The organism is Paraburkholderia phenazinium, assembly GCF_900100735.1.
Lineage (GTDB): Bacteria > Pseudomonadota > Gammaproteobacteria > Burkholderiales > Burkholderiaceae > Paraburkholderia > Paraburkholderia phenazinia.
In genome coordinates, this window is record NZ_FNCJ01000020.1 from 1 (window position 1) to 56,747 (window position 56,747).

Here is a 56,747-nt window from a genome sequence, read left to right on the forward strand (position 1 = left end):
TGTATTAGCCTAGACCGGATCTGACAGGTAGTCGGGGAAGTGAGGTAAGGAACACGATTCAGCGAGGAATCAGTTTCTCCCTGGCGAGTTCAAGCGAATCGAGGAAGGTACGCATAGGCGTCTTGCCATAACACCATCGCCCCTGATGTTCGCGCTCATTGTTGTACTGGTCAAGCCATGCGTCGAGATCGCTTTGCAAGGTCGGGATCGAATCGTAGATCTTCCGGCGGAAGGCGATGCGATAGAACTCGTTGAGCATGGTCTTGTGAAGCCGCTCGACGATGCCGTTGGTTTGTGGAGAGCGCGCTTTGGTGCGGGTGTGATCGATGTTCTCCACGGCCAGATAAAGCTCGTATTCATGGTGCTCCGGGTTGCCGCAATACTCGGTACCCCGGTCAGTGAGCACGCGCACGAGCGGGATGCCATAGCTGTCGAAGAACGGAACGACGCGATCGTTGAGCAGGTCGGCGGCCGGCAGCGGTGTCTTCCGGTCGTAAAGCTTGGCGAACGCCACCTTCGAGTAGGTGTCGACGAAGGTTTGCTGATAGACCCGGCCCACGCCCTTGAGCGTACCAACGTAAAAGGTATCCTGGGCGCCGCAGTAGCCGGGGCATTCAGATTCGAACTCGCCGTGCGTTTCCTTTTCCAGTTTGGCGCGTTCAAGCGCCGCCAACTGCGATTCAGTCAACACCAGTCCTTCCTGGGCGGACTTGGCCTCCAGCGCCTTCAGGCGCTTGTTCATGGTCTCGAGGTCATGGCGCAACCAGATGCTACGCACCCCCTGAGGCGAGACGCTAAGGGCGTGGCGTTTGAGCACCTCGTTGGCGATACGGATCTGGCCGTAAGCGGGCAGTTCCAGGGCCAGTTCGACCACCGCCGCCTCGACCCGCGGATCCACGCGGTTCTTCAGCAGCGGGCGGTGGTGGGAGATTTCCTGCAGGGCCGCTTCGCCGCCCTTGTCGTACAGTTCCTTGAAGCGGTAGAAGCTGTCGCGGGAATAGCCCATTACCCGGCAGGCTTGGCTGACATTGCCCAGTTGCCGAGCCAGTTCGAGCATGCCGACCTTGGCACGGATGACTTTCTGTTCCTGAGTCATGGTTGACTCCTTGCGGTTTGCCGCGCGCGTTGCCGCTTCGGACTACGTCCTCCACGCCCACGCGCAACAGCACGAGAAACCGACCACTGTCAGATTTAGTCTAGGCTATTGCATCTAAGTTGACTTTGTTGTTTCTGTGACGTTCGCGCCACTGCGCGTCAGCATGAAAAAACCAACCACTGTCAGATTTAGTCTAGTTCACTACAAATGATGCGTATCGTGGCGTGCGGGAGAACAGCGCCCCATCACCCCCCCTTCGCCGCCGTCAACTGCGCATACACATCATGCGAAAGCTGCAGCAGCACCTTCCGATCGATCCCCCCCCGACACCGCATACCCATAATCCCCATCCACCCAATAGAACACATTCACCGGGCCATCCTGATACAGCTTGAACGCCGTAGTATTCGAGTTCACCTTGCGATGCGAGATGCACAAGGTCACGCGCTCATCCCCAGGCCCGCGATACATAAACTGCGCAACCGGACCATCCGCACCGGGCAAAATGCGCCCACCGCTCAGTTCAAACCCGCTCTTGTTGAGCAGCGGCGCATGAACATCGGTGCCAAGCTTGTTCGACAGCCATTGCACGAAATCGTGATCCTGTTCCGTGCCGGTACTATCCGGCACCTGCACTGCCGGCATATACACCACATGCGCGACCGCCGCCTGACGGGCCAGCCCATCTGACGCATCAGCACTGACCGGGCGAGTGTCCGACGGATTGCCGCCCATGTCCATCGAGCTTGCCGCCGTCGCGGGCACGTCCTTGCCCATGTGTGTGCCCACACCAATCCCAACCCCCAGCACTAACGCCGCCGCCATGCCCGCGAACTGCGGCCAGTTCGCCGCATCCAGCCAACGACGCTTCGGTGCAGGTTGCTGCAAGCGCTTGGGCACCGGCTCGCTCAGCACGCGGTCGTAGCGCTCATGAAACAGGTTGTTCAGGGAGAAATAGTCGCTGACCCGCGAGGCGAGTTCGGGGTTTTGCTCGAGCGCGCGCTCCACCAGGACGCGGCGCTCCTCGGACAGCGTGCCGTCCACGTATGCATGCAGTTCTTCTTCGCCGATCGGAGTTTGTTCGTTCATCTCACCACCTGTAGTTTCGCGCCCGGCTGAGTACCCGCCATCAAGGCCCTGAGTCGCTCGCGTCCGCGCGACAAGCGCGACATCACCATGCCGATCGGGATATCCAGCGCAAGCGCTACATCGGCGTAGCTCATTTCTTCCAGGCCGACCAGCAGCACCACCTCGCGTTGTTCTGCCGGCAAGCGCTGCAGCGCGTAATCGAGATCGCGCATTTCCAGTGAACGCGTCGCGTCCGCCGTCACCGCGAATTCGCTTTCGGCGACGCTGTCGTCGTCCACCGAAACATGCACGGCCCGCACCGAGGCCTTGCGCGCCTGGTTGGCAAACACGTTGTGCATGATGGTGAAAAGCCACGCACGCAGGTCGGTGCCGGCCTGAAACAGCGCCGTGCGCCCCAAGGCGCGCTCCAGCGTGTCCTGCACCAGATCGTCGGCCAGGTCCCGGTTGTTGATCAGCGCCCTTGCATAGCGGCGCAATCGCGGGACGTGCTCCATTAACTCATCACGGATGTCCATTGCCTTTACCTGTGAGTGCCCCCAAAAACCGCTCGCTTCATGCGAGGCCCATGAAGGGGACGATCCCCAATCCCCCACAGGGACTTCCTTTGGGGCGGGGGACTTCCTTCTGGGCACAAACTTCGGGGGCGGCCCGGCGTCTTCTTGGAAAATGTGCCGCGTCGGCCGCCCGTTGGGGCGATCGACGGCGTTTCAGGTGCAAACACGCTGGTTTGCATTTTATTCCCGTCACGGCACGCCAACGGAAACAAGTTCTACGTTCAGACCGGCCCTAACGCAGCGTCAGGAAATCGGCGGCACGCATCAGGCCGCGCGCGTCGGCTGCGCCGCCCAACACGTAACGCTGGCGGCCGGCGGTCCAGGTGAGGAGCCGCAGCGTACCGACCCGTTGCGCGCTCCACTGCGGCTGGGCGGCGGCCAGCCGGGCAGGCGCGACGAGCAGGACGATCGGCTGGGCCTCGGCGTTCAGATAGACGTATTCCGTCCCTCGCGCCAAGGGGCCGAATGTCAGCGTGCGATGGCTCACCAGGTTCATGCCGACCGGCGCGAGATCGGGGGCGGCAGCATCCTTCGCCATGTCAGGGGTCAACGCTGCAAGACCGGACGCCGCTGCACCGGAATCCGCTGTATTGACGCCGCCCGACGGTACCGCTGCCGTGCCAAAGCGCTCGTCGGCGGCCTGCGCCAACGCCATCACGACGGCATTGTTTAGCGCTTGCGCGGAAACCTGCGAGGCCATCATCCATCCGCTGACCGCCGCAAGGGCCAGAACAAGCGCGACGACCAGCATTAGCGCGGCGCGCAGCGGTCGCAGCATGACTGTCCGGACCCTCAGCGAGAGCCACCGGCCGCGGCCTGTGTCGATCAAGCCCTTCTTGCTAGTCCCCGCAGCCGGCAAGGGCTCGTCGGTAGGCTGGAAGGCATACTGGATCTGCTGGTTCAGCTTGCCGTAGAACGCCACCCGGCGCGCTTCGCTGGGCCGCTGGCCGAGATACTGGCGCAAATGGGCGGCGCGTTCGGGCGCGAGGAGGCCATCGGCGTAAGCCTGGATGTCCGTCTCGGAGAGCGGCGGGTCGTGCGGAGGGCGATTCGGTTTCATGGTGGCCGTGCTTAAAGATTGCCTGTTCCTTCGCTAACACAGGAGAGGCGTCTTTATTCCCTGCGCTCGATTGCTTCGACGCCGGAATAAATGCGCGATGCCCGTGTTTGCTGCCGTGTAGACCCGCTTGAACAGACAAAGGAGCACCTGTGACAAAGCCCTCATTTCCTGCGCCGGAGCGCATTTGCATGCCGTGCCGGCTCGCCGCGATCGGCGCCGTCGTGCTGGCCGTGGCCGGCGGTTTTGCCTATGTGGCCGGCTGGCTCACGCCGCAGCGCCTGACCACGCATCGCATCATCAACGCCTTCGAAGCGGACAACGGCAGCCATCCGGGCTATCGCCGCAACCATGCGAAGGGCGTCTGCGTATCGGGCTATTTCGATAGCAACGGCAATGCCGCCGCGCTGTCGAGGGCGGGCGTGTTTGCGCCGGGGCTGACGCCCGTGATAGGGCGTTTTGCGATCCCCGGTGGCAATCCGTCCGCGCCGGACACCAGTGTGCCGATTCGCAGCCTTGCCTTGATGTTCACGCAGCACGACGGCGAGCAGTGGCGCACCGGGATGAATTCGGTTCCGGTGTTTCCGGTCCATACGCCCGAACAGTTCTATCAGCAACTTGTCGCCGCTAAACCCGATCCGGCGACCGGCAAGCCAAATCCGGCGGCGCTGAAGGCGTTTTATGCGGCGAATCCTGAGACGCAGCCGTTTCAGGCATGGGTCAAGGGGCATCCGCCGTCGTCGAGTTTCGCCAACGGGTCCTACTACAGCGTGAATGCGTTCCGCTTCGTGGACGCCAGCGGCCAGTCAAGAGCGGTGCGCTGGGCGATGGTCCCGGAGACGCCGTTCGCTGCCATCACAGACGAGCAAAAGAGCGAGAAGAATTTCCTCCAGGCCGATCTTGCCGAGCGTCTGCAGGCCGGGCCGCTGCGCTGGCATCTGATCGTGACGGTGGCAGCGCCTGGAGACCCGACCGACGACGCCACACTGCAGTGGCCCGACGGCCGTCAGCAGATCGACGCCGGCACGCTCGTGATCGAGCACGAGACCTCGCAGGACGACGGTCCTTGCCGCGACGTCAACTTCGATCCGACCGTGCTGCCTGCGGGCATCAAGACCTCGGACGACCCGTTGCTTGCCGCGCGCTCGGCGGCCTATTCGCTTTCGTATAACCGGCGCACTCGCGAAGAAGCGCTCAACCCCAACCTGCACCGGCCACAGCCGAACGGAGATCGGTCATGACCCAAACGCATGCACACTTCAGCCCGCTACAGAGACTGCTGCACTGGACGATGGCGCTGCTGATTCTCGCGATGCTGTTCGTCGGGATCGGCATGGTCGCGACGCTCTCGCATGCGCACGACACGCTGATCGCGATTCACCGGCCGCTTGGTATCGCCATTCTGCTGCTGGTGCTGCTGCGCATCGGCGTGCGGGTGAGGCGCGGCAGCCCATCGCTGCCGGATGACATGCCGGCGTTGCAGCGTTTCATAGCCAAGCTTTCGCATCTCGTGCTGTATGGACTGATGCTGGCAATGCCGCTGATCGGCTGGTCGATGCTCTCGGCTGAGGGTTATCCGGTGACGCTGTTCGGTGCGGTCCATTTACCGGCCATCGTGCCGCATAGCGTACGGCTCTTCGCCTTGTTGCGCGCCTTGCATACGTACCTGGCCCTGGCGCTGTTTCTCGCCGTGCTGGGGCATCTGGCCGCAGCGTTGTTTCATGGGCTGATCCGTCGTGATGGGGTGTTCTCGAGCATGGCGCGCGGCGCTCGCCGGGCATGAAAAGCTGCCGCCCACGTGTCGCTTCGTGGGCGGCGCTTTGTGCTGAGGCTTCAGTGTGTGATACGGGCGGTTCCGCTTCGGTCAGCTTTTGACGCGTTCCGAACGCGGGTCGTAGGGCGCTTTCAGATGAACCGTGGCGGGCAGCAAGTTGCCCGCGACGTCGATCTCGTAGCGACCGCTCGTCAGATACGCCGTGTCGGCCGCGCCGTCCGGATTGTTGATGTAGCCCATCGCCACCGGGCAACCGAACGTATGGCCGAAAGCCGCCGAGCTGACGAAGCCCACCGGCTTGCCGTCGCGCAGAATCGCTTCGCCGCCCCACAGCATGCGATCGGCGGCGCCGTCGGCTGTCAGCACCACCATGCGCCGCCGCAGCGGCTCCTCACGCAGCTTGAGCAAGGCCTCGCGGCCACGGAACGGAATCTCTTTGTTCAGCTTGCAGGCGAAGGAGAGGCCGGCTTCGAACGGGTTCGAATCGGGCGTGAGTTCGCGGCCCCATGCGCGGTAGCCTTTCTCGATCCGTAGCGAATCGATGGCGTAATAGCCTGCGTTGACGAGACCGAACGGCTTGCCCGTGGCATGCAATGTCTCGTAGACGCCCGCGGCGAATTCGACCGGCACGTACAGCTCCCAGCCAAGCTCGCCGACGTAGGTGAGGCGGGTGGCGCGCACCGTCGCATAGCCGATGTCCACTTCGCGGCTCTGGCCAAACGGGAACGCGGCGTTGCTCCAGTCGGCCCTGGAAATGCTTTGCAGCAGTTCGCGCGAACGCGGTCCCATCACCGCGAGCACCGCGTACTGGCCGGTGACGTCCACGAGCGTGCAATGCTTGTCGTGTGGGATCGACTTTTCGATGTAGTCGAAGTCGCGCGTGGTCTGCGCCGAGCCGGAGACGATCAGGTATTGATCGTCGGAAAGACGCGTCAGCGTGAAGTCGGACTCGTAGGTGCCGCGCTCGTTGAGCATGCCGGTGTAGACGGTAGTGCCGGGCGCCACCGCCACATCGTTCGTGACGATGCCTTGCAGCACGCTTTCCGCGTCACGTCCCTTGACGAGGAATTTCGAAAACGAGGTCATGTCGAACAGCGCCACGCCTTCGCGGCAGGCGCGATGCTCGGCGCCGCTCCACGGCAGCCAGTTCTGCTGGCCGAAGGCGTAGTCGATCTTCGCTTCGGCCACGCTTGGCGCGAAGAAGTTCGGACGCTCCCAACCCATCTTGCTGCCGAAGCTTGCGCCCGCGTCGCGCAGCATCGGGTAAAGCGGCGAGCGGCGGAACGGGCGCGCGGTATCGAGTTCGCGGTTCGGCCAGGGCATGGCGTAGTGCAGGCCGAGCGTTTCCTTCACGCGGTCGTGCAGCCACGTATCGTTGCCGTTGAAGCGCGCAAAGCGGCGGATGTCGACCGGCCACAGATCCATGGTCGGCGTGCCGGCGACGATCCATTCGGCGAGCGCCATGCCGGCGCCGCCGGCCGAGGCGATGCCCATCGAATTGAAGCCCGCGCCCACGAAAAAGTGGCGCAACTCAGGCGCTTCGCCAAGGATGAAGTTGTTGTCCGGCGTGAACGACTCCGGCCCGTTGTAGAACTGCCTGACTTGCGCGGTTTCGAGCGCCGGGACGCGCTCCAGTGCGTTTTCCATCAGGATCTGGAATTGATCCCAGTCGTCGGGCAGCAACTGGAATTCGAAATTTTCGGGGATGCCGTTCATGCCCCACGGTTTCGCGTTCGGCTCGAAACCGCCCATCACGAGGCCGCCCACTTCTTCCTTGAAGTAGATAAAGCCATCAGGATCGCGCATCACCGGCAGATCGGGATGCACGCCGGCAATCCGTTCGGTGACAATGTAGTAATGCTCGGCCGAATGCAGCGGCACAGTCACATCGCACAGGCGGCCCACCGCCTTGGCCCACTGGCCGGCGCAATTGACGACGATCTCCGCGTTGATGGTGCCTTCGGCGCCGTCCTTGTTGCGCCATGCAAGGCCGCTCACTTCGCGGCCGCCCGGTGTTTGCCGCGTATGGATGGCGGTAACGCGGGTGTTCTCGACGATCCGCGCGCCGCGCGTGCGGGCGCCGCGGGCGAGGGCTTGTGTGAGGTCGGTTGGGTTGGCCTTGCCGTCGCCGGGCAGCCAGACCGCGCCGAGCAGATCGTCGGTGCGCATCACCGGCCACAGGTCGCCGGCTTCCTGCGGGCTGATCACGTCGCAAGTGACACCGTACGCGCGGGCGACGGCGGCGGTGCGCTTGAGTTGCGTCATCCGTTCGGCGGTGCGGGCGACCGACAGCGAGCCGCATTGTTTCCAGCCGGTGGCGAGCCCGGTGTCCGCTTCCAGTTCGGCATACAGCGCGGTGGAATAACGGATCAGCCTGGTCATGCTTTCCTGGGCGCGCAATTGACCGACGAGGCCCGCTGCATGCCAGGTGGTGCCGCACGACAACTGCCCCTGTTCGAGCAGGACCACATCGGTCCAACCCATCTTCGTCAGGTGATACGCCACGGAGCAGCCGACAATGCCGCCGCCGACGATCACAACCCGGGCGTGTTGAGGAATAGGTGTAGACATCTGTTGGATCCTGTCTGGTTGATGTTGATATGCGTGGAAATGTGTTGGCATAGGTTGCAACAAAAAGCCACAAAACGCAACACTGTCACATAAAATTCACTCGGAAAGAGCCGTGCAAGAAATGATCGAAGCTAGGCCGCTCAAGACATGAGGTCGGCTCGAAGCGTTCTTCGTTGATTTGCGTGGAATTGTGTGGAAGCAACTTCCCCTGTCCGTAAGCCTTTGCTAGACTGGGCGCCACTCGCATCCTCCCGCATTCCGTATGTTCTCGACCCAACGCCAAGCCGAAATCCTGCGCATCGTGAAGGCGCAGCAGACCTGCACGATTACCGAGCTGGCCGAAGCCTTCGCCGTGTCCGACGAAACCATCCGTCGCGACATCAAGCCCTTGATCGCCGAAGGCGTGCTGCTCAAGGTGCATGGCGGCGTCATGCTGCCGGAGCGGCTCGACGAGCCGCCGTTTCAGCGCCGCATGCAGGAAAACCTGGAGGCGAAGCGGGTGATTGCGGCGCGGGTGTGCGATCTGGTGCGCGACGGCGATTCGCTGATTCTCGACGGCGGCACGACCTGCGTGCATATCGCTCAGGCACTGTGTGCGCGCTCGCGGCTCACGGTCGTCACCAACTCCACGGAGATCGCCCGCACGCTGGCGCCGCGCAATGGCAATCGCGTGTTCATCGCGGGCGGCGAACTGCGCGCCGACGACTCGGCGGCTTTTGGCGAAAGCGCGCTGGCGTTCATCCGCCAGTTCCATGTGCGCTATGCATTTGTTTCGGTGACGGCAATCGACGCACAGGGCCGCTTTATGGATGCGCAACCCGACGACGTGTCCTACTCGCTGGCGGCGTTTGCCCAGGCCGAGCGGCGCGTGGTGGTGGCGGATCACGCCAAGTTTGGCCACAGCGCGCTGGTGCACGCATTCGGCCCGGATGCGCTGGACCTGTTGATCACGGACGAGGCGCCGTCGCCGGCACTGGCGCAGGTGTTTGCCGCAGCGGATCTCGAGGTGAGTTTAGGGGCGCCCGCAGGGACGCCGGTAGGGGCGTCCGCAGAGGCCCAGACAGACGATCCGGCCGGGGTTGCAGCCTGAACGATCGCGAAGGCATCGTGCCTCGAACAGGTGCTCGGTTTCCTTGACACGCCCTCAGCGGCGATGACCGGCACATGCGTAAAATAGTTGGTTTGCAGTGGCGAACGCAGCCCCCGCAGCAACCGGCGCAGGACTTCAAGTCCCCGGCAAACGCGTGGTGAGCCTGCGTGTATCTCCCGCATCTGCGCCGCTCGCTCGAACATGCATGGATGGGTCACCCGGATGTCGTCAGTTTTCTACGATCGAGAACACGTTACGAAGTGGTTGGGAGCCAAGACGGTCGCGAAGGCGCGCGACTATGTCGATGCCGTTTCGAACCTGCATTGGGAAAACAACACCCTGAGCGGCGAGGTCCAGGGCACGCAACGCCATCCGTACGTCGTGGATGTGCAGTTTCATGACGTTGGCGACGACCTGTGGGTCGAGGGCGACTGCTCGTGTCCGGTCGGCTTCCAGTGCAAGCATATGGCAGCGCTACTGATCGCGGGGCTTGAAGCGCCGGCCGGATCGGAGCCGGGCGTGCGGCCCGAACTGGTCAGGTGGATGGAAACGTTTCGCGCCCGCGCAGAGCACGGCGAGCCGAACCACCGTAACGTGGGCACGGCGCCGACCCATGCGCTCGCGTACCGCCTCGGCTGGTCGCGCTATCAGCAGCGCCACGAGATCCAGCTTTTCAAGGCGCGGGTGGCCGCGAACGGCGAGATCCGTTCGATCGACGAGCCGTGGAGCAATGTCGAAGCGGCCTTGATCAAGGCGCCCAAATTCGTTTCGGATGACGATCTGGTGATCCTGCGCAGCCTGTGGCTCGGCCATTCGCGCGAGAACCACGGGCATTTCATTCTGCGAGGGGCCAACGGCGGCGAAGTTCTGCACAAGCTGATCGCGACGGGGCGCCTGTTTCCCGCCTTGCCGGCAGATGGCGTTGATCGGCAGGCGCCACGCGCGTTGTCGATGGGCGCGGCACGGGCCGGCCGGATCGAGTGGGAAGCGCAGACCGACGACCGTCTGCGGCCGGTCCTGCGTACCGAACCGGCGGCCGCGATGGTGCTTGCCACCGAGCCGGTCTGGTACGTCGACGCCGACGCGGGCGAGGCGGGCATCGTCGAGCTGTCCTTGCCATTTCCGCAACTGCCCGATTACCTGTCGATGCCGCCCATCTCGCTCGCCGAGGCGCCGCTGGTTGCGGCGGTGCTGCGCGAGGTGGCGCCTGGCTTGCCGCTGCCGCCGGCGCTCGACACCGCCAAAGTACGCGTGATCGACGTCGAACCGGTGCCGGTCCTCGCGCTCAACAGCCTGACGATGGCGGCGCTCGGCCTCGGCAAGCCCACCCAGCGTAGTCAGATGCTGGACTTTGCGACCGTCAGCTTCGACTACGAAGGCGTCAGCATCAAGCCGGAGAGCAGCGCCACGCTGGTGCCGGTACCCGGTGGCAGCGTGCTGCATATCCGGCGCCGTTACGACACCGAGAAACAGCGTCTGTTCGAATTGCGCAAGGCGGGCTTGAAGGTGGTGCCGGCAAGCGGCGGCTATTCACGGCAAACGCTGCCCGAGACGTTGCTGGCGTTACCCGAGACCGAAGACTGGCCCGCGTTCGTCGACGAAACCTTGCCCGAGCTCGACAAGAAGGGCTGGCGCGTCACGATCGCGTCGAGCTTCCGCCATCACGTGATCGAGATCGACGCGATCGAAGGCACCGCGCGCCAGGCCGGCGACGGCTGGTTCGACCTCGAGATGGGGATTACGCTCGGCGATCGCACAGTGCGGCTCGAACCGCTGCTAGCCGGCCTGTTCCGGCGCGACCGCCGCTGGCTGGGCGGGGCGCTGGAAACGATCGATGACGACGAAGCGATCGAACTCACCACCGACCGCGCCGAACGGCTGCGTCTGCGAGCCGGGCGTCTCAAACCGGTGGTGCGGGTGCTGGTCGATCTGTTCGACGGCATCGGCAGCTGGAAGGGCGACGACAATCTGAGGATTCCTGAGCTTGATGCAGGGCGTCTCGCCGCGCTGACCGATACCGGCCGCTGGCAGTTTCAGGGCGATGCGTCGATCCGCCAGTTGGCGCAGCGTCTGCAGGACGGCGCCGGGGTGCGCGAAGCGCCGGTGCCGCGTGGCTTGCGGGCCGAGTTGCGCGCGTACCAGCATCAGGGCCTGAGCTGGATGCAGTTCCTGCGCGAGCACAATCTCGCTGGCGTATTGGCGGATGACATGGGGCTCGGCAAGACCGTTCAGACGCTGGCGCACGTGCTGGCGGAAAAGGAAGCAGGGCGCCTCGACCGGCCGGTGCTGATCGTCGTGCCGACTACCCTGGTGCACAACTGGCGTGAAGAAGCACAACGCTTTGCACCTGATATTAAGGTGCTGGTTCTGAACGGGCCGCAGCGCAAGGAGCGTTTCGAGCTGATCGGCCAGCACGACTTGATTCTCACGACCTATGCATTGCTGTGGCGCGATCACGCGGTGCTGGCCGAGCACGAGTATCACCTGCTGATTCTCGACGAAGCGCAGTACGTGAAGAACGCCACGACCAAATCGGCGACGGCGATTCGCGATCTGCGGGCGCGGCATCGTCTGTGTCTGACGGGGACGCCGCTGGAAAATCACCTCGGCGAGTTGTGGTCGCAGTTCGATTTTCTGCTGCCGGGTTTTCTCGGCACTCAGAAGGACTTCACTAAACGCTGGCGCAATCCGATCGAGCGTAACGGCGACGGTGTGCGGCGTGAATTGCTGGCGCGGCGGATTCGACCTTTCATGCTTCGGCGCCGCAAGGACGAGGTGGCGAAGGAGTTGCCCGAAAAAACCACCATCGTGCGCACGGTGGATCTGGAGGGCGCGCAACGCGATCTGTACGAAATCGTCCGGACTGCGATGCAGTCGAAGGTGCGTGCGGCCGTCACGGCACAAGGGCTGGCCCGCAGCCATATTATCGTGCTGGATGCGCTGCTCAAGCTACGCCAGGTCTGCTGCGACCCGCGTCTCGTGAAGCTGGAGAAGGCCGCGCGCGTCAAGGAGTCGGCCAAGCTCGAACTGCTGCTGGCGATGCTGCCGGAGCTGATCGAAGAAGGCCGGCGCGTGCTGCTGTTTTCTCAGTTCACTGGCATGCTCGATCTGATCGCCGCAGCGCTCGATAAGGCCGCGATTCCATACGTCACGCTGACCGGCGACACGACCGATCGCGCTACACCCGTACAGCGTTTCCAGCAAGGGGAGGTGCCGCTATTCCTGATCAGTCTGAAGGCGGGGGGCGTCGGGCTGAATCTCACGGCGGCCGATACGGTGATTCATTACGACCCGTGGTGGAATCCGGCGGCGGAAAACCAGGCGACCGACCGCGCGCATCGAATCGGCCAGGACAAGCCGGTGTTCGTCTACAAGCTGATTGCGGCCGGCAGCATCGAGGAGAAGATTGTGCGGCTGCAGGAGAAGAAGGCGGCGCTCGCCGATAGCATTCTGTCCGAGGACGCGGCAGGCGCGGTGAAGTTTTCGGATGACGATCTCGATGCGCTGTTTGCACCGATGCCGGAGATTGCGCGGGCTGGGTGAGATTAAACTATCGCAATGACCACCTACAATCTCGTAGCGCGTGGGCCGAGTGCCATAACGCGCTAACCACCGCGATAAACCCGTAATCAGCCGCTACATAAAGCACCGCCTCACGCATCGAGCGCAGCTATGCGCGCCGCCACGCATGCCTCGCCACCGATCTAACAATCTTTAAACGATTTATATTGAGACAGTTCTTATACTGTCTCGCAGAATGAAATTATTGTTGACACTTGGGTGCGCGGCGTCGCCAATTGCGCATGCGAAATGCATGGTGCCGGGCGTCACGGAGTGACAGGTCCTGTGCCGGTGAGCGAGGGATTGGATGCTTTTTAGACCGCGCACCACGCGCATTCCGTTCAAGCTCGGTGAGAAGAAGCGCAAGCTTGGACAGCGTATTGAGCTTGATCTGTCGAAAGACCGGCACGCGCGCGCAGCCGTCGAAGCCTACGCCGATTCGTGTTCGATCGATATGCCGTGGCTCGCCCAGATGCTGCGCCATTCGGCGCCGCAGAGCGCAGGCGATCTGAGCCTGTGTGCGGCCACCGTGCGACGCGTGTTCGGGTTGGCGCAAGACTGGGCGGCGTCGCAACCTGACTACGCACAAAGTGCCTGGGAGCATGTGCGGATTCATCTGGAAGCGGCCCTGAATCATCAATTGAAACAGCCAGAAGACGACGAGAGTGAGGATGGCGAGTACGAGGCAGAGGGCTTCGCGCCCATCAGGATGGATTAGACGGGGCCAGTCACGAAGTGCGAGCGAGACCTGCTGGACAAAAGTTTTGACCCAAAGAGGTCGATAAAGAATCTGAGAGACCGGCTCAAGAGCTTGGGCCGATGCCGGATGGCAGGAGGATGGCATTCGGAAGGGGGTGGCGGTTTTCGATTATTATGAAATCGCCCAAGCACGTACTGCGTGTCAGGGCAAATTGCGCGCCATTTTTGAGATATATCGGGTGCATGTTTAAAACAGGTACTCGCAAGGCGCGACGAATAATCGATAAATAGAGTTGTCGATGCAGAACATCGCGGCCCCTGGGTCTGCGCGCGGCGATACGCGCGCAGACCCAGGCGGCGACGAGGCGGTGCAGCCCGGCAGGAGGGGCGGCGCCTCTGCAGTCGGGAGCCGGCCATCCAGATACGAATAACGGTGTTGCATTGCGGGGTGTTATGAGAATTGCAGTCCTGGATGACGATCCGGCTCAGGCCGATCTGGTATGTCAAACGCTTGCGGCCGCTGGCCATATCTGTCACGCCTATGCGGAAGGTCGCGCACTGGTGCGGCAACTGCGGCGCCAGACTTTCGATTTGCTTGTGCTCGACTGGAACGTGCCCGACATGTCCGGCGAAGAGGTCTTGCGCTGGGTACGCGAGAGCCTCTCGGAGCGCTTGCCGGTGCTGTTCATGACGAGCCGCAGCCGCGAAACCGACATCACCTCGATTCTCAACACGGGCGCTGACGACTACGTGGTCAAGCCGGTGTCGGCGGGCGTTCTGCTGGCGCGCGTGGGCTCGCTGCTGCGGCGCGCCTACCGGCTCAATGCCACGGCCCTCAAGGAAGTATTCGGCGAGTACGAGTTCGATCTGAGCGCCAAGCACGTAGTGGTGCGCGGCACCGCCGTCGCGGTCACGCAAAAGGAATTCGATCTGGCCTTGCTGCTGTTCCAGCACTTGAGCCGGCCGCTGTCGCGCGCACACATTCTTGACGTGATCTGGAAGCAGGCGACTGAAATCCCGTCGCGCACCATGGACACGCACGTCTCGATGCTGCGCAGTAAGCTCGGGCTAAGACCGGAAAACGGCTATCGCCTGACGCCGATTTACGGCTATGGATATCGGCTCGAGCGCATTGAAAAGGGGGATGCGTGACGGTTTTCGTTTTTACGCCGCCGGCAAGCCTGGCGGCGGCCGGCGCGCGCCGTGCGCTGGCGGTCCTGGTGCCGTGCCTAGTCGCGGCGCTTGGGGTTATGCCTGCGCTCGCCGACGCACAGAAGAACAAGAATGCGCCCGTTGTCACGGTCCCGTATACGACCCAAGCCGGCGACACGCTGTACGAGATCGCGGCGCGCTACCTGCGCGATCAGCGCGATTGGGCCGTACTCAGTCGTCTGAACAAGATTCCTGCTCCACGCCATCTGCAAGCCGGTGTCCAGGTGCAACTGCCGGTGGCGCTGCTGCGCGAGGAACAGGAATCTGCACGGGTGCTGGCCACTAGCGGTCCGGTCGAACGCGCGTTCGGCGCCGGTCCGTTTACGCCGCTCGCGGCCGGCATGACGCTTGGCGAGGGCGATCGTCTGCGCACCGGCCATGAAGGTTTCGCGACGCTCGAACTGGCGGACGGTTCGCACGTGACGGTGTCGCAGGACGCCATGGTCGAGATCGGCAAGCTGCGCCAGACCGCCTTGACCGGCGCCTCCGACCGCGTATTCGATTTGCAGCACGGCGAGGTGGATAGCGAAGTGACGCATGCCACCAGGAAAGACGATCGCTTCCAGATCCGTTCGCCCTCGGTGGTGGCCGGCGTGCGCGGCACGCGTTTCCGGGTGAACTACGACACGGATCAGCAGCAAACCGCCGTTGAAGTGCTGGACGGAGCGGTCGGGGTGGACCCGGCTAGCGTGCGCCCGCCGGCGCCGGGCGTGCCGCTGCAAGCCTCCGAGCAACTCGTGTCCGCGCACTTCGGCAATGTCTCGGGAGCGAGCGGTTCGATCGGCACGCCGATCGCGTTGCTGGCCGCTCCCTCGTTGACCGATCCGGGCAAGATCCAGGACGGCAAGACGGTCGCCTTCGACCTCGTGCCGGATAGCCAGGCGGCGGGCTACCGCGTGCAGATTGCCCGTGACGCGGACCTGCTGGACCTGATCCGCGACCTGCCGGTGAAGGCGCCCCATGCCGACTTCGGCGATCTGCCGGATGGCACGTACTTCGTGCGCATCTCCTCGGTCGATCGCAACGGCCTCGAAGGCCTGCCGCAAATCTACGCATTCGAGCGGCGCCAGTTGGGTCTGGCCGCCTCGGCCGGGCCGCGCGCCGGCACGCGCGACTATACGTTCCGCTGGTTCGCGAGCCGTCCGGGCGTGGAGACGCGTTTCCGCTTCGTGCTGGGCGCTTCGCCCGACCTGCGCAACCCGCTCGTGGACCGGCCCGACCTGCCGGCCGGCGAGATCGTGGTGACGGATCTGCCGCGTGGCGTTTATTATTGGACCGTAATTGCCGAGCAGTTCGAAAACGGCCGGTTCTATGAGAAGGGCAGCTCGATCCGGTCGTTCACGCTTGCCCGCTAGGACTCCAATAATCCTCGCATGAGCCTTGATCCGCGTGCACGACTTGGGCGGCCGGCTGGCCGACGCTTCCTGTTGGAATGGGGTGCGATCGGCTGCCTCGGCATTGCGGTGATCCTGGCGAGCGCGCTCGGCCGCTGGACGGCCGGCGTCGATCATCTGGTCTATGACCGTTTTCTGGTGTTGCACAAGCAGCCGGCGCTCTCCGATATCGTGGTGGTCGAGATCGACAACGCGAGCGTCGACCGGCTCGGCCGCTGGCCCTGGCCGCGTAGCGTCCATGCGAACCTGCTCGCGCAACTGGCCAAGGCCAAACCGGCGGCGGTGATCTACGACGTCCTGTTCACCGAGCCCGCCGCCGACGACGTGCAGCTTGCCCACGCCATCTCCCTTAGCCCCACCTATCTGCCGGTGCTGCTCAGCCCCGAGGACAGCGACGGCCAGAGGGTCGTCGAGAAGCCGGTGCAGTCCTTCGCAGAGGCGGCGGCCGGGCTTGGTCATATCAATATGGAAGTGGACGGCGACGGCATCGTGCGCAGCGTCGCGCTGTTCGAAGGCGACGCGCACTCGCGCTGGCCGCAGTTGATGGTGCCGGTCTGGCGGGCCATCAAGAGCGGTGCGATCCATCTCGCGCAACCGGTCGAGCATCTCGCCGGCTTCCGTGACCGTACCCTCGAGCGCGTCGACGAAGCCCGTTTTCTGATTCCTTTCAGCCTGAACGCCGCGAACTACGCGCATGTCTCGTTCGCTAGCGTGGTGGCCGGCGAGGTGCCGCCGGAGCAGTTGCGCGGCCGCCTGGTGCTGATCGGCGTGACGGCCTCAGGTCTGTTCGATCGCTTTGCGACCCCCGTTTCGGGCGAGCTCGGGCCGCTGCCGGGCGTGTTTATTCATGCAAACGTGCTCGACACGCTGCTGACGGGCCGGGCGATCGATCCGGTCCCAGCGTTGCCGGTCGTACTCGTCGCGCTGCTGCCGCTCGCCGTGCTGCTCGCCGGTTTCCTCGTGCTGTCGCCGCGGCGCTCGTTGTTGCTGACGCTGGGCTTGAGCTTCGTCATCACCGGTGGCAGTGCTGCCTTGCTGTACGGCGCGCGGCTGTGGATGTCGCCGGTGCCGGCGGTGCTGGGCCTGATCGTGGTGTACCCGATCTGGAACTGGCGCCGCCTCGAAATGACCATGACGTATCTGCGCAAGGAGCTGCAGCGTCTCGCCGACGAGCCGCATCTGTTGCCGGAGACGCCGCCGCGCCGCCGCGAGTTCGGCGGCGACGTGCTGGAGCAGCATATGGCGCTGATGGCGCAGGCCGCCCAGCGGGTGCAGGACATGAAGCGCTTTGTCTGGGACAGCCTCGACAGCGTGCCCGAGCCCATTCTGGTGAGCGACGTGCGTGGCATCGTGCTGATCGCCAATCACGCGGCCATGGCGCACTTTGCCCGGCTGGGTTCGCTGCGGCCGCAAGGCCGTCCGATGCGCGAGGTGCTCGGCGATCTGGCGTTGGTGAAGACCATCGACGACGGGACCGAGGGCGGCGACGCCGAAAACGATGCGCTGGCACGCACCCACTGGCCGGCCATCCTCGATCCGGCGCGCCGCGAATTTGCCGACCTGATGGCGCACGGCATCGAGGTGCGCGATCTGACCGAGCGCGACCACCTGCTGCGCTATGCCACCTGCACCAACGAAGAGGGTGAAGTGACCGGCTGGATCGCCGGTCTGGTCGACGTCTCGGCGCTGCACGCGGCGGAGCGCCAGCGCGAGGATGCGCTGCGGCTCCTGTCGCACGACATGCGCTCGCCGCAGGCCTCGATTCTCGCGCTGGTCGAGATCGAGCGCGCGCGCATCGAGTCGGACCATGTGCATGAACTGCTCGAGCGGATTGCCCGTTACTCGCGCCGCGCGCTGACGCTGGCCGACGATTTCGTGCAACTGGCGCGCGCGGAGTCGCAAGCCTATGTGCTCGAACCGGTGAGCCTGAGCGAGCTGACCATCGACGCCAGCGACGAAGTCTGGCCGCAGGCTCACGCCAAGCAGATTCATATGGAAACCGAAAGCGCGGACGACGACGGTTACTGGATCTGCGCCGATCGCTCGTTGATGACGCGCGCGCTCGTCAATATCATGAACAATGCGGTCAAGTACAGCCCGCCCGGCTCGCGCATCACCTGCACGATCGGGGCAGTCAACGGCCTGCCGCGGCGCGTGCAATGCACGATTCGCGACCAGGGCTATGGCATTCCGCTGGAACAGCAAAGCCGTCTGTTTCAGCGGTTCCACCGCTTTCACGAGGCCGAACAGCCGGAGACCGGCGGCGCAGGGCTCGGGATGGCGTTTGTCAAAACAGTCGTGACGCGCCACGGCGGGGATGTGCGCGTCGACAGCGCGCCGGGCAAGGGCACCGCGTTTACCTTGCTGCTGCCGGCGCTCGACGACACGAAGCTCGACACACAGCTTGAGCACGCCTGATGGGCGTGCCGTATTCTCTTGAAGCGAGAAGAAAATGAAAATCACGCTGATCTACGCTGCGCTAGTCGCAGCAAGCCTCACCGGCGGCCTGTCAGGGTGCGCCGGCGTCAATACCGACGTGCGCGCGTCGCCGTCGGCCACGCCGCTCGCCGGCGAGCACAGCTATGCGCTGGCACGCTCGCCGCTGCAGGACGCGAGTCCAGATCATATGCAGTACGAAACGTGGATTCGTACTGAACTGGGCAAATACGGCTTTACCGATGTACCGCAGCAGCGGGCGCACTATCTGCTCTCGATTGCGTACGACACGCGTCTGGCGGGGGTCGGCGTCGGTGCGGCGGATTGCACGGAGGCAGGGTGCAATAGCCCCGGCGCGACGTCGTTTTCGCTGTTCGGCGGCAAGACGTACAGGCATTCGCTAACGCTGCGTTTCTTCGAGCAGACCAATGGCCACGAGGTCTATAAGGTGAGCGCGAGCAGCCAGGATCATGATGCCGATCCGCTGCACGCGATTCCGTATCTGGTGAAGAGCGCGCTGGCGCAATTTCCCTTCGCCGATCATCCGGATTGGCGCGTGAAGCTGCGTACCGACGACGCCGGCGGGGCGCCCAGGATTACCTCCGTCAAGCCGGTGCAGCCCTGAGTCACGAAAGCCACGCGTCGATGTTCAATAGGATGTCTGGCTCGCGCCGTCTAGCTCAGAGCCACTTCGACCGTTGCGCGGCGCCGCTCTTCGACCATTGTTTCGATCAACGAAGCGAGATCGTCCGTGGCAGGATCGCGGATCCCCGATGAGCGGTGCAGTTCGAGATCGGCTGGCGGCAGCGGCGGTAAACCTTCCGCTGCACCGAGCACGCGCCAGCTTTCCGGTAGCGTGCAACGGTCGATGATCGTCACTGCCGCGCCGTGGTTCACCGCCACCTTGATGCCGGTCGGGCTCTGACTCGTATAGACCACGTGATAGGGCCGGTCGAGCGCCGCCAGCGCTTCGAGTCCGCGCTGCCGGTAACAGCAGGTCTCCGGAAACAGCGCGAGTGGCACCGACGCCTTGCGGTCCAGTACGAAATCCTTGTGCGCCGCCCACACCACTTCCTCCCGCCCCAGATTGCGGCCGCCCGTTTGCGAGCCGTGCCGCACCACGAGCGCCAGATCCAGTTCACCCGCCTGCAAGCGTTCGAGCAATTCGAGCGACATCCGGCAATGGATGTGCGGCCGTGCACCGGGACGCAGCTCGTAAAACTTCTTGAGCAGCTCCGGCAACCACAATTCGGCGTAATCCTCCGGCAGTCCAAAGCGGATCACGCCCTCGCGGCTGCTCCGGTTTAGTGCGGCGATCGCCTCGTTTTGCACCTGAATAATGCGCCGGGCGTGAATCAGGAAGTTCTCGCCGTCGCGTGACAGAGCGAGGCGCCGGCTATTGCGCAGAAACATATGCGTCTCCAGCCGCTCTTCGAGCGTGCGGATACGCAGGCTGATGGTGGATTGCGTGCGATGAAGCTGCTTCGCCGCTGCCGTGAAGCCGCCGCTATCCACCACGGCGACGAATGCACGCACCAGTTCGGGGTCCAGAGAGCTGAGTTTGGACCAATCGGGTCCGCTGATGGCTGCCATCGGAATTACTCGCTTTCCAAAGAAATTTGGCGATCAAAACATGGGGACGTCGGTGAGCTGATTGTTGTCGAAGATTGTTGTCGAAAACAATTCAGCTCACAAATCAACCTGCAAACCACGAAACTGAACTGGAGCCACACCGTGTCAGCCAGCCTGCCTCTTGCCGACGCCGAATGTACCGATCTGAGCGATATCGTCGATACCGAGCGTTATCCGTTGCACGATCCGGACCACCCCCGCATGCGCGAGTTGATCGCGAGCTGCCGTGCGCATCTTGCCGGCAACGGCAGCGCCGTGCTGCACGGTTTTCTGCGTCCCGCTGCGTTGGAGCAGGCGCGCGCCGAAGGCCTGGCGCTCGCCACCAAGACCTATTTTTCAAGCCGCAAGGTCAATGCCTATTTCACGGCTGACGATCCAACGTTGCCTAAAGGAGACCCGCGCCGCGTCTTCATGGACCGCACCAGTGGCTTCGTCACGCGCGACGTGATTCCGGCTGACGCGATCGTTCATCGCATCTACGTGGCACAGGCGATGAAGCGCTTCGTAGCCGCGTGCCTCGGCGAGGAGCGCGTCTGGGAATATGCCGATCCCTATGCGGGCCTCGTGCAGAACGTGATGCCGCCGGGCACCGAGCAGCCGTGGCACTACGACACCAACGAATTCATTGTTTCCATGATGACGCAGCAGCCTGACGCGGGCGGCGACTTCGAGTACTGCCCGAACATCCGTTCTCCTGAAGGTGAGAACTATGGCGGCGTCGGCGCGGTGGTGCGCGGCGAGACGCGCGCACCGATCAACGTGATCACGCTGCAGCCGGGCGATCTGCAACTGTTCAAGGGCCGTTTTTCGCTGCATCGCGTGACCCAGGTGGCGGGCGCGATCGACCGTCACACGGCCATCTTTGCGTACTCAAAGAAGCCCGGTGTGATTGGCCGGCTCGAGCGCACCCGGCAGCTCTATGGCCGGGTCTCCGAGATGCACCTGGAAGCCGAACAACGGCTGGTGCGTGCCGACAATCTGGTCGATTGAGGCCGCACGTTCCCCCGCTTTGAAACCGTAGTCCCTGTTGCTCACGATATTTATAACGTTCCCCACTGGAAATCATGACGATTCTTCGCCCGACTCATCGCCCGGAAGACTGTGAACCGACTGCAGAAGAGATTGCGCAGATCCAGCGCGACCGGCTCGCCGCCGTGCGGCGCGAGCTGAAAAAGCGCGACCTGACCGCCGCGATCCTGTTCGACCCGACTCACATGCGCTATGCGACCGGCTCGCGCAACATGCAGGTCTATTCGATGCGCAACCCCGCGCGTTATGCGTTCATTCCGGCCGAAGGCAAGGTCGTGCTGTTCGAATACGCGGGCTGCGATTTTCTCGCCGAAGGTCTCGATACCGTCGACGAGATTCGTCCGGCCACGGCGATCTCGTACTACTTTTGCGACGACATGCTCGGCCGCGTGACCGAACGCTGGGCCGACGAGATCGACGATCTGGTCAAGCAGTGCGGCGGCGGCAAGCGGATTGCAATCGAGAGCGCGACTTCCGCAGCGGCCTTCGCGCTGCAGGCGCGGGGCTATCAGATCTCCGACGCGCAGGAGCCGTTGGAACGGGCGCGTGCCATCAAGGTGCCCAACGAGATCAAGATGATCCGCTCGTCGCTGCGTGCCGCGGAAGAGGGCGTGCATAAGCTCGAAGCAGCGCTCGTGCCCGGCATCAGCGAGAACGAGCTGTGGTCGCATCTGCACAAGCACATCATCGAAACGGACGGCGACTATGTGGAGACGCGCCTGATCAGCTCAGGCCCGCGCACCAACCCATGGTTTCAGGAAAGCAGCCCGCGCAAGATCCAGGCGGGCGAGCTGGTTGGACTCGACACCGACGTGGTCGGGCGTTTTGGTTATTACGCCGACTTCTCGCGCACCTTCCTGTGCGGTGGCGGTCCGGCGACGCCCGCGCAGAAGAACCTCTACAAGCTCGCCTACGAGCAGGTCCATTCGAATATGGAAAACGTGCGTGCCGGCACGACCTTCCAGGAGTTTATCGCCAAGGCCTGGAAGATCCCGGGCCCGTACCAGGCGCGCCGCTATTTCGCACTGGCGCACGGCGTCGGCATGACGGGCGAGTACCCGTACATCGTCCATCGCGAAGACAACGAAGCGAAGGGCTACGACGGCGTGATGGAACCAGGTATGACGCTGTGCATCGAGAGCTACATCGGCCATGAGGACGGCGGTGAAGGCGTCAAGCTCGAAGAGCAGGTGTATATCCGCGACGACGGCCAGGTGGAACTGCTGTCCGACTATCCGTTTGAGAAGCGCCTGCTCGCCTGAAGGACGGTAACGCGAGAGGTTTCCTGCATTCGAACTCAACGTATTTCCATGCACAAGGGTGATCGATCATGCAATTCAGACTACTCCGGGCGGCGCTCGCCGCCGCCGCACTGACCTTGAGCGGGACGACGGCTCATGCAGCCTCTACTGCAGCCAATAGCTGGTGTACGCAAGGCAAGACCGTGCATTTCGCGGGTATCACATGGGAAAGCGGCTCCTTCGCCACTGAGGTGCTGCGGCAGATTCTCGAGAAAGGCTACGGCTGCAAGACCGATGTGGTGCAGGGCAGCACGGCGGCCACCGAAACGGCGCTCGCGCATAACGACGTGCAGGTGTGGGCCGAACAATGGACGGGCCGCAGCGAAATCACGGCCAAGGCGGTCGCCACCGGTTCGGTCAAGCTGGTGGGCGACACCTTGCCGGGCGGCACCAAGGAAGGCTGGTTCGTGCCGGAATACGTGATCAAGGGCGATCCGGCGCGCGGCATCAAGCCGCTGGCGCCGGACCTCGTCTCGGTGACGGATTTGCCGAAGTACAAGAGCGTGTTCGCCGACGACGAGGAACCGGATAAGGGCCGCTTTCTCAACTGCCCGACGGGTTGGGATTGCGAACGTGTGAATACACGTCTCTTGAAAGTGCTGAACCTCGACGCGACCTACACCAACTTCCACCCTGGCACGGGTGCGGCGCTGGATGCCGCGATCGCTTCCGCGTACCAGCGCGGCGCGCCGATTGTTTTCTACTACTGGGGACCGGCTGCGCTGATGGCGAAGTACAAGTTCGCCCAACTGAAAATGCCGCCGTACAACGATGCCTGCTGGAAGACCTTGCGTGACGAGAGCAGCACGCAGCAATGCGCGTCGTCGTACATGGTGTCGCATGTGACGGTGGGCGTGTCGACGCCGTTCTATGACGCAGACCCTGACCTGATGTCGATGCTCACCAAGGTCAAGTTTCCGATGGACTTCCTGAACAGCACCATCCTCGAGATGAGCACCAGGAAGCTCGACGGTTCCGCGATGGCCACGCAGTTTCTGCGCGATCACCCGGAAATGTGGAAGCAGTGGGTGCCGGCGGATGTTGCGTCGAAAGTGCAGGCGAATCTCGGGACTTGAACGAAACCGAACCGAAGCGGCACGCCGCGTGGTCTCGGTGAGGACGTGCTCGCCGGCATTCAGACGCTCGATGTCGGCAAGGGCATGCAGGCCGGCATCGCGATCGTGATTCTGGCGATCGTAATCGACCGGGTCAGCCAGGGCTATGGCCAGGAGCGCCGCGCCCGGCGCGTCGCGGCGGCGCAGCGCAACGCGCGGGTGCAGGCTCGCCGTCAAAAGCGTGTGCAGGCCATGGTGCGGGACATTGGGTAAGGAGCGGCAAAATGAAAGCGATTCAGGTCAAGAACGTCTATAAGATCTTCGGACCGGCGAGTGCGCATGCGCGTGTGCTCGAGCTGTTACGGCAAGGCGCATCGAAAGCGGACGTATTGGCGAAAACCGGCTGCAACGTCGGGCTGAACAATGTGAACCTGACCATCGAGCCGGGTCAGATCTTCGTCATCATGGGTTTGTCCGGATCCGGCAAATCGACCTTGGTGCGGCATCTAAACCGCCTGGTCGATCCGAGTGCGGGCGAGATTCTGGTGGACGGCAAGGATATTCTGAAGCTCAATGCGAGCGGCCTGCGCGAGTTGCGCCGCTATCGCATCAGCATGGTGTTTCAGAACTTTGGGCTGCTGCCGCATGCGACGGTATTGGAAAACGCGGCCTATGCGTTGCGCACGCGTGGCGAAGCGCGCGAGGCGGCCTTTGCCGCTGCACGTGACTGGCTGAAGAAAGTCGGTCTCGAAGGCTATGCAGAGAAGTTTCCGGACGAACTCTCGGGCGGCATGCGACAGCGCGTGGGCTTGGCTCGCGCACTCGCCGCGGATACGGACGTGGTGCTGATGGATGAAGCGTTCTCTGCATTGGATCCGTTGATCCGCACGGAAATGCAGGATCAGTTGCTGGAGTTGCAGGCGACGCTCAACAAGACGGTGGTATTCATTACGCACGATCTCGATGAGGCGCTGCGTCTGGGCACGCAGATCGCGATTCTGCGCGACGGTGAACTGGTGCAGCAGGGCAGTCCGCAGGAGATTCTGCGCAACCCGGCGAACGATTACGTGCGCCGCTTTGTCGAGCGGCGCAGCGAGCGGGCGGAACTGGCGGCCTAACGGTGGTACAGCGATGGCGTAGCGGTGCGGCAAAGGCAGCGCGTCACTCCGCCTTGCTTTCCTCAGGCCAGCGATTCTCGAACACGCAATCGGCGAGCGGCATGCGGGTTGCCCATCGCTCGGTTTCGAGCATCGGTTCGGCATAGAACTGGTCGACGTGGCCGAGGCACAGAATTGCCACGGGGCGCGCGCCCTCCGGCATATGCAGCAGTGCACGCACCGCGTCGGCGTCGAACAGCGACACCCAGCCCATGCCGAGCCCTTCGGCGCGCGCCGCGAGCCACATGTTCTGGATCGCGCAGGCCACCGAGGCGAGATCCATCTCGGGTAGCGTGCGGCGGCCGAAGATGTGCTTTTCGCGGCCGTCCATCAAGGCCATCACCAGCAGCTCGCCGCATTCGAGCATCCCTTCGACCTTCAGCTTCATAAACTCGTCGCGCCGTTTGCCCAGCGCATCGGCGGTGGCGAGCCGCTCGCAGTCCACGGCTTCATGTAGCGCAACGCGCAGCGCCTGATCGGTGATGCGCGCAATCCGCCACGGCTGCATGAAGCCGACGCTCGGCGCATGGTGCGCCGCATCGAGCAGGCGTTGCAGCACGACCGGGTCGACCGGGTCGCGCACGAAGTGCCGCATGTCGCGCCGTTCATAAATGGCGCGGTAGACGGCCTCGCGGTCGGAATCGTTAAAACACTTCGCCATGGAACAGGGCGGCCGCGAAAGCCGGGTTGGAAGGCCAGTAGGCGTGCATATAAGTAGCGACGATCGGGCCGGCACGGAATACGGCCTCGCCGGGCGCGTCGGCTTGCGGACGGGTGGCAGTCCGTACCGGCGTGAGCGGCGTCGTCAACTTCGAGTAGTGAAACGTATGACCGGTCATGGTTCCATGGACGCTGTCGATCTGTTGCATGCCCAGCGCGGCGAGGCGCGGCTGCATCGCCGCCTCGCCCGGCAGCAGGCCGAGCATCGGCGTGGTGACGCCGTGGATGTCGGTGAGCTGTTCGAGCAGATAAAGCATGCCGCCACATTCGGCGACGATGGGCTTTCCTGCTGCTGCGTGGGTGCGGACCGCGTCCGCCGTCTGAGTATGCCGTGACAACGCATCCGCGTGCAGTTCGGGATAACCACCGGGTAGGTAGAGCGCGTCCGTGCCCTCCGGTACCGCTTCGTCGGCAAGCGGCGAGAAATAGCTGACCCGTGCGCCTAATGCTTCGAGCAGCGTCACATTGGCGGGGTAGATGAAGGAGAACGCCGCATCGCGGGCAATCGCGATGTGCTTGCCTTCGAGCCAGCGCGGTAACGCTGCGCTGACCGGCGCATCGAACGCCACCGCCGGCGGCAGCTTGGCCAGCGGCGTGGCGGCGAGCGCATCCGCGGCCCGCTCGAGCCTCGCTTCGAGGTCGTCGACCTCTGCAGCCTGGTGCAGGCCGAGATGCCGCTCGGGTAATTCGATCTCTTGCGCATTGCCGATATGCCCAGTCCAGCGCAGTCCGGCCGGTAGTGCTTCCTGCAGCATTTGCGCATGGCGCGCCGAGCCGACCCGGTTGGCGAACACGCCATGAAACGGCACTTCGGGCCGGAACTGTGCGAGGCCGAAGGCCACCGCGCCGAAGGTCTGCGCCATCGCCTTGGCGGAAATCACTGTCACCACCGGCACGCGGAAGGCGGTGGCAAGATCGGCGCTGCTGGGCGTGCCGTCGTAAAGACCCATCACGCCTTCGATCAGGATCAGATCGGCCTCGGCCGCCGCCTGCGCGAGCAGTTCTCGGCAGGCGTGCTCGCCGACCATCCACAGATCGAGCGACAGCACCGGCGCGCCGCTGGCACGGGCGAGGATCATCGGGTCCAGAAAATCCGGACCGGTTTTGAAGACGCGCACGCGCCGCCCTTGGCGCCGGTGGTAGCGGGCCAGACCGGCCGTAATCGTGGTCTTGCCCTGACCGGAGGCCGGCGCGCTGATAAACAGGGCGGGACAGGACGGCATGTTCAGAATTCCACGCCGCGCTGCGCTTTCACGTGCTGCTCGCGATACGGGTGCTTGATGGCGCGCATTTCGGTGACCAGATCGGCCGCTTCGATCAGCACGTCCGGCGCGTGGCGTCCGGTAATCACCACATGCAGCATCTCAGGGCGCGCGTTCACGACCGCCAACACTTCGTCGAGCGGCAGGTATTCGTACTTCAGGACGGTGTTCAGCTCGTCGAGAATCACCATCTGATACTCGCCGCTTTCGATCATCCGGCGCGCTTCGTCCCAGCCCTTGCGGGCGGTGGCGATATCGGCGTCACGGTTTTGGGTGTTCCAGGTGTAGCCGTCGCCCATCGTGACGAAATCGCAGGTGGCGATCTTGCCGAGAAAGTCGCGTTCCGAGGTGTGCAGGGCACCCTTGATGAACTGCACCACGCCAAGCCGCATGCCGTGACCGAGCACGCGCACGGCCATGCCGAACGCGGCCGTGGTCTTGCCTTTGCCGGTGCCGGTGTTGACGATCAGCAGGCCTTTTTCGATGGTTGCTTCGGCCTGCTTTTTCTCGTGGCCTTCGCGACGCCGCTGGGTCATGCGCTGATGCGCTTCGGGATCGGTTTTCATGGAAGATTCTATTAGTTGGATTCGGTTGAGTGGATGAGCGGCGCGGCTCTTTGAGACGCAATCGCGACGGTGACGCCATCGCGCACCATCTTCGGGACAAGCAGGCGGCCAGCGGGTGCGGCGAGCAACGCGCAGGGCTCGCAGACGCCATCGACGCCGAGATGTTCGCGGGCGGCGGCCGAGGGTGTCGGGATACCGGACACGGCAGCTACCTCGGCGCGGCTAAAGATCCGCAAAGGCAGCGCATGACGCGCGCAAAATTCGAGCAGGCCAGGTTCGCGGGCTTTCGATTCGATGGTGGCGATGGTGCGAATCGCCGCGAACGGGTAGGCGCCGAGTGCAGCTTGAACCGCTGCTGTGATCTGGTCCACGGAGGTGCGCTGTCTGCAGCCTATACCGACGCTGAGGGTTTTTGCATCGCGTTCGGAGTCGCTTTCCGTCACATTCAAGGCTCTTTTGAAAAGCTTCAGTATGGACGCCCCGCTATTTGCCGGCATCCCAAACAGGGCGGTTCCTACCGGCTACGCAGCTACCAGCGGGTGGAGATCAGACAGATCGACCTTGGCTGCTTCCTCAAGATCGTAGTCGGATTGCAGGCCAAGCCAGAACTGTGGCGTGGTTCCCAGCACGATCGAGAGCCGCAGCGCCGTGTCGGCCGACACGGCGCGCTCGCCGTGCACGATCTCATTGATTCGCCGCGGCGGTACCTTCATCGCACGCGCCAGTGCGTTCTGGCTCATGTGCATCGGGACCAGGAATTCCTCGTTGAGGACTTCGCCCGGGTGGATATTTCCAAGTTTGTCCATGGTTTACTCCTCAGTGGTAGTCGACGATTTCCACGTCGTATGCACTGCCGTTATCCCAACGAAAACAGATGCGCCATTGGTCGTTGATCCGGATGCTGTGCTGGCCAGCGCGATCGCCTTTGAGCAGTTCGAGACGATTGGCCGGTGGGATTCTCAGATCGGCCAACGCGTGCGCGTTGTTCAACATCCGCAGCTTGCGGCGCGCCACCTGCTGAATTTCCGCCGGCAGTCGCTTCGAGCGCTCGCCGGCCCCGATAAGCGCGGTCTCTTTTTCAGTGATGTTGTTGATCGCCATGGTTGATTATAACGCGGCGCGTCATATAACGCAACGCGTCATGGGCGGCATACGTCATACGCGACGCCGGGTCTCTTCCTTGACGCGCGGGGCTCGCGGGCCTAAACTCGCACGCACTTTGGTGCTCGCGCGCGCGTTCCTGCGTGCGCAGTTAAACGGGAAACAGGGCGTCCGCCTGCAACAGACCGGACCAACCTGTGCTGCCCCCGCAACGGTAAGCGAAGGCATCGCGAAAGCGGTGCAAAGCCGGCTTCAATGCCTGCGCGCAAGGTCGCGCACGCATGCAACCACTGGGCGAGAAACCACTCGTCTGGGAAGGGGAAGCGGCGTTATCGCCAGCCCGGATACCGGCCAGAGAAGAGGCTTGGCGCCGCGGGGATGCGGCCTATCCAGCACTTCAGTTCACCACTTCATGATGCTTGCCTGGCGCAGCTGTCGCGCCGCTATTCGTCCCCGCGTTTCATCTGAACCCCTCTCGCACTCGCCGGCGATACACTCGCGCAGTCAAGCCCGTTGCGTAGCCTCGCCGGCATGCCCAATGTGAAACACCTTTGGACGGATTAACCATGCAGAACCCCATGCGCAAAATCCCCGTCACCGTCGTGACAGGCTTTCTCGGCAGCGGCAAGACCACGCTGCTGCGGCATATTCTTCAGCACGCAGGCGGCAAGCGCATTGCGGTGATCGTCAACGAATTCGGCGAACTCGGCATCGACGGCGAGATCCTCAAGGGCTGTGGCATCGGTTGCGACGAAAACGGCAACGAGACCGAAGGCCAATTGTATGAACTGGCCAACGGCTGCCTGTGCTGCACCGTGCAGGAAGAATTTTTCCCCGTGATGGAAAAACTGGTGGAACGCCGCGAGCAGATCGATCACGTGTTGATCGAAACCTCCGGCCTCGCCTTGCCGAAACCGCTGGTGCAGGCGTTCAACTGGCCGGCGATCAAGAACAGCTTCACGGTGGATGCGGTGGTCACGGTGGTGGACGGACCGGCAGCGGCCAGCGGCCAGTTTGCCGACAACCCCGTGGCGGTGGACGCGCAGCGCAAGGCCGATCCGAACCTCGATCACGAATCGCCGCTGCATGAGCTGTTCGAAGATCAGTTGTCGGCGGCGGATCTGGTGATCCTGAACAAGACGGATCTGCTCGACGAGGCGCAGCAAGGCGTCGTTGAAGCGCTGATCCGCGAAGAGATTCCGTCCCAGGTCAAGGTGGTGCGCGCGCATATGGGGCAACTGGACCTGCACACGCTGCTCGGACTGCAAGCCGCGTCGGAGGCGACGATTCACCTGCGCCACGATCATCACGGCTCGGCCGAAGATGCGGACCATCATCACGACGAGTTCGATTCCGTGGTGGTGCAGGCGCAGACGCCGTCGCGCGAAGGCGTGATCGCCGCGTTGCAGCGCCTCGTCGAAAGCAATACGATTTACCGCGTGAAGGGCTTCGCGGCGTTGCCGGGCGCGCCGATGCGTCTAGTCATTCAAGGTGTGGGCCGACGCTTCGACAGCTATTTCGACCGCCGCTGGCAATCCGGCGAAGCGCAGCAAAGCCGTTTCGTGCTGATCGGCGAGGACCTCGATCAGGCTGCATTGCAAACGGCTTTCGACGCTGCGCTGAACGCCGAAACCCAGCCACAGGCGTAATCGATCATGCATCTGCTGCGCACCACGCCGGGGGGCTTCGTCGACGACACCCAGGGTGTCATTCGCATCGATCAGCAACCTGCTGAGATCGTGGTGCTCAGCTCGGCCGATACGACGCTGTCCTTGCTCGCCAGCGTCGTGCCGCGCCTTGGTGCTGGTTTTCCGAGCGTGCGGCTGGCAAACGTCACGTACCTGCGGCAACCCGCTTCGGTCGATTTCTACCTCGAAGATGTCTTGCAGCATGCGCGCGTAGTGGTGGTCGATCACCTCGGCGGCGAGGCTTACTGGCCGTATGGGATCGAGCAGGTCGTTGCGCTTGCCGAGCGCAAGCAGCAGACGCTGGCGATGTTCTCCGGTGACTTGCAGGAAGATCCCAATCTGCTCGCCCGCAGTACGGCGGATGCCGGTCTCTGTCATCAGCTTTTGCGCTATTTGCGCGAGGGCGGGGCGCAGAACGCCGAGGCGTTCTTACGCTGCATCGCCTACCGGGCGCTCGGTTGGGGGCATGAGCCGGCCGCGCCACGCGTCTTGCCGGCGGCCACGCTGTATCACCCTGAACACGACACGCCGACGATCGAGGACTGGCAGGCACGCTGGCGCGCCGACGCCCCGGTCGTGGCGATCCTGTTCTATAAGGCGCATCTGCAGGCCGCCAATACGGCAGTGTTTGATGCGCTGATCGAGGCACTCGAAGCGCAAGGACTGAATGCGTTACCGATTGCGCTGACGTCGCTCAAAGACGCCATGAGCCGCGAGGTGTTGCAGCAGTTGTGCGCGCAACATAAGGTCGCATTGGTGCTGAACACCACCGCGTTCGCCGCCACGGCGATTGACGACCCCGAACCGCTGGCGCTCGCCGGCGACGCTCCGGTGCTGCAGGTGATCCTGAGCGGCGGCAATCGCGAGGATTGGGTCAAGGACAACCAGGGCCTGAACTCGCGCGATATCGCCATGCATATCGCGCTGCCTGAGGTGGACGGCCGCATCATCACGCGAGCAATCAGTTTCAAGGGGCTCGCGTATCGCTGCCCGCATACCGAAGTGGACGTGGTGCGCTACCAGCCCGATCACGAGCGTATCGGCTTTCTGGCGGAATTGAGCCGGCGCTGGTGTCGCTTGCGCAGCTTGGACAACGCGGACAAGAAGCTCGCGCTGATCCTCGCAAACTATCCGATGAGCGAAGGGCGCATCGGCAACGGCGTGGGCCTCGATACGCCGGCCTCGGTGGTCGGCATCCTCGAGATGCTGGCAGCCGTCGGCTATAAGGTGACCGAATTGCCTGCGGATGGCGACGCATTGCTGCGTAAGCTGACCGAAGGTGTGACCAACGACCCGGTGGTGCGCGATCTGCGCCCGGCCTTGCAGAGCTTCGCGCTCGACGACTATCTGGCGCATTTCGCCCGGCTGCCTGCCGAGGCGCAAGACGCCTTGAACGCGCGCTGGGGTCCGCCGCAGCAAGACCCGACACTGCGGCGCGGCCGCTTCATGATTGCCGGCTGGCGTTGCGGCCACGTGTTCGTGGGGATTCAGCCGTCGCGCTCGCGCGAGCACGGCGATTACGCCAGCTATCACGACGCCGACCTGGTGCCGCCGCATGCCTATCTGGCGTTCTACTTCTGGTTGCGCCACCAGTTTGGCATCGACGCGGTCGTCCACGTCGGCAAGCACGGCAACCTCGAATGGCTGCCGGGCAAGAGTGTCGCATTGAGCGACGCCTGTTGGCCTGATCTGATCCTGGGGCCGTTGCCGCATCTCTATCCGTTTATCGTCAACGATCCGGGCGAGGGCAGTCAGGCGAAGCGCCGCGCGCAGGCGGTGATCATCGATCACCTGATGCCGCCGCTCACGCGTGCCGAAAGCTATGGACCGTTGCAGGACCTCGAGCGCCAGGTCGACGAGTACTACGAAGCGTTGATGGTCGACCCGCGCCGCTCGAAGCTGCTGCGGCGTACGATTCTCGCCACCATCGTCGAGCATCGCTTGCATGAGGAACTGAGCCTGAGCGAGCCGGACGGGCAGGATGCAGAAGACGCGCTGCTGACGCGCGTCGATGCGTGGCTGTGCGAGCTCAAGGAAGCGCAGATTCGCGACGGCCTGCATACCTTCGGCCGCTCGCCCGAGGGCGTGCAGCGGCGCGATACGCTGCTGGCGCTTGGGCGCTTCCCCGTGGGCGACGGGCGCGGCGGTAAAGCAGGCCTCGTCGACGCACTGGCGCGCGATCTGCAGATGGCGCATCTGTTCGATCCGCTCTCGGCAGATTGGGCTGCGGTATGGGACGGTCCGCGCTCTGCGGTTCTGCAGCAGGTCAGCGACGCACCGTGGCGCCACAACGGCGATACGCGTGAACGACTCGAATTGCTCGCTAGCGCGTTGCTAGCTGAACTGTGTGGCGGGGAACACGATCCGTGCGTAACCTTGCCCGCTGTGGGGACGTTGCCGCAAACCGAACTCGTGCTCGAACGGTTGCGCCGCGACGTGTTGCCAAGACTCGACGCATGCGGTTCCGAAGAGATGCGGCACCTCGAGCGCGGGCTCGAAGGCCGATTCGTGCCGGCTGGCCCGAGCGGTTCGCCCTCGCGCGGCCGGCCCGATGTGCTGCCTACTGGACGCAATTTTTACTCGGTCGATACGCGCGCCATTCCAACGCAAGCCGCCTGGTCCCTCGGCCTGAAGTCCGCGCAGCATTTAATCGAGCGGCATCTGCAGGAGCATGGCGACTATCCGCGGGCGATCGGCCTGTCGGTGTGGGGCACCGCGACCATGCGCACGGGCGGCGACGATATCGCCCAGGCGATGGCGCTCATCGGCGTGCGGCCTAAATGGGCGCCAGGCAGCCATCGGGTGACCGACTTCGAGATCATGCCGATGGAGGCTTTCGACCGGCCGCGCATCGACGTGACGCTGCGCGTCTCCGGTTTCTTCCGAGATGCGTTCGCCAATGTGATGCATCTGTTCGACGCAGCGGTGCAGGCCGTGGCCGAACTCGACGAACCCGAGGATCTGAACCCGATCCGCGCGCGCGTGCTGCGTGAGCGCGATGCCTTGATCGCCCGCGGCATGGACGCAGCCGAGGCCCGCAAACGCGCCGGCTGGCGAGTCTTCAGCGCGCGGCCCGGCGCTTACGGTGCGGGCCTGCAGGAGATCATCGACACTCAGCAATGGCAGACCGACGCCGATCTGGCGAACGCCTATCAGGCATGGGGCGGTTACGCCTATACCCAGAAAAACGCCGGTGAAGAAGCACGCCAGGCGTTCGGCACCCGGCTCGCTGCGATGGACATAGTGCTGCAGAATCAGGACAACCGCGAGCACGACCTGCTCGATTCGAACGACTATTACCAGTTCCAGGGCGGCATGGTCGCGGCGGTACGGCATCTGGCGGGCAATCAGCCGGTCGTCTATCACGCCGACCATAGCAATCCTGACGCGCCGCGCGTGCGCACGCTGCATGAGGAGATCGCCCGCGTGATCCGTTCGCGCGTGGTCAATCCGAAGTGGCTCGATGGCGTGAAGCGCCATGGCTACAAGGGCGCCGCGGAGATCGCCGCGACGGTCGACTATCTGTACGGCTACGATGCAACCGCCCGCGTGATTGCCGACCATCAATATGCGCTGGTGACAGACGCCTATCTGAACGACACGGACACGCGCGAATTCCTGCAGCAGCACAATCCGCACGCCTTGCACTCGATCTGCGAGCGCCTGCTCGAAGCGATGCAGCGCGGCTTGTGGCAGCAGCCGAACGATTATCGCTCGCAAGTGGAACAGCATCTGCTCGCAAGCGAGCAGACCATTGAAGGAATACGACAATGAACGCAGCGACCGAGCCTCGCCACACGCCCACGGCGCGGCCCGCTTTTCCGTTTACCGCACTGGTTGGACAAGCACCGTTGCAGCAAGCGCTGCTGCTGGCGGCAATCGATCCGGGCCTCGGCGGCGTGCTGGTGAGCGGCCCGCGCGGCACCGCCAAATCAACGGCCGCCCGAGCACTCGCCGAATTGTTGCCCGAAGGGCAACTGGTGACCTTGCCGCTTGGCGCCAGCGAAGACCGTCTGATCGGCACGCTCGATATCGAAGGCGCGTTGCGCGACAGCGCGGTAAGGTTTTCGCCGGGTTTGCTGGCGAAGGCCCATCGCGGCGTGCTGTATGTCGACGAAGTCAATCTGTTGCCCGATGCGCTGGTCGATGCGTTGCTCGACGCGGCAGCGAGCGGCGTGAACACGGTCGAGCGCGACGGCATCTCGCACAGCCATGACGCGAGTTTCGTGCTGATCGGCACGATGAATCCGCAAGAAGGCGAGTTGCGGCCGCAACTGATCGACCGCTTCGGCCTGATGGTGGAACTGGAAAACTGTTTCGACCCGCTGGTGCGCCAGCAGATCGTCAAGGCGCGGCTCGCGTTCGATCTCGATCCACAGGAGTTTCGTGCCGCCTACGCGCAACAGCAGGCGTCGCTGGTGCAGCGGATTCACGCTGCCCGCAGCACGTTGCCGGGTCTCGCGTTCGACGACGCGGTACATGCGCACGTCAGCGCGCTCTGCATTGCGGCCGCCGTCGATGGCCTGCGCGCCGATCTGGTGATGCTGCGTGCAGCACGTGCGTTGGCGGCGTTCGAACAGGCTCGCGCGGTGACAACGGAGCATGTCGATTACGTTGCTGAATTGGTGTTGAAACACCGCCGGCATCAACACGAAACACCACCGCAGGCAGATGCATCCAGGCAATCATCGGCGCCACCGCCAGCGTCACCGCAGGATTCCGCTACGGCGAGGCCTGAGCAAGCGCAAGCCGGCGAGCAGCCCAAAGGCGACAGCGACTGGGGCTACCTGCCACCCGAGCCGACCGGCACGACTCCGGTCAAAGGCGTGATCCCGCTCGCCGCAAAAAAACGCTGAGCCATCGGGAGGGCGCTGCCGCTGATTCGTATAGCGGTTTTCGATGGCGCAAAGGCGTGAGTGAGGCAGCTCGCGGCAGCGGGCAGAGCACGCGCATCGCGTGGCCGCGGACCTTTGCCGCAAAGCGCCAGCAGCGTTTGCGCGCCGAGCATCTGCGTTTCATGCCGGCAGCGACGCAAGGAGGCGTGCTGCATTGCTTCCTGCTCGATTGCTCCGGTTCGATGCTGGCGGGGCAGCAGCTCGCGCTTGCCAAAGGACTGCTCGTCGCGCTATTCGACCGCGCCAGTTCGGCCCGCGCCGAGGCAGCACTGTTATGTTTTGGCGGCACGGGCGTGGAGCTTCGTTTCGGACCGGCGGTGCCGCGCTGGTGGAACGAGCGCTGGCTGCAACCGGTGGGCGGCGGTGGCGGCACGCCTTTGGCCGCCGGCCTGCACCGCGCCGCGCATCTGCTGGAACGCGCCGCGCGCCGCAAGCCGTTGCAGCAACGCTGGCTTTGGGTACTGACCGACGGGCGCAGCGGCGATTTGCCGGTGCGTCCGGCTGGAGCCGATCAGATTGTGTTCGTGGATTTCGAGCGTGGGGCGATTCGTTTGGGGCGTTGCGAGCAACTCGCGCAAGCGTGGGGGGTGATATGGGTCACGCCGGAAGCGCTGATCGGCTAGCGGCGCGTGGCGACGTCAGCCGAAGCGGGTCTAACCCGTCATCCGTTACCTGGTCGGGTTGGTCCAATACAGCACGTCATCCTGGCGGTCGAAAACGAAGACCTTCATGGCCATTTGTTGCGCCATATCGAGCTGGTCGAACTCGAGACCATGCACCGCTGGCTCGCCGGCCGCACCCTTCTGGATGTTGCGGATCACCGCGGTCGTTTCGATCGGCGTATCGAGGTCTTTGGACTTGAGCGCAAACGCGACGCGCAGCCGGTCGCCAACCTGGCCGAGCGGCCATGACGCCGCGAGTGACATGCCGAGTGCGCTGATACCCTTGGCGAGGCCGAGCCCTTCATACGATTCGCCCGTTTCGCCGATACCGTAGCGCACGGCGAGGTGTGCACGGACCCGGATCGACTTGCGCTCACGTAGACGCCGGATCACGCCGGGTTTCGACAGGACGATGTAGTCGAACGGCAACTGGCATACCGCTACGACGGTACAGACAAAGCGAAACACCGCCTGACTGGCGATCGCGACAATCTCGACGTTTTCGCCGAGGTTAAGCGGCAGGATCTTGCCTTCGAACAGCGGCGGCGTGGCGAACAGCGCTTCGTTCGGCGCGAAGCCAATGATGCGGCTCGGATGCATCGGCGCGGCGCTGCCGATTTGCTGGCGCAGGCCAATCAGTGCACCGATGGTCAGGTGCATGTCTTTGACGGTCAGCGGGTCCGCTGTCTCTGGCGCGCGGAGCGCAGCCTCGCCGGACGCTGCGGCGTTTTCGGACAGGTCGCCCCGGTGTGGGCTGAAGTTGTCGAACAGGAACTTGCGCTCTTCGATGCCAACCAGAATGGCGCCGGCTTCGAACAGCAGCGCTCCGTCGCGATCGACGATGGGCCAGTCGAGCGGCGTGCCGACCGGTACGGTGTCGAGGGTCAGTGCGGCCGGCACTCCCTTGACGGATGACTCCACAGTATCTTCGGTCATTGAGCTTTTAATAGCGAAGCGAGTGGCAGATGACTGATTAACGTCAGAATTAACGAAAACTTTAATTCACCATTTAATCGTGTCGCAATAACCGTGGGTCGCGCCCTGTGTGAGCGGCATTTGACGGGCAGGGTGCGCTCAGGCCGCCACCTGCTCCTTCAGCCATGCAAAGAAGGCGTGGATTTCCGCTTCACGCGGATGGTGTTCGCGCCAGCTCACAAAGTACTCGAGGCTGGCCGGCACGCAGACCGTGCCGATCTGCATCAGCGCGCCTGACTCGATCGCATCGCGCACCACGAGACGCCGCGCCGTGACAGCGCCCTGGCCGGCGATGGCGGCTTGTACCAGTGAGTCCGCGTTGTCGAAGATCGGGCCGAACGACGGCTCCTCCAACGGCAGGCCGGCGGCCTTGAGCCAGTCGCGCCACGAGCGGTGGGCGAAGCGCAGCATGGGCAAGGCCCGGGTGTCCGCGATCGTGAAGTTGGGGATTTGCGCCACCAAGGTTGGACTGACGACGGCGATTACGTGGTCGTCCACCAGTTTGTGCGACACGAAACCGGGCCCGTCGACGCGTTTGTGCCAGATACCGAGATCCACCGTGTAAGGGTCGGGCGGCTGCAGCTCCGCATGCACGCGCAGCATCAGTTCGATGTGCGGCTGCCGCGCCGAGAAGCCGGTGAGCCGGCGGATCAGCCAGTTGCCGGCGAGGTCCGACATGACGCTGACTTCAAGGCGCACCGTCCCGCTCCGCTCGCTGGCACGCGCCTCGGTGAAGGCGTCGTCGAGTTCGGCGAGGCCGAAGCGCACCCGCTCGGCGAGGCGTGCCCCCGCGCTGGTCGGGATCATGCGCGCGCCCACCCGGCGGAACAACGGGGTGCCGAGTGCATCTTCCAGGTTGCGCAGATGGTGGCTGATCGCGCTGTGCGTCAGATTCAATTCGTCGGCCGCGCGCGTAAAGCTGCGGTGCCGGCTGGCGGCTTCAAGGGCGCGGAGCGCCTGCAGGGGAGGGAGCTGTTTGAACATGATGTCAAATTCTACTCACAATCCCTGCAAAAACGTTTCGTTGGCAATTTGTAATGCCACTCGCGACAATGAATCCCGGATTCACTTGCGTAGGTTTTTCACCATGTCGAAAGGGTTGCGCATATTCGCTTTGTTCGCTTGCGGATATTTCATTTCGTATGTCTATCGGGGCATCAATATCGAATTCGCGCCTTTTATGGCACACGATATTGGCTTGTCGGCCGCCGACCTCGGCTTGCTGACCAGTCTCTACTTCCTCGGTTTTGCCGGCGCGCAGTTGCCGGCGGGGGTGTTGCTCGATCACTTCGGGGCCCGGCGGGTGTGCGCGCTGTTATTGCTGGTTGCGGGCGCTGGGGCCGCGGTGTTTGGCATGGCACACGGTTTGGCGACCTTGATGGCCGGGCGGCTCCTGATCGGCGTTGGGGTTTCGGTATGTCTTGGCGGTGCCTTCAAGGCGCTGGCGCAGTGGTTCCCGGTGAACCGGCTGCCGCTGCTCAATGGTCTGGTGATGGCGGTGGGCGGCTTTGGCGGCGTCGTGGTCGGCTCGCCGCTGAACTGGCTGTTGCGCATGACCGACTGGCGGATGATCTGTTTCGGTCTGACGGCTGTGACGGTGGCGACCTCGGCTGCGATCTGGTTCGGCGCGCCCGACGCAGCGATTACGCACCGTCAAGCCGGACTCGTCGAGCAGTTGCGCGGCGTGGGTCATGTGTTGCGCAGCCGGGTGTTCTGGAAGATCGCGTCGCTCTCCGGGATGACCCAAGGGGTTTTCTATGCCATGCAATCGCTGTGGATGGCGCCTTATATGCGGGACGTCGTCGGCCTGTCGGCTCACGCGACGGCGAGCCTGGTCTCGGTGGTTGCGCTGGCGATGATGGTCGGCTGCGTGGGTTTCGGTGCGGTTGCACGGCGCATCGAGCGGTACGGGGTGAGCCTGTCGGCGTTTTCCGGAGTGGGCATGCTGCTGTTCATCTGCGTGCAGGGCGCCATCATGGCCCGCGTGCCGGTGCCCGCAGCGTGGCTGTGGGCGGCTTACGGGATCTTCGGCGGCAGCGGCATTCTCAGCTATGCGGTGTTGGCCGAACATTTCCCGGCGCATTTGATGGGGCGTGTGAATACCACGCTCACGCTGGTTATCTTTGTGCTGATCTTTCTTTGCCAGACAGGCGTGGGCGGGGTTTTGAGCTTCTATCCGGTGCAAGCCGCGGCCGACGGGACGCACTATCCAGTCGAGGCGCATATGAGCGCGTGGGCCGTGCTTGGGGCGCTGCAGATCGTGGCGGCGGTGTGGTATTTCTGGCCGGCGGCGCGGCGGGTCGCGAAGCCTGTGCGGATGCCGGAGGCGGGGTGAGCGCACCGGGTGCATTCCCCCTGGGCGAGACCTCGCACAGGCTGCCGCGATGGTTCAGGGATACCAGCGCGGCGTATAAACCCATTCCCGCTGCGCACCCCGTGTAAAGCCACGGGTCGTCGACGAGCCGATGATCACCATCGTGCGCATATCGACGTCCGCCGAACGAAGCTCGCCAAGCGTGGTGCTCCTGAGCGACGACCCGGGCCTGCCGATATCCCGCCCAAGCACCACCTTCGTCTCTGGCGCTCGGTGCTCCCGCAAGATATCGAGCGCTTTGTCCAGTTGCCATGGCCGCGCCCGCGAGATGGGGTTATAGAACGCCATCACCAGATCGGCCTGGGCGGCGTGGCGCAGACGCGTTTCGATGATCGACCACGGCTTGAGGTTATCGGACAGCGACAGCATGCAGAAATCGTGTCCGAGCGGCGCACCGGCTTGTGCGGCCGTGGCCATGGCGGCCGAGACACCCGGCACGATATCCAGAATGACCGCGGCCCAACGGGGATCGTCAGAGGCGTCCAGAGCTTCGAGTACCGCGGCGGCCATCGCAAATACACCCGGGTCACCGGAGGACACCACCACCACCGCGCGCCCCATGCTCGCCAGTTCGAAGGCATGTCTCGCGCGCTGCATTTCTTCGCGGTTGTCGGTGCCGTGCACCTGCTGATCGGCGCGGAAGGGGCCGGCCATTTTGACGTAGGTCTCGTAGCCGAGGATATCGGTGGCTTCGATGAGCGCCTTGCGTGCCGCCGGCACCATCAACTCCGCACTGCCGGGACCGAGACCGATCACGGTGAGGCGGCCACGGGCGCGGCCTATCGTGTCGGGGTCGATCGGTGCGCGGGTCAATGCCAGAGCGAGGTCTGCGTTGGCGTCTTGTAGCAGCGTCTGGTAGGGCACACGTAGCGCGGCCTCCAGCAGGTGCGACGCGGCAGGCGCAGACGGTTGCGCGGGGCTCGCCTCCGGCAGCCCGGCAAACCGCAACGGCACGCCCAATGCCTCGGCGGCTTCACTCAAACCTTGATCGCCCATCCGTTCGATGGGCGCAAGCAGCGCCGCCAGCGACAGCGGGGCGAGTTCGTGTGCATCGAGCGCCGCCAAGACCTGCTCGGCGATCTTGGTGCCCGAAACACAGACGGCCGCCACCACACTACGCGGATGAATCACCAGCTCATCCGCGCCGCCGTCCCAGGCCTTGGGCGTGACGCGAATCGCGAGCCGCGCGCCGGTCGCACGCGGCAACTGCACGTTGTCGAGCCACGGCGCGTCACCTTCGACGCGCGTGCTTTCCCCCGCCAGCAGGTCCGAGACGAAGCGCTTGCCCTGCGTGAGACTCGCAAGCGCATAACCGTCGGGCGGATTCAGCACGCAAGTGCCGAAGCGCAATTCACCGCTCGTCGTGATCGCGGGCGCTACGTCCAGTGCAGCGGCGATTTCGCGCGCCATCGCGTTCACACCGGCGAGGCCGCCGAGCAACGGCACCACCGCGCTGCCATCTTCGGCAACGGCCAGCACCGGCGGTTCGACGCCTTTGTTGCTCAACAACGGCGCCACACAACGAATCACAATGCCCGCGGCGCACAGCGCGACGATCGGCGTGCCTCGCGCATACAACTCATGCAAATGCGCAGCGAGTTCCGTATAAGCGACGTCGGCCTCGACGCGTCCCTGCAACGCGTGCACCTGGGCACCCGGATAACACGTCTGGACGCGTCTCGCCGTGGCGAGCGCCCCAGCGCCCAGAATCACAATAGCCGGTGGCGTCATCCTTGCCATTTTTCCCCCGGCACAACCAGCAGCGAGAAATACGGCGAAGCCATCGGATCGACTTCGGCAAGCGGCACGATACGCTGGTTCGCCATCGTCGCACGCTCGACGTATAGCGCGCGCTCCGCGAGTCCGAGTTCGCACAGCACGCGCCGCACCTTGTCGAAATTGCGGCCGAGCTTCATCACGACCGCGGCATCCGCATCGGCGAGGCGTCGCCGCAACTCGTCTTCCGGCAACACGCCCGAAAGCACTGAGAGACTCTGATTGCGATACACCAGCGGCGAGCCGAGCACAGCAGCGCCGCCGAGCATCGAACACACGCCAGGTACGACTTGCGCCTCGAAGCGCGCCGCCAGCCGGTCGTGCAGGTACATATACGAGCCGTAGAAAAACGGATCGCCTTCGCAGATCACGGCGACGTCGCGTCCCGCATCCAGATGCGCGGCGACGACTTCAGCCGCCGTGTCGTAGAAGTCGGCGATGATCGCTTCATAACAAAGCGGCGGCTCCAGCGCTTCGGTGGTCACCGGATAGACCAGCGGCAAGTGCTGCTGGGTCTCGCCCAGATGCGCCTCGACGATGCCGAACGCGTTGCCTTTCTTGCCCTTGGCGACGAAATATGCCACCACCGGCGCCGCCTTCAGCAAGCGCAGCGCCTTCAGCGTGATCAGCTCCGGGTCGCCGGGGCCGACGCCGATTCCAAATAAACGTCCTTGGGCGGTCATTTATTCGGCCTCCGAAGCGAGTGCGTTGACGGCGGCAGCGGCCATCGCGCTGCCGCCGCGCCGTCCTTCTACGACCACGTAGGGCACGCCGCGGCTGTCCGCGGCGAGCAGGGCCTTCGATTCCGCTGCGCCGATAAAACCCACCGGAAAGCCGAGAATCAGCGCGGGACGCGGCGCACCGTCGTCGAGCATTTCGAGCAGATAGAAGAGAGCGGTGGGCGCATTGCCGATCACCACCACGCTGCCGGCCAGATGCGGGCGCCACAATTCGAGTGCGGCAGCCGAGCGGGTATTGCCGAGTTCGCGCGCGCGAGCCGGCACTGAGGGATCGGCGAGCGTGCAGATCACCTTGTTGTCGGCCGGCAAACGTGCTCGCGTAATGCCTTCGGCCACCATGCGGGCGTCGCACAGAATCGGCGCGCCGTTGGCGAGCGCCGCACGGCCCGCTGTGCCGGCGCCGGCAGAAAAGCGCAGATCGTCGATCACGTCGACCATGCCGCAGGCGTGAATCACGCGCACGGCAAGCTTTTCCAGATCGGCCGGGATGCGCGACAGGTCGGCCTCCGCGCGAATCGTCGCGAAGGATTGGCGATAGATCTCCTGACCGTCGCGGATGTAATCAAGCATCAAATGGACTCCGGGTGCTGCGGGCCAGCCGGGCGAGTGCGTCGGCGGCCTGTTCAATCGTCAGATGGTGCGCGATGCACTGGCCGAAGCCTGGCGAGTCGTCGCGTCGATAGAGGTCGTAGCGGCTGGGTTCCGCCGCCAGCAGCGTGTACGGCGCGCAGTGCGCGGCGGCGCAGGAGCGCAGGCAGCCGCTCAGGTGGACCTGTTGCGCCTCTGCGGGCAAATGGGCGGCCAGGCGTAAGGCGTCGGCCTTGGTGTCGGCGTGGCTTTTGGCGCAGCCGCTCGAGCCGGCGCAGGCGATCAAGCGGGCCATTGGGTCGCCGGGATCGCAAGCAAGGCCGAGTGCGGCGAGGCGGGCGAGCACGGACGACGCGGCTTCGGCAGCGACGTCGGGCAGCAGCACGCTTTGCCATGGGGTGACGCGCAGTGTGGCATTGCCCGAGTCTTCGGCCAGCACGGCGAGGGCGCGCAGGGTCGCGCCGTTCAGACGGCCGAGCGGCGGCTGGCCGCCCACGTGGCACGTCCCGGCTTTGCGCTGCGGTTGCACGCCGAAGCGCAGAGAAGCGTCGGCGGGGGCACGCCGCCATGTTGTGAGCGCAGGGTCGCGCGAGAGCGGGAAGTCGAGGTACGTTTGGGCGCGCTGCAACACGGTATCAACGGACTGTGCGGCGAGCAGGTGGCGCATCCGGGTGTGATCGGGCTCGGCCAGATCGAGGAACGTGTGCAGCAGGGCTTTCACGAGTGCGGGGATTTGGGAGAGCGTCACGCTCCCCAGTGCTGCCGCGCTCGTGACAGCGCTACTGTGGTTCGCGGGCGTGGGCGATACCGGCGGACACCCGGCCAGCCCGAACGCGAAGCGGACACCCTCAGCATGATCCGTCGCGGCCAGCCAGACATCGTGTGGATGCTCAAGCATCGCCAGCCGCTCGCCACCGTCAAGCAGCAGCGCAAATTTCGGCGAAAGCGCAGCGAAACGCGGCTCGCTTTGCAATAGCGTGAGAATCTGCGCGGCGAGCGCCGTGGTGTCGAATAGTGCGTGCGGATCGCGTCCGGCGCTCGGGCTGAGCATCAGGTTGCGCACATCGTCGGCGGCGGAGACTGCGGAGGCAACGGACACATCGAAAGCAGGAGACGTGGTGGACGTCGTGGTCGTGCTGCACACCTGCGCCAACCCCGCGTCCGGCCCCAACCCCGCGTCCGGCCCCAGCCCCGCGTCCACCAGCGCCTCGATCAACGCCGCCTCATGTCCGGCGCGCACGCCACGCAGTTGCAGATTGGCCCGATTGGTCAGCTCGATCACGCCTGCGGCGTGCCGCTCCGAGGCATCCGCAATCGCGCTTGCTTCGTCGGCGTGCAACACACCACCGGGCAGTTTGATGCGGCAGATCCCGCCGTCGAGCGCCGCGACGATGCGCAGCAAGCCCGGGCAAGCCGAGGGCCGGGCGGCGACAGTCGTGGCAGAGGAAGACGAGGCGTGATTCAAGAGAGCACCGGGTTAGCGTCGCGCGACGGCCCGAGCATCTCTCAGGAAGGGAAATGCTGCGGCATCGGTACACCCCGCCCGATGATGGCTTGCACGAACAATCCGGCCGGCAGGTTTTCTGGCTTGCAGGTCGTGGTCCAGGCCGGCCATCCGGGGGCCGGCCTCAGGGCGGCCCAATGGCATAGCATCAGGCGCGGACTCGCTGCATACAGTTGCGGGGGCAGCCACAGTGACGCTGTGTTCCCTCTTCGGCCCCGAAGGGCACCGGCGACAGACACGGTATTATGCCTTTTTTCGGATAGCACAACGATGCTGCGGCCTTGCTTGGCGTGCCGTAGCGGCTCAATTGAAGATCAAGTATGAGGATGGATTCATGCCGGCATGGCTGACCGTAGTAGGCATCGGCGATGACGGTTTTGCCGGTCTGGGGCGCCCGGCGCGCCGCGCGCTGCTCGATGCAGCGGTGATATTCGGCGGCGAGCGGCATCTGGCGATGCTGCCCGCGCGCCTCGCCGCGCAGCGCGAAGCGTGGCCGCGTCCTTTTGATATCGCGCCCGTGCTGGCCCGGCGCGACACCCCGGTGTGCGTGCTGGCGAGCGGCGATCCGATGCTGTTCGGGGTCGGTGCGACGCTCGCGCGTCAGTTGCCGGCAGGCGAACTGCGCGTGTTGCCCGCTCCGTCGTCACTATCTCTTGCGGCGGCGCGTCTTGGCTGGCCATTGCAGGAAGTTGCGGTGGTGTCGGTGGTAGGCCGTTCGCTCGCTACGGTGAATGCGCATCTGCATGCGGGCACGCGGCTGTTTGTTTTGAGCGCCGACGGGGCCACGCCAGCGGCACTGGCGGCTCTGCTCACGTCACGCGGCTTCGGGGCGACCCGCATGAGCGTGCTGGAACACCTCGGCGGCGAGCAGGAGCGCCGGCTCGATGGCCGCGCCGATGCATGGTCCGGCGAAGCGGTCGCGGCGTTGAATCTGGTCGCGCTGGAGTGCCGCGCGGTCGAAGGCGCGCCGCGCTTGCCGCTCACGCCGGGTCTGCCCGATGAGGCGTTTCGCCACGACGGACAGTTGACCAAGCGCGATGTCCGCGCCATCACATTGGCGCGTCTCGCGCCTGGCCCCGGTGAATTGCTGTGGGACGTGGGCGCGGGCAGCGGCTCGATCGGCATCGAATGGATGCGCACGCATCCATCCTGCCGGGCCGTCGCGATCGAGGGGCATCCTGAACGGCAGCGTTTTATCGAGCACAATCGCGACGCGCTCGGCGTGCCGGGTTTGCAACTGGTCGCGGGCAGGGCGCCGGAGGCGCTGCAGGGGCTCGCTGCGCCCAATGCGGTTTTTATCGGCGGTGGGGTGACGGTGCCGGGCGTGCTCGATGCCTGCTGGGCGCAGTTGCGGCCCGGCGGACGGTTGATTGCCAATGCTGTGACGCTACAGGGCGAGGCGGCGCTGATGGCGTGGCGTGAGCAGCATGGCGGAACGCTCACCCGGATTGCGCTGGCCGAAGCCCAACCACTGGGCGGCTTCGATACGTGGCGGCAGGCGTTGCCGATTACGTTGCTGGAGGTTGGCAAACCGCTTGGTGAGCCGGTGCCGACATGACCCGCATCCTCCTCCTCGGCGGCACCGGCGACGCCTTGCAAATCGCGCGTCAGCTCGGCTCCGAGCACGTCTACAGCCTCGCCGGACTCGGCAAGGTGCCGTCCGATCTCGCCTGCACGGTGCGCGTCGGCGGTTTCGGCGGCGCAGATGGTCTTGCCCGCTACATCCAGAACGAGAACATCGGCCTGCTGGTCGACGCCACCCATCCGTACGCCGCGCAGATCAGCGCCAACGCCCACATCGCGTGCCGCGCCGCGAACGTATCGTGCTGGGCGCTGCGCCGTCCCGCCTGGCAGCCGCAGGCTGGCGGCGACTGGCGCATGGTCGACAACTGGACCGACCTGATCCACGCAATGGCGCCGTTCGCGCGGCCGCTTTTCACGCTCGGCCGTGAGGCGCTTGCACATCTCGACGAAATCCCCGCCCACCAGTACTGGACGATTCGTTGTCTCGACGCTCATCCCGGCAACCCCCGGGCACGCATTCTCGACGTACGCGGACCGTTCACTTTGGACGGCGAGCGAGAACTCTTCACCGCCAGCCGGATCGACGTCGTGATCAGCAAGAACAGCGGCGGCAGCGCGACCGAGGCGAAGCTAGAAGTCGCCCGCGAGCGCGGCTTGCCGGTGATCATGCTGCGACGCCCGGACTTGCCCGCCGTCGAGCGCGAATTTACGCGTCCGGCAGACCTGCTCGACGCGCTGCGCACCTTAGCGTCTTGACTATACAAAGGATGCCGCGCAACGCAGAACCGCGCGCATCGCACCATCGAATCACGGAGTTTGCATGACAGTTTTTTTTATCGGCGCGGGTCCCGGCGACCCCGAACTCATCACGGTGAAGGGGCAGCGCCTCGTGCGCAGTTGCCCGGTGATTCTGTACGCCGGCTCGCTGGTCCCGGCGGCGGTGCTGGAAGGTCACGCCGCCGAACAGATCGTGAATACCGCCGACCTCGATCTCGACCAGATCGTCGCCTTGCTCAAGGACGCGCACGACAATGGCAAAGACGTGGCGCGCGTGCATTCGGGCGATCCATCCCTATACGGCGCCATCGGCGAGCAGATCCGCCGCTTGCGGGAACTGCAGATTCCTTACGAGATCGTCCCCGGCGTCACCGCGACGGCCGCCTGCGCGGCGACGCTCGGCTGCGAGCTGACGCTGCCGGACGTTTCGCAGACGCTGATCCTCACGCGCTTCGCCAGCAAGACGAGCATGCCGGAAGGCGAGCAGCTAGGCGACCTGGCGCGCCATCGCGCGACCATGGCGATTCATCTGGGCGTGCGGCATCTGGCGCGCATCGTCGACGAACTGCGCCCGCACTACGGCGACGCTTGCCCGATTGCGGTGATCTACCGGGCGAGCTGGCCGGATGAAGAGAAGGTGACGGGGACGCTGGCCGATATTGTCGGCAAGGTGCAGACCACGCAGATCGAGCGCACCGCCTTGATTCTGGTGGGACGCGTGCTGGCGGCCGAGGGGTTTGCGGATTCGACGCTGTACGCGAAGGGCGCCTAAGCAACGCCAGGAGAGAGAAGCGGCCCACGCTTGCGAACGCGCGCAAGGGTAGGCCGCCACGACCTCAATGTACGTGCGTATGCGCGTGCGACTCGCCGCTGGTGCGCGGTTGCGTGAGCGCGCTGACGACCACGAATACGATGATATTCAAGGCCAGTGCGATGAAGCCGATGTTCACGTCCTTGGCGGCATCGGGCAGGAAGGGGAACAACTGACCCATGCTGAGATGCATCAGCGTCGTCACCGCCACCACTGCCACGCCGGCCAGAATCCCGCAGAACGCGCCCTGTTTGGTCGCGCGGTTATGCGGCAAGAGACTGCATACCATCGCCGGGAACAACTGCGTGACGAAGCTGTAGCCCATCAGCAGCAGCGCGACGATGGTTTCGCCGCCATGCAGTGTGAAGGCCACCGCCACCAGTGCCACCACCGGCACCAGCATGCGTGCCAGCTTCGTGACGTGCGCATCGGGTGCGTCGCGCTTGAAGAGGCCCCGGTACACGTCGTTAGCGAGCAGCGTCGAGGCCGTGTTGAGGATCATCGAGCCCGGCACCAACGCGGTCAGCACGCCGGCGCCGCCGATCACGCCGACAAACCAGGGGTCGAAGGTCTGCAGCGACAACCTGAACAACGACAAGTCGATATCGCCGCCTTTCAGGCCCGGCACTTTCAGCACGGCCGCAAAGCCGACGAAGAACACGAACAGCAGGATCAACTGATAGAGCGGCAGCACCATTGCGTTGCGGCGGAAAATCCGCTCGTCCTTCGCGGTGAATACCGAGCCGAACGTATGCGGCCACATGAAAAAGCCCAGCGCGGTGAGCAGGACCGTGGACTGGAACCAGGTCACGCTCGAGCCCTTGGCGGGGAAGGTGAGAAAGCCCGGTTTGGCCGCTTCGATCGTATGGAACATCTCGCCGAGTCCGCCGTAGTAGTGGATCGGCAGATAGATGCCGAGAAACAGCACCACCGCCAGGATCAGCGTGTCCTTGACGACCGAGTTCCACGCCGAGCCGCGCACCCCTGAGACGATCACGTAGCACGTCACCACCGCAGCACCGATCCAGATCGCCGAGGTCGACGAAATCGCGCCATACGATGCGGTCGCCACGATGATCCCAAGGCCCTTCAGTTGCAGCACCAGGTACGGAATCAGCGCGGCCACGCCGACCAGCGCCACCAGCACGCCGAGAGCCGGGCTATCGTATTTGCGCGAGAAGAAGTGCGGCTGCGAGACCAGCCGCTGGCTCTTCGCATAGCGCCAGATGGGCGGCAACATCCAGTACGAGAGGATATAGGCAAGCGACCCATACGCGAGAATGTAATAAACCGGTGCGCCTTTGCCATAAGCGAAACCACTGCCGCCGAGAAAGGTGAAGGTGGTGTAGATTTCGCCCGCCATCAGCAGGAACACGAAGGCCGTGCCGAAACTGCGGCCGCCGACGGTCCATTGCTCGAGGCTCATGTCGTGACCGCGCCGCGCGCGCAGGCCGAGACACAGCGCGAATACCGTCACGGCGGCGATGATAACGAGAGCGCTGCTCATGATCGGGCCTCCTCGGTATCGACGGCGCTTTCACGGTTGCTCGGGTCGAGCCGGTAGATGATCCCCATGATGACCGAGATGAGGATGACCCACAGGACGATCCAGGCAAGCACGAACGGCATGCCCAGCACCAGCGGCTCGACGCGATTGACAAACGGCACGCCGAGCAGAATGCCGATGAACGGCAGCACGGCGAGGAAACGAAGGAACATGGGGGGCAACTCCTCGAACGGGTGGGTGCGTCTGGTGAAGCCTGTCTTCCGTCCCGACTTTATGCCTGATGGGTCTATTACGTAAAGGTCTCCAAAAAAAATGTAGGTGGCTTGAAAGCTGTCAAGGGTTTGACCCAGGCGCGCGCCCGCGCAATGTTGCGTTGCGCCACGGCTTTGCGTCGTGGATAGTGTCATACCAATGCCGCCTCGCGCTATGATGCGGCGTCGGGCTCCCGCCGGGACCCATTAGCCGTCGTTCGACACGGATCGCAAACATGGTGGAAAGTCTGATCTCGGACATTCTGTTTGGGTTTACCGGATTGATCAGCATCATCAATCCATTCGGTATCGCCTTCGTCTTCCTCGACCGGACTGCATCGCTCACCACCGAAGAACGCACCGCACTCGCACGCAAGATCGCCATCAACGTCCTGTGCGTACTGCTCGTGGCGTTCTTCCTCGGCACCCCCGTGCTGCACTTCTTTGGCATCTCCATGGAGGCGCTGCGCATTGGCGGCGGACTCGCCGTGGCGGTGAGCGGCTGGAACATGCTCAACGCGCCGGACACACCGCCCGCTGAGCCCGCCGTCAAGCGCGTCGATGCGGACAGCGCCACCTCGAGAGCCTTTTTCCCGCTCACCGTCCCGTTGACCACCGGCCCGGGCTCGGTCGCCACAGCCATCGCACTCAATGCGAACCGGACTCACAAGCTGTCGGAGTTCGTGCTGTCGAGCATCGCGTCTGTCGTGATCTCGATCATCGTGGCCATCGTGGTGTACATCACCTACAGCCGCGCCGTCATTTTTGCGCGCTATCTTGGCGTCGAGGGCACCAAGGTCGCCATGCGGGTGTCGTCCTTTCTGCTGCTGTGCATCGGTGTGCAGATTATCTTGACCGGCTTTTCCGAGTTTCTGATTCCTATCGCGCAGCTGCCACCCAAGTAGCTGCACCGGCCGGCGCGGGGTCATGCTGCCGCCGCCCGTACGCCAACGACGTTTGAACCGGGGATGGCGCCATGCCGTCCACTCACGGAGGAAGCGGCATGAGGACGTTGGGTTTCGCCGCAGTTGCGGCGCTGTTGCTGGGCGGCTGCGCTCAGGCGCCGTCCATCAGTGTGCTCGGCGCGTACTTTCCCGGCTGGCTCTTCTGTATTACCGCAGGCGTAATCCTCACGATCGTGTTTCATGTGATGGTCGAGCGCGGCGGTCTCGCGCGCTGGTTCTGGCCACGCGGCATTGTCTATCCGGCGCTGGTCCTCCTGATTGCCCTGATTGTCTGGTTGATCTTCTTTCAACATTGAACCCCACAGGTTGAAGCGATGACGACGACCGCAAGCAAACCTCCACGCAAAACCTGGCCTGCCATCGTGCTGGTGCTCGTGACACTGCTGGTGCTGATCCTCGTGATCTGGATGCTCGACAGCTCGCCGCGGACCGACGACGCCTATGCGTACGCCGACACCATCGACGTGGTGCCCGAAGTCAGCGGGCGCATCGTGCAGTTGGCGGTGCGCGACAACCAGGCCGTCAAGCAAGGCGACCTGCTGTTCCAGATCGACCCGCGCCCTTACCAGGACGCACTGACGCGCGGCCGGGCGACGCTGGTCGCGCTGGACAAGCAGATTGCGCTGACCCAGCGCACCGTCAACGCGCAGCAGTACAACGCCGAGTCGGTGCGCGCGGCGGTCGAAAGCGCGCGGGCCGCCGCCGCCCAGGCGAGCGACACGCTACGCCGTACCGAGCCGCTGCTGCCGCAAGGCTACGTGTCCGCCGAGGATGTGGACCGTGCCCGCACAGCCCAGCGTGCCACCCAGGCGCAATTGAGCGCGGCGCAACTGCAGGCGCAGCAGGCCGCAGCGGCCGTGAGCGGGGTGGATGCGCTGGTGGCGCAGCGCGCCGTTGCGCTGGCCGAGATCTCCCTCGCAGAACTGAACCTCGAATACTCGACGGTGCGCGCGCCGTTCGACGGCCGGATCGTGTCGCTGACCACTTCCACCGGCCAGTTCGCTTCCGCCCTCAAACCGGTGTTCACGTTGATCGATACGCGGCACTGGTACGTGGTGGCGAATTTCCGCGAGACCGAACTGACGCACATCCGCGCCGGCACGCCGGCCACCGTCTATCTGATGAGCGATACCGGCCGGCGCTTTCACGGCACCGTCGATTCGATCAGTTACGGAGTCGCGCCGGACGAAGGCGGCCTTGCCTTGCCGGGCGGTCTGCCGCATATCCAGCGCACCATCAACTGGGTGCACGTGTCGCAGCGCTTTCCTGTGAAGATTCTGGTCGATCACCCCGATCCGCAACTGTTCCGCATCGGTACCTCGGCGGTCGCGGTGCTGCAGCCGGACGCCACCGCCGCGCGCAGCAACGATGGCCAGCCTCATGGCCAGGCCAACTGAGGCGCCGCCATGAACGCGGCCGACTTCGCGCCTCAAGCACTCGTCGACGCGCAGCGGTTCTTGCGCGCCCAGCTCGCACCGTATCCGGGGCGCGCCAATGTGATGCTGCGCTGCGTGCTGACGAGCGCGATCGTGATCGTCATCTCCAATACGCTCGAGGTGCCCGCGCTCGCGGTCTCCCTGTTGGTGGTGTTTTACGTCACGCAGTCGAACGTGGTGATCACACGGCTCGCGGGCGTCATGTTCCTGGTCGGCTCGACGCTGGCGATCGGTCTCTCGATCCTGCTGCTGAAATTCACCTTCGAATACCCGTTGATACGCATCGTCGCGGCGAGTGTGCTGTTCTTTTGCAGCGTCTACCTGATGCGTATTCTGAAGATCGGCATCATGTTTTTTCTGGTCGCATTGGTCGTGATTTACGTGCAGACCTTCGTCGACCTGACCGACCAGGCCGAGGTGCTGACACGTGCGGCCCTATGGGTGTGGGTCGCGGTGAACTACACGATCGCGCTGACGCTGCTGGTCAATACCTTGCTCTTGCCGGCCGAACCGCAACGGCAGTTGACTGCAGAAATTCACCGCCAATTGCAGGCGGTCGACGCCCATCTTGCGCACCAGACAGGCGACGGCCCGGCTGCCGAGCCGATCACGACGATGGCGATCCAGCAAGGCGCGCTGGCGCTGCAAAAGCTGCTCAAGTTCGCCGCGATGCGCGACGCTGAGTATCGAAAGGACGAAGCGCATCATCTGGCGTGCGTGACGACGGTCTCGCGGCTCTATCGCGCGGCGGCCGAATTGCCCGCGTCGCTGCACGCATCGGCGCCACAGCGTGAGTGGTTGCGGGAATTGCGCGCCAACTGCCACGCGCTGGACGAAGCGGTAGAGGCTGGTTTGCGGTATCACACGGTCAGGCCGCCGTCGCCGGGCGCATCCTCTTCATCCAGCACGCGACGCGACGAGGCCGAAGATTCGATTCCAGCGGCGGCCGACATGGAGCGCGCGCTGCGCCTGCTCAGCCATCTCGATGCTCCCGACGCGGCGCCGGCCAGCAAGGCGGCACCGGATCCGATGGTCGTACCGGATGCGTTTACCAACCCGGTCTATGCGCGCTTTTCTCTGAAGACCCTGCTCGCGGTGCTGGTGTGCTACGTCATTTATAACGCGCTCGACTGGCAAGGCATTCACACCATTATGCTGACCTGCGTGATCATCGCGTTGCCGAGTCTGGGCGCCTCGACGCAGCGCGCGTTGCTGCGCGTCGGCGGTGCGCTGATCGGCAGTGCGCTGGCGCTATTCATGGTGGTGTTTGTGATTCCGCATCTGGACAGCATCGTCGGCCTGCTATTGATCTCGTTGCCGGTGATTGCGCTCGGGGCATGGGTCTCGGCAGGCGGGGAGCGCATCAGCTACGCGGGGATTCAGATCGTATTTACGTTTTCTCTGGCCTTCCTCGAGGACTTCGGGCCCAGCTCGAATCTCACCGAGATTCGCGACCGGATGGTGGGGATTCTGCTGGGCGTCGGCATTTCGACCTTGATCCAGGTGTCGCTGTGGCCGGAAGGCGAGGGCGATGCCCTGCGCCGCAAGCTATCGGCGATGCTGCGCTCGGTCGCGGCACTCCTGCGCGCGCCCCCGGCCGATGGCCCTCCGACCCAGGAATTGCCGCACGCCCGGCAACAATTGCAAACCTGGGCGGTGCTGGCTGACTGCGAGGCGACGCTGGCGCGCGTCGCGCTCGAACCGAGCTGGCAGGAAGGCGAGCAGGCGCTATTGACGCTGCGCGCGCAAGCGGTTCTCGCGCAAGGACGCGAAATCATGCTGGCGGGCAATGCCTTGCACAATGCGCTCGCCGTGCGCCCCGCCATCCAGAGCGAACCCGTCTATGCAGCGGGGCAGGCCCTCCAGGCGCGGGCTGCGGCGGACCTTGGACTGTACGCGGACGGACTGGCCGCAAATCCACCGGCTGCCCATGCGCCGCCCCGTATTGCGCTAGACGGGCTTGAGGGGCAGCCCGATTCACCTGTTCTTGCCGGCGCCCGCAGCCTCGTGCGCCAGTTGTCCGGCTTGCCGGATTGGAGTGTGCCGGCACCGATCCCCGTGATCCTGCGCGAGTCTCATGAGCATGATTAAACGAGAGCGCTTCACTCGACCCCTGTCTTTGCGCCGCGCCGCGCCGACGGCGCCTGTGGCGCTTGTGGCACTCGTCGGCTGCGCTTTAGCCGGCTGTGCGCTGATGCACCACGACGGTAAGCCCACGGACGCCATCCAGCCCGAACAGATCCGCCTCGCTGACGACATCCATCTGGCCCGCGACGGCTGGCCGTCCGCTCGCTGGTGGAGCGCCTACGGCGATCCGCAACTCGACGGCCTGATCGAGCGCGCCCTTGCCGACGCACCGACGATGGTGATAGCGCGCAGCCGGGTGGCGCAGGCACAGTCGGACGTCGAACTGGTCAAGGCGGGCTCGAATCTGCAGGTGACGGCGTTGGGCGCGATCGATCGCGAACATGTCTCCTCACAGGGCTTTCTCGGGCCGTTCGCACTGAACGAACCGGCGCTCGGGTTCACCGGACCGTGGTACACCTTAGGGATTGTTGGCCTGGGCGCGAGCCTTAACGTCGATCTATGGGGCAAGCAGCGCGCCCAGGTCGCGGCGGCGCTGGGCGTGCATAACGCGCGGCTGGCGGAGACGTCGGCGGTGGAACTCGAAATCTCCACCGACGTTGCGCAGTTGTACTACGGAATTCAGACTGCTTATCAACTCATCGATTTGCTACAGCAGTCGGGCGAGGTGGCGGCGTTCTCCGTTCAGACGCATCAGGCCCGCGCGGCCCGCGGCCTCGAATCGCAGACGCAGACCCAGGAGGCGCGCGCGACGCTGCTCGCGGTGCAGCAGCAGATCGTCGCGGCGCAGGGGCGCATCAAGCAGTTCCGCGAATCGTTGCGGGCATTGAGCGGGGCGGGGCCGGACGACTTGCCGGCGATCCAGCCGGTGCCGCTGCCGCAAGCACAGGCGGCCTTGCCGTCGACGCTTGCCTATGAGCTGCTGGCACGGCGGCCGGACTTGCAGGCGATGCGCTGGTATGTGCAAGCGTCGTTCGACCGGATCGATGCGGCCAAGGCGGCGTTTTATCCGAGCTTCGATATCAAGGCGTTCTTTGGCGTCAACGCACTGCATCTATCGGATCTGTTCACACATGGGAGTCAGCAGATCAATCTGCTGCCGGGCCTGTATCTGCCGATCTTCGATGGTGGGCGTCTGAATGCGAATCTGGGTGGTGCGCGTACGGCGAGCAATACGCTCATCGAGCAATATAACCAGGCGGTGCTCAATGCCGTGCGCGATGTTGCGCTGACCGGCAGCCGGCTGCAGGATCTGGACGCGGAGTCGCAATTGCAACAGCAGAAGGTGCAAGCCGTCGCGTTTGCGCAGGATAGCGCCGAGGCGCACTATCACCGCGGTCTGGCCAGCAGGCTGGTAGCGATGGATGCGCGCCAGCCGGTGATTGCGGAGCGTGTGGCGCTCCTCGACATTCAAGGGCAGCAGTTGAGCCAGGCGGTGGCGCTGGTGAAGGCGCTTGGCGGTGGGTATCGGGCGGAGGCGCCGGTTGTGCTGACGCCACGTTAAAAATTTGCGCTAGCTCAATACGACGCCAAGGTGTACTCGAGTTGAACTTGCGACACGATATGATATCACCTTGTGATATCATCGACCATGAAAGTTAGGCACAAATCGACGTTGCACGCCGTATTCAGAAGACCGACGCACGGCGGCATCGTGTTCGCGGAAATTGAATCACTGATCGTTGCGTTAGGTGGCGAAGTTAGGGAAGGTGCTGGCTCGCGGGTTGCGTTTGAGTTGAATGGCAGTCGGCGATATTTGCATCGACCGCATCCGGGCAAGGATGCGAAAAAGTATCAGGTAGAGGAAGTGCGAGAGTGGTTCATCGAATTGGGAGTAACGCCATGATGAATGCAATGACCTACAAAGGCTATCTAGGTAAGGTCGGATTCGATCCAAGCAACAATATTTTTGTTGGGCATGTGCTTGGTGTGTCGGATCGAATCACTTTCCACGGCGAAACGGTGGCCGAGTTGACGGCCGACTTTCGCGAAGCAGTTGATCACTACTTGGACGATTGTGCGAAGACCGGGCGGGAACCTCAAAAGGCTGCATCGGGCAAGCTAATGCTCCGGATCCGTCCGGAGGTTCATGCTGCAGTCAGCGTTGCCGCTGCGGCTGCCGGCAAAAGTATTAGCCAATGGGCCGACGAGGTATTGGACCAGGCATCCCACGCGCTCGGTTGAGGCAGTAACGGGCTGGTCGTGGGCGAAGAGCGTGTGCGTATTTAGCGACGCCGTTCGGACGCTGATCTTTCGAATCATCGTGTCGTAACTCATGTCGACCCTGCCCCCGTCGATATCCCGAACAAAACCAGAGGAGGTCCCTCATGTGCCGCTGGCTCGCCTACACCGGAAACCCCGTCCAACTCGAGACGGTGCTGTTTCGCGCCAAACACTCGCTGATCGATCAAAGCCTGCATTCGCGCCTGGGCCACACCACCACCAATGGCGACGGCTTCGGCATTGGCTGGTACGGGCATCCTACCGAGATCCCGTTCCGCTACCGCTGCATGCAGCCCGCCTGGAGCGACCGGAACCTTCGCGAAGCCGCCCGCGCGATCCACTCGCCGCTGTTCGTCGCCCACATTCGCGCCGCCACCGATACCCCCGCTCAGGAAACCAATTGCCACCCGTTTCGCTATGGCCGGTGGCTGTTCGTCCACAACGGTCTCGTACGTAAGTACCCGTCGGTGCGGCGCGAACTGATGCTGGCGATCAAGCCGGAACTGTTCCCGTCCATCGAAGGCTCGACCGATTCCGAGGTGCTGTTCTTCCTCGCGCTCACCTTTGGCCTGGAGCTCACGCCGGTTACCGCGCTGGAGCGGATGGTGGCCTTCGTTGAAGCGACCGGCCGCAAGAACGGCGTCGACGATCCGTTGAACATGACCGTCTGCGCGACCGACGGCGAGCAGATCATCGCCGTGCGTTACTCCAGTGAACGCGACTCACGCTCGCTGTTCCATAGCACCTCGTTTCACCACCTGCACGAGTTGTATCCGCACGACCCTCGCATCGCCGCGGCCGGCGACGATGCTTTCCTTGTCTTGTCCGAGCCGCTGGTGGATCTGCCAGGCTGGTGGGAGGAGATTCCCGAGAGCACGGCGGTGGTCGCGCGTCACGGCGAAATCGAACAGTACGCGTTCAATCCGCATCTGGGCTAAGGGCGTGCTGCTCACGTGGTGCCTGGTTGAGCTTAACGGCGCTTTCTGCCGTGCCGTGTCGCTCAGCACCGCCCGTAGGCCGGGGCGCCCGCCGAACTCTCCCCAACATTGAACGCGGCGACGGCTGCTTGCAACTGACGCGCCTGGTCTTCGAATGACTGCGCTGCCGCAGCCGCCTGTTCGACGAGCGCCGCATTCTGTTGCGTCACGTTGTCCATCTGCGTAACAGCCGTGTTGATCTGCTCGATGCCTTGGCTCTGCTGGCCCACTGCCGAGGCGATTTCCTGCACGATGGCTGTCATTCGCGCCATCGCGCTTTGCGCTTCCTGAATCGTCGCGCCGGTTTTCTCCACCAACTCGACGCCCACGCCGACTTTGCCCACCGCGTTGTGGATCAAGCCGCGAATTTCCTTGGCGGCGCCCGCACTGCGCTGCGCCAGATTGCGCACTTCGCTTGCCACCACAGCGAAACCGCGGCCTTCTTCACCGGCCCGCGCCGCTTCCACTGCGGCGTTCAATGCAAGGATATTGGTCTGGAAGGCGATGCCTTCGATCACCGCGATGATGTCCACCATCTTCTGCGACTCCCCGGAGATGTCGCGCATGGTGGCGACCACTTCGACCACCATCGCTCCGCCGCGGTCGGTGACTTGCGCGGCGCTGGTCGCGAGC

General features: G+C 64.1%; 50 protein-coding genes, 1 pseudogene and 2 riboswitches (1 of these 53 running past the window's edge). Of the genes and pseudogenes, 30 read left to right on the top strand and 21 right to left on the bottom strand.

The genetic code is table 11. From position 1 onward, the window contains the following. Positions 1-58: 58 nt before the first annotated feature. From BLQ92_RS31595 to BLQ92_RS31610, 4 genes and pseudogenes are all read right to left on the bottom strand, one after another. Complete coding sequence (locus BLQ92_RS31595) at positions 59-1,096, bottom strand: IS481 family transposase (RefSeq protein WP_090691711.1); 1,038 nt, start codon at positions 1,094-1,096, stop codon at positions 59-61. A 245-nt stretch (positions 1,097-1,341) separates the two neighbouring features. Then, positions 1,342-2,185 (bottom strand): annotated as a pseudogene (locus tag BLQ92_RS31600) (anti-sigma factor family protein). Continuing rightward, positions 2,182-2,700 (bottom strand): RNA polymerase sigma factor, encoded by a 519-nt coding sequence (locus BLQ92_RS31605; RefSeq protein ID WP_090691714.1) that lies wholly within the window; start codon positions 2,698-2,700, stop codon positions 2,182-2,184. Before BLQ92_RS31605 ends, BLQ92_RS31600 begins: the two are co-directional and overlap by 4 nt. A gap of 271 nt (positions 2,701-2,971) precedes the next feature. Then, entirely contained in the window at positions 2,972-3,799 is an 828-nt protein-coding gene (locus BLQ92_RS31610; RefSeq protein ID WP_090691717.1) for an anti-sigma factor family protein, read from the bottom strand. A 188-nt stretch (positions 3,800-3,987) separates the two neighbouring features. Between BLQ92_RS31610 and BLQ92_RS31615 the strand changes: the two genes are divergently transcribed. Both BLQ92_RS31615 and BLQ92_RS31620 read left to right on the top strand, forming a co-directional pair. Further along, positions 3,988-5,037, top strand: coding sequence for a catalase family peroxidase (locus BLQ92_RS31615; protein WP_090691721.1), 1,050 nt, complete (start codon positions 3,988-3,990; stop codon positions 5,035-5,037). Next, complete coding sequence (locus tag BLQ92_RS31620) at positions 5,034-5,579, top strand: cytochrome b (protein WP_090691723.1); 546 nt, start codon at positions 5,034-5,036, stop codon at positions 5,577-5,579. Before BLQ92_RS31615 ends, BLQ92_RS31620 begins: the two co-directional genes overlap by 4 nt. A gap of 81 nt (positions 5,580-5,660) precedes the next feature. Here the strand turns inward: BLQ92_RS31620 and BLQ92_RS31625 are convergent, their stop codons facing one another. Then, complete coding sequence (locus BLQ92_RS31625) at positions 5,661-8,141, bottom strand: GcvT family protein (RefSeq protein WP_090691728.1); 2,481 nt, start codon at positions 8,139-8,141, stop codon at positions 5,661-5,663. A 262-nt stretch (positions 8,142-8,403) separates the two neighbouring features. Here BLQ92_RS31625 and BLQ92_RS31630 point away from each other — a divergent pair, with 262 nt between their 5' ends. The 7 genes from BLQ92_RS31630 to BLQ92_RS31660 all read left to right on the top strand — a co-directional run bounded on the left by BLQ92_RS31630 (position 8,404) and on the right by BLQ92_RS31660 (position 19,158). Continuing rightward, the gene (locus tag BLQ92_RS31630) at positions 8,404-9,231 is read left to right on the top strand and encodes a DeoR/GlpR family DNA-binding transcription regulator (RefSeq protein ID WP_090691731.1); all 828 of its coding nucleotides are present in this window, start codon (positions 8,404-8,406) and stop codon (positions 9,229-9,231) included. Between the two features lie 222 nt (positions 9,232-9,453). After that, positions 9,454-12,774 carry a DEAD/DEAH box helicase gene (locus tag BLQ92_RS31635; RefSeq protein ID WP_090691734.1) on the top strand — a complete coding sequence of 1,107 codons (3,321 nt, stop codon included), beginning with the start codon at positions 9,454-9,456 and terminating at the stop codon, positions 12,772-12,774. A gap of 325 nt (positions 12,775-13,099) precedes the next feature. Continuing rightward, positions 13,100-13,510: a hypothetical protein gene (locus tag BLQ92_RS31640; RefSeq protein WP_175773098.1), complete on the top strand. Its 411-nt coding sequence runs from the start codon at positions 13,100-13,102 to the stop codon at positions 13,508-13,510. Positions 13,511-13,944: 434 nt separating this feature from the next. Then, entirely contained in the window at positions 13,945-14,643 is a 699-nt protein-coding gene (locus BLQ92_RS31645) for a response regulator transcription factor (protein WP_090691738.1), read from the top strand. A gap of 98 nt (positions 14,644-14,741) precedes the next feature. Beyond that, complete coding sequence (locus tag BLQ92_RS31650; protein WP_090692159.1) at positions 14,742-16,058, top strand: FecR family protein; 1,317 nt, start codon at positions 14,742-14,744, stop codon at positions 16,056-16,058. 18 nt (positions 16,059-16,076) lie between these two features. Beyond that, positions 16,077-18,515, top strand: a complete 2,439-nt coding sequence (locus tag BLQ92_RS31655; protein WP_090691740.1) for a CHASE2 domain-containing protein — start codon at positions 16,077-16,079, stop codon at positions 18,513-18,515. A gap of 34 nt (positions 18,516-18,549) precedes the next feature. Then, entirely contained in the window at positions 18,550-19,158 is a 609-nt protein-coding gene (locus BLQ92_RS31660) for a DUF4136 domain-containing protein (protein ID WP_090691743.1), read from the top strand. A 50-nt stretch (positions 19,159-19,208) separates the two neighbouring features. Here BLQ92_RS31660 and BLQ92_RS31665 read toward each other — a convergent pair whose 3' ends face one another. After that, positions 19,209-20,126 carry a LysR substrate-binding domain-containing protein gene (locus tag BLQ92_RS31665; protein ID WP_090691746.1) on the bottom strand — a complete coding sequence of 306 codons (918 nt, stop codon included), beginning with the start codon at positions 20,124-20,126 and terminating at the stop codon, positions 19,209-19,211. A 141-nt stretch (positions 20,127-20,267) separates the two neighbouring features. Here BLQ92_RS31665 and BLQ92_RS31670 point away from each other — a divergent pair, with 141 nt between their 5' ends. From BLQ92_RS31670 to BLQ92_RS31690, 5 genes are all read left to right on the top strand, one after another. Next, positions 20,268-21,155 carry a HalD/BesD family halogenase gene (locus BLQ92_RS31670; RefSeq protein ID WP_090691749.1) on the top strand — a complete coding sequence of 296 codons (888 nt, stop codon included), beginning with the start codon at positions 20,268-20,270 and terminating at the stop codon, positions 21,153-21,155. A 74-nt stretch (positions 21,156-21,229) separates the two neighbouring features. Further along, entirely contained in the window at positions 21,230-22,456 is a 1,227-nt protein-coding gene (locus BLQ92_RS31675) for a M24 family metallopeptidase (RefSeq protein ID WP_090691752.1), read from the top strand. A gap of 68 nt (positions 22,457-22,524) precedes the next feature. Further along, positions 22,525-23,571: an ABC transporter substrate-binding protein gene (locus BLQ92_RS31680; protein ID WP_090691755.1), complete on the top strand. Its 1,047-nt coding sequence runs from the start codon at positions 22,525-22,527 to the stop codon at positions 23,569-23,571. Positions 23,572-23,616: 45 nt separating this feature from the next. Further along, positions 23,617-23,823 (top strand): hypothetical protein, encoded by a 207-nt coding sequence (locus BLQ92_RS31685; RefSeq protein WP_279607958.1) that lies wholly within the window; start codon positions 23,617-23,619, stop codon positions 23,821-23,823. An 11-nt stretch (positions 23,824-23,834) separates the two neighbouring features. Beyond that, positions 23,835-24,668 (top strand): quaternary amine ABC transporter ATP-binding protein, encoded by an 834-nt coding sequence (locus BLQ92_RS31690; protein WP_090691758.1) that lies wholly within the window; start codon positions 23,835-23,837, stop codon positions 24,666-24,668. Positions 24,669-24,711: 43 nt separating this feature from the next. On the opposite strand, the gene bluB is transcribed toward BLQ92_RS31690, so the two are convergent. The 6 genes from bluB to BLQ92_RS31720 form a co-directional block, all read right to left on the bottom strand. Continuing rightward, positions 24,712-25,368: a 5,6-dimethylbenzimidazole synthase gene (bluB, locus tag BLQ92_RS31695; protein ID WP_090691761.1), complete on the bottom strand. Its 657-nt coding sequence runs from the start codon at positions 25,366-25,368 to the stop codon at positions 24,712-24,714. Beyond that, positions 25,352-26,650 carry a cobyrinic acid a,c-diamide synthase CobB gene (locus BLQ92_RS31700; protein ID WP_090691764.1) on the bottom strand — a complete coding sequence of 433 codons (1,299 nt, stop codon included), beginning with the start codon at positions 26,648-26,650 and terminating at the stop codon, positions 25,352-25,354. The genes bluB and BLQ92_RS31700 overlap by 17 nt, the downstream gene beginning before the upstream one ends. Positions 26,651-26,652: 2 nt before the next feature. Beyond that, the gene (gene cobO, locus BLQ92_RS31705; RefSeq protein ID WP_090691767.1) at positions 26,653-27,255 is read right to left on the bottom strand and encodes a cob(I)yrinic acid a,c-diamide adenosyltransferase; all 603 of its coding nucleotides are present in this window, start codon (positions 27,253-27,255) and stop codon (positions 26,653-26,655) included. Between the two features lie 11 nt (positions 27,256-27,266). Further along, positions 27,267-27,698 carry a cobalamin biosynthesis protein gene (locus BLQ92_RS31710; protein ID WP_279607957.1) on the bottom strand — a complete coding sequence of 144 codons (432 nt, stop codon included), beginning with the start codon at positions 27,696-27,698 and terminating at the stop codon, positions 27,267-27,269. Positions 27,699-27,776: 78 nt separating this feature from the next. Beyond that, complete coding sequence (locus tag BLQ92_RS31715; protein WP_090691773.1) at positions 27,777-28,061, bottom strand: HigA family addiction module antitoxin; 285 nt, start codon at positions 28,059-28,061, stop codon at positions 27,777-27,779. Positions 28,062-28,071: 10 nt separating this feature from the next. Then, positions 28,072-28,356 carry a type II toxin-antitoxin system RelE/ParE family toxin gene (locus BLQ92_RS31720; protein WP_090691777.1) on the bottom strand — a complete coding sequence of 95 codons (285 nt, stop codon included), beginning with the start codon at positions 28,354-28,356 and terminating at the stop codon, positions 28,072-28,074. Between the two features lie 102 nt (positions 28,357-28,458). Beyond that, positions 28,459-28,726, top strand: a riboswitch (cobalamin riboswitch). Positions 28,727-28,922: 196 nt separating this feature from the next. Between BLQ92_RS31720 and cobW the strand changes: the two genes are divergently transcribed. From cobW to BLQ92_RS31740, 4 genes are read left to right on the top strand one after another with little or no spacing between them, the layout of a single operon-like run. Then, on the top strand, positions 28,923-30,005 hold the full coding sequence (cobW, locus tag BLQ92_RS31725; protein WP_090691781.1) for a cobalamin biosynthesis protein CobW: 1,083 nt from the start codon (positions 28,923-28,925) through the stop codon (positions 30,003-30,005). Positions 30,006-30,011: 6 nt separating this feature from the next. Further along, positions 30,012-33,818 carry a cobaltochelatase subunit CobN gene (gene cobN / locus BLQ92_RS31730; protein ID WP_090691784.1) on the top strand — a complete coding sequence of 1,269 codons (3,807 nt, stop codon included), beginning with the start codon at positions 30,012-30,014 and terminating at the stop codon, positions 33,816-33,818. Continuing rightward, positions 33,815-34,900, top strand: coding sequence for a magnesium chelatase ATPase subunit I (locus BLQ92_RS31735; RefSeq protein WP_090691787.1), 1,086 nt, complete (start codon positions 33,815-33,817; stop codon positions 34,898-34,900). The genes cobN and BLQ92_RS31735 overlap by 4 nt, the downstream gene beginning before the upstream one ends. A gap of 56 nt (positions 34,901-34,956) precedes the next feature. Beyond that, positions 34,957-35,562 (top strand): vWA domain-containing protein, encoded by a 606-nt coding sequence (locus BLQ92_RS31740; protein WP_090691791.1) that lies wholly within the window; start codon positions 34,957-34,959, stop codon positions 35,560-35,562. A gap of 45 nt (positions 35,563-35,607) precedes the next feature. On the opposite strand, the gene BLQ92_RS31745 is transcribed toward BLQ92_RS31740, so the two are convergent. Next, entirely contained in the window at positions 35,608-36,537 is a 930-nt protein-coding gene (locus BLQ92_RS31745; RefSeq protein ID WP_090691794.1) for a flagellar brake protein, read from the bottom strand. Positions 36,538-36,675: 138 nt separating this feature from the next. Then, positions 36,676-37,560, bottom strand: a complete 885-nt coding sequence (locus BLQ92_RS31750) for a LysR substrate-binding domain-containing protein (protein ID WP_090691797.1) — start codon at positions 37,558-37,560, stop codon at positions 36,676-36,678. A gap of 103 nt (positions 37,561-37,663) precedes the next feature. Between BLQ92_RS31750 and BLQ92_RS31755 the strand changes: the two genes are divergently transcribed. Continuing rightward, on the top strand, positions 37,664-38,911 hold the full coding sequence (locus BLQ92_RS31755) for an MFS transporter (RefSeq protein ID WP_090691801.1): 1,248 nt from the start codon (positions 37,664-37,666) through the stop codon (positions 38,909-38,911). Positions 38,912-38,965: 54 nt separating this feature from the next. On the opposite strand, the gene cobJ is transcribed toward BLQ92_RS31755, so the two are convergent. Genes cobJ through cobG form a run of 4 tightly spaced genes read right to left on the bottom strand, consistent with a single transcriptional unit; the run spans position 38,966 to position 43,519 of the window. Continuing rightward, a complete protein-coding gene (gene cobJ / locus BLQ92_RS31760; RefSeq protein ID WP_175773097.1) occupies positions 38,966-40,681 on the bottom strand; it encodes a precorrin-3B C(17)-methyltransferase in 1,716 nt (571 codons plus the stop codon). After that, the gene (locus tag BLQ92_RS31765) at positions 40,678-41,409 is read right to left on the bottom strand and encodes a precorrin-2 C(20)-methyltransferase (RefSeq protein WP_090691809.1); all 732 of its coding nucleotides are present in this window, start codon (positions 41,407-41,409) and stop codon (positions 40,678-40,680) included. The genes cobJ and BLQ92_RS31765 overlap by 4 nt, the downstream gene beginning before the upstream one ends. Beyond that, a complete protein-coding gene (locus BLQ92_RS31770) occupies positions 41,410-42,036 on the bottom strand; it encodes a precorrin-8X methylmutase (protein WP_090691814.1) in 627 nt (208 codons plus the stop codon). Further along, positions 42,029-43,519 (bottom strand): precorrin-3B synthase, encoded by a 1,491-nt coding sequence (gene cobG / locus BLQ92_RS31775; protein ID WP_090691818.1) that lies wholly within the window; start codon positions 43,517-43,519, stop codon positions 42,029-42,031. Before cobG ends, BLQ92_RS31770 begins: the two co-directional genes overlap by 8 nt. A 91-nt stretch (positions 43,520-43,610) precedes the next feature. Continuing rightward, positions 43,611-43,803, bottom strand: a riboswitch (cobalamin riboswitch). Between the two features lie 89 nt (positions 43,804-43,892). On the opposite strand from cobG, the gene cbiE reads away from it, so the two are divergent. The 3 genes from cbiE (at position 43,893) to cobM (ending at position 46,631) form a co-directional block, all read left to right on the top strand. Continuing rightward, positions 43,893-45,116: a precorrin-6y C5,15-methyltransferase (decarboxylating) subunit CbiE gene (cbiE, locus tag BLQ92_RS31780; protein ID WP_090691822.1), complete on the top strand. Its 1,224-nt coding sequence runs from the start codon at positions 43,893-43,895 to the stop codon at positions 45,114-45,116. Continuing rightward, positions 45,113-45,838, top strand: a complete 726-nt coding sequence (locus BLQ92_RS31785) for a cobalt-precorrin-6A reductase (RefSeq protein WP_090691825.1) — start codon at positions 45,113-45,115, stop codon at positions 45,836-45,838. Before cbiE ends, BLQ92_RS31785 begins: the two co-directional genes overlap by 4 nt. A gap of 64 nt (positions 45,839-45,902) precedes the next feature. Then, positions 45,903-46,631 (top strand): precorrin-4 C(11)-methyltransferase, encoded by a 729-nt coding sequence (gene cobM / locus BLQ92_RS31790; RefSeq protein WP_090691830.1) that lies wholly within the window; start codon positions 45,903-45,905, stop codon positions 46,629-46,631. A gap of 64 nt (positions 46,632-46,695) precedes the next feature. On the opposite strand, the gene BLQ92_RS31795 is transcribed toward cobM, so the two are convergent. Next, positions 46,696-48,177 (bottom strand): sodium:solute symporter family protein, encoded by a 1,482-nt coding sequence (locus tag BLQ92_RS31795; protein WP_090691834.1) that lies wholly within the window; start codon positions 48,175-48,177, stop codon positions 46,696-46,698. After that, positions 48,174-48,389, bottom strand: a complete 216-nt coding sequence (locus BLQ92_RS31800) for a DUF3311 domain-containing protein (protein ID WP_090691837.1) — start codon at positions 48,387-48,389, stop codon at positions 48,174-48,176. Before BLQ92_RS31800 ends, BLQ92_RS31795 begins: the two co-directional genes overlap by 4 nt. 275 nt (positions 48,390-48,664) lie before the next feature. On the opposite strand from BLQ92_RS31800, the gene BLQ92_RS31805 reads away from it, so the two are divergent. From BLQ92_RS31805 to BLQ92_RS31840, 8 genes are all read left to right on the top strand, one after another. Next, positions 48,665-49,333, top strand: coding sequence for a MarC family protein (locus BLQ92_RS31805; RefSeq protein ID WP_090691841.1), 669 nt, complete (start codon positions 48,665-48,667; stop codon positions 49,331-49,333). 98 nt (positions 49,334-49,431) lie between these two features. Next, positions 49,432-49,689: a YtcA family lipoprotein gene (locus BLQ92_RS31810; protein ID WP_090691846.1), complete on the top strand. Its 258-nt coding sequence runs from the start codon at positions 49,432-49,434 to the stop codon at positions 49,687-49,689. A gap of 18 nt (positions 49,690-49,707) precedes the next feature. Further along, positions 49,708-50,790, top strand: coding sequence for a multidrug transporter subunit MdtN (gene mdtN / locus BLQ92_RS31815; protein ID WP_090691849.1), 1,083 nt, complete (start codon positions 49,708-49,710; stop codon positions 50,788-50,790). A 9-nt stretch (positions 50,791-50,799) separates the two neighbouring features. Next, positions 50,800-52,920, top strand: coding sequence for an FUSC family protein (locus tag BLQ92_RS31820; RefSeq protein WP_090691853.1), 2,121 nt, complete (start codon positions 50,800-50,802; stop codon positions 52,918-52,920). Further along, the gene (locus BLQ92_RS31825; protein ID WP_279607956.1) at positions 52,907-54,418 is read left to right on the top strand and encodes an MdtP family multidrug efflux transporter outer membrane subunit; all 1,512 of its coding nucleotides are present in this window, start codon (positions 52,907-52,909) and stop codon (positions 54,416-54,418) included. The genes BLQ92_RS31820 and BLQ92_RS31825 overlap by 14 nt, the downstream gene beginning before the upstream one ends. Positions 54,419-54,505: 87 nt before the next feature. Then, positions 54,506-54,760 (top strand): type II toxin-antitoxin system HicA family toxin, encoded by a 255-nt coding sequence (locus tag BLQ92_RS31830; RefSeq protein WP_090691860.1) that lies wholly within the window; start codon positions 54,506-54,508, stop codon positions 54,758-54,760. Next, positions 54,757-55,098 (top strand): type II toxin-antitoxin system HicB family antitoxin, encoded by a 342-nt coding sequence (locus BLQ92_RS31835; protein WP_090691863.1) that lies wholly within the window; start codon positions 54,757-54,759, stop codon positions 55,096-55,098. The genes BLQ92_RS31830 and BLQ92_RS31835 overlap by 4 nt, the downstream gene beginning before the upstream one ends. Positions 55,099-55,241: 143 nt before the next feature. Next, complete coding sequence (locus tag BLQ92_RS31840; protein WP_090691867.1) at positions 55,242-56,075, top strand: class II glutamine amidotransferase; 834 nt, start codon at positions 55,242-55,244, stop codon at positions 56,073-56,075. A gap of 62 nt (positions 56,076-56,137) precedes the next feature. Here BLQ92_RS31840 and BLQ92_RS31845 read toward each other — a convergent pair whose 3' ends face one another. After that, positions 56,138-56,747 carry the 3' portion of a methyl-accepting chemotaxis protein gene (locus tag BLQ92_RS31845; RefSeq protein WP_090691871.1) on the bottom strand. 980 nt of this gene lie beyond the right edge of the window, so the window shows 610 of its 1,590 coding nt (coding positions 981-1,590); its start codon lies beyond the right edge, outside the window; the stop codon is at positions 56,138-56,140.

What these genes read in the sequence shown, in the direction of transcription:
- BLQ92_RS31595 (WP_090691711.1), bottom strand. Translation starts at nt 1,096, where the DNA reads ATGACTCAGGAACAGAAAGTCATCCGTGCCAAGGTCGGCATGCTCGAA.
- BLQ92_RS31605 (WP_090691714.1), bottom strand. Translation starts at nt 2,700, where the DNA reads ATGGACATCCGTGATGAGTTAATGGAGCACGTCCCGCGATTGCGCCGC.
- BLQ92_RS31610 (WP_090691717.1), bottom strand. Translation starts at nt 3,799, where the DNA reads ATGAAACCGAATCGCCCTCCGCACGACCCGCCGCTCTCCGAGACGGAC.
- BLQ92_RS31615 (WP_090691721.1), top strand. Translation starts at nt 3,988, where the DNA reads ATGCCGTGCCGGCTCGCCGCGATCGGCGCCGTCGTGCTGGCCGTGGCC.
- BLQ92_RS31620 (WP_090691723.1), top strand. Translation starts at nt 5,034, where the DNA reads ATGACCCAAACGCATGCACACTTCAGCCCGCTACAGAGACTGCTGCAC.
- BLQ92_RS31625 (WP_090691728.1), bottom strand. Translation starts at nt 8,141, where the DNA reads ATGTCTACACCTATTCCTCAACACGCCCGGGTTGTGATCGTCGGCGGC.
- BLQ92_RS31630 (WP_090691731.1), top strand. Translation starts at nt 8,404, where the DNA reads ATGTTCTCGACCCAACGCCAAGCCGAAATCCTGCGCATCGTGAAGGCG.
- BLQ92_RS31635 (WP_090691734.1), top strand. Translation starts at nt 9,454, where the DNA reads ATGTCGTCAGTTTTCTACGATCGAGAACACGTTACGAAGTGGTTGGGA.
- BLQ92_RS31640 (WP_175773098.1), top strand. Translation starts at nt 13,100, where the DNA reads ATGCTTTTTAGACCGCGCACCACGCGCATTCCGTTCAAGCTCGGTGAG.
- BLQ92_RS31645 (WP_090691738.1), top strand. Translation starts at nt 13,945, where the DNA reads ATGAGAATTGCAGTCCTGGATGACGATCCGGCTCAGGCCGATCTGGTA.
- BLQ92_RS31650 (WP_090692159.1), top strand. Translation starts at nt 14,742, where the DNA reads ATGCCTGCGCTCGCCGACGCACAGAAGAACAAGAATGCGCCCGTTGTC.
- BLQ92_RS31655 (WP_090691740.1), top strand. Translation starts at nt 16,077, where the DNA reads ATGAGCCTTGATCCGCGTGCACGACTTGGGCGGCCGGCTGGCCGACGC.
- BLQ92_RS31660 (WP_090691743.1), top strand. Translation starts at nt 18,550, where the DNA reads ATGAAAATCACGCTGATCTACGCTGCGCTAGTCGCAGCAAGCCTCACC.
- BLQ92_RS31665 (WP_090691746.1), bottom strand. Translation starts at nt 20,126, where the DNA reads ATGGCAGCCATCAGCGGACCCGATTGGTCCAAACTCAGCTCTCTGGAC.
- BLQ92_RS31675 (WP_090691752.1), top strand. Translation starts at nt 21,230, where the DNA reads ATGACGATTCTTCGCCCGACTCATCGCCCGGAAGACTGTGAACCGACT.
- BLQ92_RS31680 (WP_090691755.1), top strand. Translation starts at nt 22,525, where the DNA reads ATGCAATTCAGACTACTCCGGGCGGCGCTCGCCGCCGCCGCACTGACC.
- BLQ92_RS31690 (WP_090691758.1), top strand. Translation starts at nt 23,835, where the DNA reads ATGAAAGCGATTCAGGTCAAGAACGTCTATAAGATCTTCGGACCGGCG.
- bluB (WP_090691761.1), bottom strand. Translation starts at nt 25,368, where the DNA reads ATGGCGAAGTGTTTTAACGATTCCGACCGCGAGGCCGTCTACCGCGCC.
- BLQ92_RS31700 (WP_090691764.1), bottom strand. Translation starts at nt 26,650, where the DNA reads ATGCCGTCCTGTCCCGCCCTGTTTATCAGCGCGCCGGCCTCCGGTCAG.
- cobO (WP_090691767.1), bottom strand. Translation starts at nt 27,255, where the DNA reads ATGAAAACCGATCCCGAAGCGCATCAGCGCATGACCCAGCGGCGTCGC.
- BLQ92_RS31715 (WP_090691773.1), bottom strand. Translation starts at nt 28,061, where the DNA reads ATGGACAAACTTGGAAATATCCACCCGGGCGAAGTCCTCAACGAGGAA.
- BLQ92_RS31720 (WP_090691777.1), bottom strand. Translation starts at nt 28,356, where the DNA reads ATGGCGATCAACAACATCACTGAAAAAGAGACCGCGCTTATCGGGGCC.
- cobW (WP_090691781.1), top strand. Translation starts at nt 28,923, where the DNA reads ATGCAGAACCCCATGCGCAAAATCCCCGTCACCGTCGTGACAGGCTTT.
- cobN (WP_090691784.1), top strand. Translation starts at nt 30,012, where the DNA reads ATGCATCTGCTGCGCACCACGCCGGGGGGCTTCGTCGACGACACCCAG.
- BLQ92_RS31735 (WP_090691787.1), top strand. Translation starts at nt 33,815, where the DNA reads ATGAACGCAGCGACCGAGCCTCGCCACACGCCCACGGCGCGGCCCGCT.
- BLQ92_RS31745 (WP_090691794.1), bottom strand. Translation starts at nt 36,537, where the DNA reads ATGACCGAAGATACTGTGGAGTCATCCGTCAAGGGAGTGCCGGCCGCA.
- BLQ92_RS31750 (WP_090691797.1), bottom strand. Translation starts at nt 37,560, where the DNA reads ATGTTCAAACAGCTCCCTCCCCTGCAGGCGCTCCGCGCCCTTGAAGCC.
- BLQ92_RS31755 (WP_090691801.1), top strand. Translation starts at nt 37,664, where the DNA reads ATGTCGAAAGGGTTGCGCATATTCGCTTTGTTCGCTTGCGGATATTTC.
- cobJ (WP_175773097.1), bottom strand. Translation starts at nt 40,681, where the DNA reads ATGACGCCACCGGCTATTGTGATTCTGGGCGCTGGGGCGCTCGCCACG.
- BLQ92_RS31765 (WP_090691809.1), bottom strand. Translation starts at nt 41,409, where the DNA reads ATGACCGCCCAAGGACGTTTATTTGGAATCGGCGTCGGCCCCGGCGAC.
- BLQ92_RS31770 (WP_090691814.1), bottom strand. Translation starts at nt 42,036, where the DNA reads ATGCTTGATTACATCCGCGACGGTCAGGAGATCTATCGCCAATCCTTC.
- cbiE (WP_090691822.1), top strand. Translation starts at nt 43,893, where the DNA reads ATGCCGGCATGGCTGACCGTAGTAGGCATCGGCGATGACGGTTTTGCC.
- BLQ92_RS31785 (WP_090691825.1), top strand. Translation starts at nt 45,113, where the DNA reads ATGACCCGCATCCTCCTCCTCGGCGGCACCGGCGACGCCTTGCAAATC.
- cobM (WP_090691830.1), top strand. Translation starts at nt 45,903, where the DNA reads ATGACAGTTTTTTTTATCGGCGCGGGTCCCGGCGACCCCGAACTCATC.
- BLQ92_RS31795 (WP_090691834.1), bottom strand. Translation starts at nt 48,177, where the DNA reads ATGAGCAGCGCTCTCGTTATCATCGCCGCCGTGACGGTATTCGCGCTG.
- BLQ92_RS31800 (WP_090691837.1), bottom strand. Translation starts at nt 48,389, where the DNA reads ATGTTCCTTCGTTTCCTCGCCGTGCTGCCGTTCATCGGCATTCTGCTC.
- BLQ92_RS31805 (WP_090691841.1), top strand. Translation starts at nt 48,665, where the DNA reads ATGGTGGAAAGTCTGATCTCGGACATTCTGTTTGGGTTTACCGGATTG.
- BLQ92_RS31810 (WP_090691846.1), top strand. Translation starts at nt 49,432, where the DNA reads ATGAGGACGTTGGGTTTCGCCGCAGTTGCGGCGCTGTTGCTGGGCGGC.
- mdtN (WP_090691849.1), top strand. Translation starts at nt 49,708, where the DNA reads ATGACGACGACCGCAAGCAAACCTCCACGCAAAACCTGGCCTGCCATC.
- BLQ92_RS31820 (WP_090691853.1), top strand. Translation starts at nt 50,800, where the DNA reads ATGAACGCGGCCGACTTCGCGCCTCAAGCACTCGTCGACGCGCAGCGG.
- BLQ92_RS31825 (WP_279607956.1), top strand. Translation starts at nt 52,907, where the DNA reads ATGAGCATGATTAAACGAGAGCGCTTCACTCGACCCCTGTCTTTGCGC.
- BLQ92_RS31830 (WP_090691860.1), top strand. Translation starts at nt 54,506, where the DNA reads ATGAAAGTTAGGCACAAATCGACGTTGCACGCCGTATTCAGAAGACCG.
- BLQ92_RS31835 (WP_090691863.1), top strand. Translation starts at nt 54,757, where the DNA reads ATGATGAATGCAATGACCTACAAAGGCTATCTAGGTAAGGTCGGATTC.
- BLQ92_RS31840 (WP_090691867.1), top strand. Translation starts at nt 55,242, where the DNA reads ATGTGCCGCTGGCTCGCCTACACCGGAAACCCCGTCCAACTCGAGACG.